The 57,671-nt window shown below is 56.8% G+C and carries 49 protein-coding genes and 1 tRNA gene (1 of these 50 only partly in view); 31 read left to right on the top strand and 19 right to left on the bottom strand.

The features are described from left to right. The 11 genes from J122_RS07450 to J122_RS07500 form a co-directional block, all read left to right on the top strand. Window positions 1-221 carry the 3' end of an efflux RND transporter permease subunit gene (locus J122_RS07450; RefSeq protein ID WP_061331698.1) on the top strand. The gene continues 2,164 nt to the left of window position 1, outside the view, so 221 of the gene's 2,385 nt are visible here — the last part of the coding sequence; the start codon falls outside the window, past its left edge; it ends in the stop codon at window positions 219-221. Between the two features lie 185 nt (window positions 222-406). Then, window positions 407-1,390 carry a TAXI family TRAP transporter solute-binding subunit gene (locus J122_RS07455; RefSeq protein WP_061331699.1) on the top strand — a complete coding sequence of 328 codons (984 nt, stop codon included), beginning with the start codon at window positions 407-409 and terminating at the stop codon, window positions 1,388-1,390. 81 nt (window positions 1,391-1,471) lie between these two features. Further along, window positions 1,472-4,072, top strand: coding sequence for a TRAP transporter permease (locus J122_RS07460; RefSeq protein ID WP_061331700.1), 2,601 nt, complete (start codon window positions 1,472-1,474; stop codon window positions 4,070-4,072). Between the two features lie 151 nt (window positions 4,073-4,223). Beyond that, window positions 4,224-6,149: a threonine--tRNA ligase gene (gene thrS / locus J122_RS07465; protein WP_061331701.1), complete on the top strand. Its 1,926-nt coding sequence runs from the start codon at window positions 4,224-4,226 to the stop codon at window positions 6,147-6,149. Continuing rightward, window positions 6,146-6,691, top strand: coding sequence for a translation initiation factor IF-3 (infC, locus tag J122_RS21110; RefSeq protein WP_082780529.1), 546 nt, complete (start codon window positions 6,146-6,148; stop codon window positions 6,689-6,691). Before thrS ends, infC begins: the two co-directional genes overlap by 4 nt. A gap of 94 nt (window positions 6,692-6,785) precedes the next feature. Continuing rightward, on the top strand, window positions 6,786-6,977 hold the full coding sequence (gene rpmI, locus J122_RS07475) for a 50S ribosomal protein L35 (RefSeq protein WP_007151842.1): 192 nt from the start codon (window positions 6,786-6,788) through the stop codon (window positions 6,975-6,977). A 50-nt stretch (window positions 6,978-7,027) separates the two neighbouring features. Next, entirely contained in the window at window positions 7,028-7,381 is a 354-nt protein-coding gene (gene rplT / locus J122_RS07480) for a 50S ribosomal protein L20 (RefSeq protein ID WP_022989373.1), read from the top strand. A 138-nt stretch (window positions 7,382-7,519) separates the two neighbouring features. After that, window positions 7,520-8,518 carry a phenylalanine--tRNA ligase subunit alpha gene (gene pheS / locus J122_RS07485; RefSeq protein WP_061331702.1) on the top strand — a complete coding sequence of 333 codons (999 nt, stop codon included), beginning with the start codon at window positions 7,520-7,522 and terminating at the stop codon, window positions 8,516-8,518. 72 nt (window positions 8,519-8,590) lie between these two features. Next, window positions 8,591-10,963, top strand: a complete 2,373-nt coding sequence (pheT, locus tag J122_RS07490; RefSeq protein ID WP_061331703.1) for a phenylalanine--tRNA ligase subunit beta — start codon at window positions 8,591-8,593, stop codon at window positions 10,961-10,963. A 3-nt stretch (window positions 10,964-10,966) separates the two neighbouring features. Beyond that, window positions 10,967-11,269 carry an integration host factor subunit alpha gene (ihfA, locus tag J122_RS07495; protein WP_044386556.1) on the top strand — a complete coding sequence of 101 codons (303 nt, stop codon included), beginning with the start codon at window positions 10,967-10,969 and terminating at the stop codon, window positions 11,267-11,269. Continuing rightward, a complete protein-coding gene (locus J122_RS07500; protein WP_058093133.1) occupies window positions 11,250-11,615 on the top strand; it encodes a MerR family transcriptional regulator in 366 nt (121 codons plus the stop codon). The genes ihfA and J122_RS07500 overlap by 20 nt, the downstream gene beginning before the upstream one ends. Window positions 11,616-11,706: 91 nt before the next feature. Here J122_RS07500 and J122_RS07505 read toward each other — a convergent pair whose 3' ends face one another. After that, entirely contained in the window at window positions 11,707-11,895 is a 189-nt protein-coding gene (locus tag J122_RS07505) for a DUF2892 domain-containing protein (RefSeq protein WP_061331704.1), read from the bottom strand. Between the two features lie 111 nt (window positions 11,896-12,006). Here J122_RS07505 and J122_RS07510 point away from each other — a divergent pair, with 111 nt between their 5' ends. Then, window positions 12,007-12,648: a Crp/Fnr family transcriptional regulator gene (locus J122_RS07510; RefSeq protein WP_061331705.1), complete on the top strand. Its 642-nt coding sequence runs from the start codon at window positions 12,007-12,009 to the stop codon at window positions 12,646-12,648. On the opposite strand, the gene J122_RS07515 is transcribed toward J122_RS07510, so the two are convergent. Beyond that, window positions 12,634-13,797: a glycerate kinase gene (locus tag J122_RS07515; protein WP_061331706.1), complete on the bottom strand. Its 1,164-nt coding sequence runs from the start codon at window positions 13,795-13,797 to the stop codon at window positions 12,634-12,636. The two genes, J122_RS07510 and J122_RS07515, sit on opposite strands and share 15 nt — an antisense overlap. Window positions 13,798-13,808: 11 nt before the next feature. Next, entirely contained in the window at window positions 13,809-14,261 is a 453-nt protein-coding gene (locus J122_RS07520; RefSeq protein ID WP_061331707.1) for an Lrp/AsnC ligand binding domain-containing protein, read from the bottom strand. A gap of 203 nt (window positions 14,262-14,464) precedes the next feature. Between J122_RS07520 and putA the strand changes: the two genes are divergently transcribed. From putA to J122_RS07535, 3 genes are all read left to right on the top strand, one after another. Next, window positions 14,465-18,094 carry a bifunctional proline dehydrogenase/L-glutamate gamma-semialdehyde dehydrogenase PutA gene (gene putA, locus J122_RS07525; RefSeq protein WP_061331708.1) on the top strand — a complete coding sequence of 1,210 codons (3,630 nt, stop codon included), beginning with the start codon at window positions 14,465-14,467 and terminating at the stop codon, window positions 18,092-18,094. A 187-nt stretch (window positions 18,095-18,281) separates the two neighbouring features. After that, a complete protein-coding gene (locus J122_RS07530; protein ID WP_082780530.1) occupies window positions 18,282-19,472 on the top strand; it encodes an MFS transporter in 1,191 nt (396 codons plus the stop codon). Window positions 19,473-19,540: 68 nt separating this feature from the next. Continuing rightward, complete coding sequence (locus J122_RS07535; RefSeq protein ID WP_106695996.1) at window positions 19,541-19,996, top strand: sn-glycerol-3-phosphate transporter; 456 nt, start codon at window positions 19,541-19,543, stop codon at window positions 19,994-19,996. 112 nt (window positions 19,997-20,108) lie between these two features. On the opposite strand, the gene J122_RS07540 is transcribed toward J122_RS07535, so the two are convergent. Continuing rightward, window positions 20,109-20,185, bottom strand: a tRNA-Pro gene (locus tag J122_RS07540). A 111-nt stretch (window positions 20,186-20,296) separates the two neighbouring features. After that, complete coding sequence (locus J122_RS07545; protein WP_061331709.1) at window positions 20,297-21,940, bottom strand: FMN-binding glutamate synthase family protein; 1,644 nt, start codon at window positions 21,938-21,940, stop codon at window positions 20,297-20,299. Between the two features lie 273 nt (window positions 21,941-22,213). On the opposite strand from J122_RS07545, the gene J122_RS07550 reads away from it, so the two are divergent. Continuing rightward, window positions 22,214-23,806 carry a BCCT family transporter gene (locus J122_RS07550; RefSeq protein WP_061331710.1) on the top strand — a complete coding sequence of 531 codons (1,593 nt, stop codon included), beginning with the start codon at window positions 22,214-22,216 and terminating at the stop codon, window positions 23,804-23,806. 69 nt (window positions 23,807-23,875) lie between these two features. Here the strand turns inward: J122_RS07550 and J122_RS07555 are convergent, their stop codons facing one another. The 4 genes from J122_RS07555 to J122_RS07570 form a co-directional block, all read right to left on the bottom strand. Further along, a complete protein-coding gene (locus tag J122_RS07555) occupies window positions 23,876-24,823 on the bottom strand; it encodes an alpha-L-glutamate ligase-like protein (protein ID WP_061331711.1) in 948 nt (315 codons plus the stop codon). Window position 24,824: 1 nt separating this feature from the next. Beyond that, entirely contained in the window at window positions 24,825-26,342 is a 1,518-nt protein-coding gene (locus J122_RS07560) for an inactive transglutaminase family protein (RefSeq protein ID WP_061331712.1), read from the bottom strand. After that, a complete protein-coding gene (locus J122_RS07565; RefSeq protein ID WP_061331713.1) occupies window positions 26,339-27,139 on the bottom strand; it encodes an ATP-dependent zinc protease in 801 nt (266 codons plus the stop codon). The genes J122_RS07560 and J122_RS07565 overlap by 4 nt, the downstream gene beginning before the upstream one ends. Window positions 27,140-27,285: 146 nt before the next feature. Further along, complete coding sequence (locus tag J122_RS07570) at window positions 27,286-27,672, bottom strand: hypothetical protein (protein ID WP_061331714.1); 387 nt, start codon at window positions 27,670-27,672, stop codon at window positions 27,286-27,288. Window positions 27,673-27,941: 269 nt separating this feature from the next. On the opposite strand from J122_RS07570, the gene rmuC reads away from it, so the two are divergent. After that, window positions 27,942-29,609: a DNA recombination protein RmuC gene (rmuC, locus tag J122_RS07575; RefSeq protein ID WP_227510120.1), complete on the top strand. Its 1,668-nt coding sequence runs from the start codon at window positions 27,942-27,944 to the stop codon at window positions 29,607-29,609. 4 nt (window positions 29,610-29,613) lie between these two features. Then, a complete protein-coding gene (locus J122_RS07580; protein ID WP_227510121.1) occupies window positions 29,614-30,495 on the top strand; it encodes a hypothetical protein in 882 nt (293 codons plus the stop codon). Here the strand turns inward: J122_RS07580 and J122_RS07585 are convergent, their stop codons facing one another. Then, window positions 30,496-31,515, bottom strand: coding sequence for an AraC family transcriptional regulator (locus J122_RS07585; protein WP_061331715.1), 1,020 nt, complete (start codon window positions 31,513-31,515; stop codon window positions 30,496-30,498). 189 nt (window positions 31,516-31,704) lie between these two features. Here J122_RS07585 and J122_RS07590 point away from each other — a divergent pair, with 189 nt between their 5' ends. Beyond that, a complete protein-coding gene (locus J122_RS07590; RefSeq protein WP_061331716.1) occupies window positions 31,705-32,763 on the top strand; it encodes a CaiB/BaiF CoA transferase family protein in 1,059 nt (352 codons plus the stop codon). A gap of 76 nt (window positions 32,764-32,839) precedes the next feature. Here J122_RS07590 and J122_RS07595 read toward each other — a convergent pair whose 3' ends face one another. Further along, window positions 32,840-35,881 (bottom strand): hypothetical protein, encoded by a 3,042-nt coding sequence (locus J122_RS07595; RefSeq protein WP_061331717.1) that lies wholly within the window; start codon window positions 35,879-35,881, stop codon window positions 32,840-32,842. Window positions 35,882-36,258: 377 nt separating this feature from the next. Between J122_RS07595 and J122_RS07600 the strand changes: the two genes are divergently transcribed. From J122_RS07600 to J122_RS07610, 3 genes are all read left to right on the top strand, one after another. Continuing rightward, window positions 36,259-37,773 carry a fumarate hydratase gene (locus tag J122_RS07600; protein WP_061331718.1) on the top strand — a complete coding sequence of 505 codons (1,515 nt, stop codon included), beginning with the start codon at window positions 36,259-36,261 and terminating at the stop codon, window positions 37,771-37,773. Window positions 37,774-37,994: 221 nt separating this feature from the next. Beyond that, window positions 37,995-38,753 (top strand): type IV toxin-antitoxin system AbiEi family antitoxin domain-containing protein, encoded by a 759-nt coding sequence (locus J122_RS07605; RefSeq protein WP_061331719.1) that lies wholly within the window; start codon window positions 37,995-37,997, stop codon window positions 38,751-38,753. A gap of 8 nt (window positions 38,754-38,761) precedes the next feature. Further along, window positions 38,762-39,682: a nucleotidyl transferase AbiEii/AbiGii toxin family protein gene (locus J122_RS07610; protein WP_061331720.1), complete on the top strand. Its 921-nt coding sequence runs from the start codon at window positions 38,762-38,764 to the stop codon at window positions 39,680-39,682. 7 nt (window positions 39,683-39,689) lie between these two features. Here the strand turns inward: J122_RS07610 and J122_RS07615 are convergent, their stop codons facing one another. Together J122_RS07615 and J122_RS07620 are read right to left on the bottom strand one after the other, a co-directional pair. Continuing rightward, window positions 39,690-40,022 (bottom strand): MGMT family protein, encoded by a 333-nt coding sequence (locus tag J122_RS07615; protein ID WP_061331721.1) that lies wholly within the window; start codon window positions 40,020-40,022, stop codon window positions 39,690-39,692. A 23-nt stretch (window positions 40,023-40,045) separates the two neighbouring features. Continuing rightward, window positions 40,046-40,807, bottom strand: coding sequence for an SDR family oxidoreductase (locus tag J122_RS07620; RefSeq protein WP_058091817.1), 762 nt, complete (start codon window positions 40,805-40,807; stop codon window positions 40,046-40,048). Between the two features lie 72 nt (window positions 40,808-40,879). Between J122_RS07620 and J122_RS07625 the strand changes: the two genes are divergently transcribed. The 6 genes from J122_RS07625 (at window position 40,880) to gspD (ending at window position 47,463) form a co-directional block, all read left to right on the top strand. Continuing rightward, on the top strand, window positions 40,880-41,449 hold the full coding sequence (locus J122_RS07625) for an FxsA family protein (protein WP_061331722.1): 570 nt from the start codon (window positions 40,880-40,882) through the stop codon (window positions 41,447-41,449). 196 nt (window positions 41,450-41,645) lie between these two features. Then, window positions 41,646-41,933: a co-chaperone GroES gene (gene groES / locus J122_RS07630; protein WP_058091815.1), complete on the top strand. Its 288-nt coding sequence runs from the start codon at window positions 41,646-41,648 to the stop codon at window positions 41,931-41,933. A 76-nt stretch (window positions 41,934-42,009) separates the two neighbouring features. Then, complete coding sequence (gene groL, locus J122_RS07635) at window positions 42,010-43,659, top strand: chaperonin GroEL (protein WP_061331723.1); 1,650 nt, start codon at window positions 42,010-42,012, stop codon at window positions 43,657-43,659. A gap of 168 nt (window positions 43,660-43,827) precedes the next feature. Further along, the gene (gene gspN / locus J122_RS07640; RefSeq protein ID WP_061331775.1) at window positions 43,828-44,619 is read left to right on the top strand and encodes a type II secretion system protein N; all 792 of its coding nucleotides are present in this window, start codon (window positions 43,828-43,830) and stop codon (window positions 44,617-44,619) included. A gap of 1 nt (window position 44,620) precedes the next feature. Beyond that, entirely contained in the window at window positions 44,621-45,475 is an 855-nt protein-coding gene (locus J122_RS07645; protein ID WP_061331724.1) for a type II secretion system protein N, read from the top strand. Window positions 45,476-45,507: 32 nt separating this feature from the next. Then, window positions 45,508-47,463: a type II secretion system secretin GspD gene (gspD, locus tag J122_RS07650; protein WP_061331725.1), complete on the top strand. Its 1,956-nt coding sequence runs from the start codon at window positions 45,508-45,510 to the stop codon at window positions 47,461-47,463. A 284-nt stretch (window positions 47,464-47,747) separates the two neighbouring features. Here gspD and J122_RS07655 read toward each other — a convergent pair whose 3' ends face one another. The 6 genes from J122_RS07655 to purE all read right to left on the bottom strand — a co-directional run bounded on the left by J122_RS07655 (window position 47,748) and on the right by purE (window position 55,120). After that, window positions 47,748-49,745, bottom strand: coding sequence for a M48 family metallopeptidase (locus tag J122_RS07655; RefSeq protein ID WP_061331726.1), 1,998 nt, complete (start codon window positions 49,743-49,745; stop codon window positions 47,748-47,750). 10 nt (window positions 49,746-49,755) lie between these two features. Then, window positions 49,756-50,343, bottom strand: coding sequence for a LemA family protein (locus tag J122_RS07660; protein WP_061331727.1), 588 nt, complete (start codon window positions 50,341-50,343; stop codon window positions 49,756-49,758). A gap of 23 nt (window positions 50,344-50,366) precedes the next feature. Then, entirely contained in the window at window positions 50,367-52,427 is a 2,061-nt protein-coding gene (locus tag J122_RS07665; protein WP_061331728.1) for a putative bifunctional diguanylate cyclase/phosphodiesterase, read from the bottom strand. A gap of 255 nt (window positions 52,428-52,682) precedes the next feature. Further along, the gene (gene sodB, locus J122_RS07670; RefSeq protein WP_061331729.1) at window positions 52,683-53,261 is read right to left on the bottom strand and encodes a superoxide dismutase [Fe]; all 579 of its coding nucleotides are present in this window, start codon (window positions 53,259-53,261) and stop codon (window positions 52,683-52,685) included. 74 nt (window positions 53,262-53,335) lie between these two features. Then, on the bottom strand, window positions 53,336-54,454 hold the full coding sequence (locus J122_RS07675) for a 5-(carboxyamino)imidazole ribonucleotide synthase (protein WP_061331730.1): 1,119 nt from the start codon (window positions 54,452-54,454) through the stop codon (window positions 53,336-53,338). Between the two features lie 174 nt (window positions 54,455-54,628). Then, window positions 54,629-55,120: a 5-(carboxyamino)imidazole ribonucleotide mutase gene (purE, locus tag J122_RS07680; protein WP_061331731.1), complete on the bottom strand. Its 492-nt coding sequence runs from the start codon at window positions 55,118-55,120 to the stop codon at window positions 54,629-54,631. A 173-nt stretch (window positions 55,121-55,293) separates the two neighbouring features. Between purE and J122_RS07685 the strand changes: the two genes are divergently transcribed. The 3 genes from J122_RS07685 (at window position 55,294) to J122_RS07695 (ending at window position 57,564) form a co-directional block, all read left to right on the top strand. Beyond that, the gene (locus J122_RS07685) at window positions 55,294-56,250 is read left to right on the top strand and encodes a hypothetical protein (RefSeq protein WP_061331732.1); all 957 of its coding nucleotides are present in this window, start codon (window positions 55,294-55,296) and stop codon (window positions 56,248-56,250) included. 146 nt (window positions 56,251-56,396) lie between these two features. Beyond that, window positions 56,397-57,257, top strand: a complete 861-nt coding sequence (locus J122_RS07690) for a DUF2846 domain-containing protein (protein WP_061331733.1) — start codon at window positions 56,397-56,399, stop codon at window positions 57,255-57,257. Window positions 57,258-57,306: 49 nt separating this feature from the next. Next, window positions 57,307-57,564, top strand: coding sequence for a hypothetical protein (locus J122_RS07695; protein WP_061331734.1), 258 nt, complete (start codon window positions 57,307-57,309; stop codon window positions 57,562-57,564). Window positions 57,565-57,671 lie beyond the last annotated feature (107 nt).

Raw genomic sequence — 57,671 nt, forward strand, 5'->3', positions numbered from 1 at the left:
TGCGCTCAACCGGTAAGGCGGTTATCTTCACCGGTGTGACTCTGGGTCTTGGTGTGGTGACCTGGATCTTCTCGCCGATCAAGTTCCAGGCGGATATGGGCTTCCTGCTGTTCTTCATGTTCCTCTGGAACATGGTGGGCGCCATTTGGTTGCTGCCTGCGTTGGCGCGCTTCCTGTTGCGCCCGGACAAAATGCTTGCCAAGGCAAGAGCGGCGAAATAATCGCCAGAACTGCAAAAAAGCCCGCACTCGCGGGCTTTTTTGTTGCTGGGTCAGACGGTTAGCGAGCTAATGCATTCTTTATTTATGGCCCGAAGTGGTCTATGTTCTTAGACGACCGGGATGTTTGCCCGCACTTTGAGCCGGGCAACTGACAATAAAGACCAAGAAGAGAAGGAAGAGCACACATGACACTAAAACTGAAAGCGTCCGCGTTTGCCGTTGCTGCCGCCGTGAGCCTAGGGGCCGCATCGACAGCCGTTTCCGCACAGGAACAGCGCTTCGTGACCATTGGTACTGGCGGCGTGACCGGTGTTTACTACCCTGCCGGCGGTGCTATCTGCCGTCTGGTGAATATGGACCGAAAAGAACACGGTATTCGCTGTTCGGTCGAGAGTACCGGTGGCTCCGTGTACAACCTGAACGCGATTCGCGGTGGTGAGCTTGATCTGGCGGTGGCCCAGTCCGATTGGCAGTTCCACGCCTACAACGGTACCAGCCAGTTTGAAGATGCCGGAAAAAACGAAAAACTTCGCGCCGTCTTCTCTCTGCACCCTGAGCCGTTCACCGTAGTGGCGAGCAAAGGCTCCGGTATCAAGACCTTTGAAGACCTTGAAGGCAAACGGGTATCTGTAGGCAACCCGGGCTCCGGTCAGCGTGCCACCGCCGAGGTTCTGATGAACGAAATGGGCTGGGGTATGGACAAGTTCGCCCTGGCGGCGGAAATCAAGGCGGCGGAGCAGTCCCAGGCTCTGTGTGATGGCAACATTGATGCTTTCTTCTACACCGTTGGCCACCCCTCCGGTGCCATCAAGGAAGCCACCACCTCCTGCGACAGTGTCCTGGTAAACGTGGATAACGCGGCCAGCAAGAAACTGATTGACGACAACCCGTACTACCGGAAGGCGGTTATTCCGGGTGGAATGTACCGTGGGTCTGACCAGGACGTAACCACTTTCGGTGTGGCAGCAACCTTTGTGTCATCAACCGATGTGGCAAACGATGTGGTTTATGAAGTGGTTAAAGCGGTCTTTGAGAACTTTGACAGCTTCAAGCGCCTGCATCCTGCGTTCGGTAACCTGAAGAAGGAAGAGATGGTCTCTGACGCCCTGAGTGCGCCTCTGCATCCGGGTGCCGCCAAGTACTATCGTGAGGCTGGCCTGATCGACTGATCCGGCACGTCGCCGGCAGGGTGGGCGTCCGGCCCGCCCTGCTGATTCCAACCAGGTTATCTCCCATCACAGGTACATTCTATGGCGAAGAACGACCCCGGTACCGGGGCGGGTGTTGACGCCGCCAAGGTCGATCAGCTGTTGCAGACAGAAACCGGAGGCAGGGCTCTCACCGGACCGGCATCTGTCATCCTGTTTATCGTGCCCCTTTGCTGGTCTTTGTTTCAGCTCTGGATTGCATCACCGCTACCGTTCATTCTGAACTTCGGTATTTTCAATTCCACGGAAGCCCGCTCCATTCATCTGGCCTTTGCGGTTTTCCTGGCCTTCTCTGCTTTCCCCATGATCAAAGGGGTTCATGTCAACAAAGTGCCAGTCTACGACTGGGTGCTGGCGCTTGCGGCTGCTTTCTCCGCATCTTACCTTTTCGTGTTCTATAACGAACTTTCTACCCGTCCGGGTGCGCCGATTACCATGGATCTGTGGGTTGCGCTCAGTGGCCTGGTGTTGTTGCTTGAGGCCACTCGGCGGGCCCTTGGCCTGCCGCTGACCATTGTAGCGGCGGTGTTCATCACTTACTCGATTGCTGGCCCTTACATGCCGGATGTCATTGCCCATAAGGGTGTCAGCCTCAACAAGCTGGCGTCTCATCAATGGCTGGGTACCGAAGGTGTTTTCGGGGTGGCGTTGGGTGTATCCACCAGCTTTGTGTTTCTATTCGTACTTTTTGGTGCGTTGCTTGAACGTGCCGGAGCCGGCAACTACTTCATCAAGGTGGCCTACGCCATGCTTGGCCATATGCGTGGTGGCCCGGCGAAAGCTGCGGTGGTGTCCAGTGGTTTGAGTGGTGTTATTTCTGGCTCATCGATTGCCAATGTGGTCACCACGGGCACGTTTACCATCCCGCTGATGAAGCGTGTTGGCTTTCCGGCTACCAAAGCGGGTGCTGTCGAGGTTGCTGCGTCCACCAATGGGCAGCTCACACCGCCTATCATGGGCGCTGCCGCGTTTTTGATGGTTGAATACGTGGGCATTTCTTACCTGGAAGTGATCAAGCACGCCATTCTGCCGGCTCTGATTTCCTACGTGGCATTGATTTACATTGTTCACCTTGAAGCTTGCAAGCTGAAGATGGAAGGCATGGAGCGGCCGAACCGTCCCTCCCTGGCACAGCGAATGCTGAATTGGGTGGTGATTCTGATCGGCCTGATTGTGCTCACCTTTGCGGTTTACTATGGTGTGGGCTGGACCAAGGATGTTCTTGGCGAGGCGGCGCCCTGGGTGCTTGGGCCGCTGCTTGTTGCGGTCTATGTGGGTCTGGTTGGCTATGCCACCCGGTTTCCCGAGCTGGAAGTCGATGATCCCGAAAAGGCGATGGGCGCATTGCCTGAGGTGGGCCCCACCGTCAAAACCGGCCTTTATTATCTCCTGCCTGTGGTGGTGCTTGTCTGGTGCCTCACCGTAGAGCGCTTTTCGCCGCAGTTGTCTGCGTTCTGGGCGACCCTGTTCATGATCTTTATCGTGATAACACAGCGCCCGCTGAAAACACTTTTCCGCAGCCGCGGCCAGGTGCTCCGTGAGTTTGTCAGTGGCTTTGTTGATCTGGCGCACTCTTTGGCCACCGGCGCTCGCAACATGGTGGGCATTGGTGTTGCCACGGCCACCGCTGGCATCGTGGTTGGCACAGTAACCCTCACCGGCATCGGGTTGGTGATGACAGAGTTTGTAGAGTTCCTCTCCGGGGGGAATCTGCTGTTAATGCTCATCTTCACCGCAGTGATCAGCCTGATACTGGGGATGGGCTTGCCCACCACGGCTAATTACATCGTGGTATCGACACTGATGGCGCCGGTCATCGTTACCCTCGGCGCCCAGAATGGCTTGCTCGTGCCGCTTATTGCGGTTCACCTGTTTGTGTTCTATTTCGGGATACTGGCGGATGATACGCCGCCCGTGGGTCTGGCCGCCTACGCGGCGGCGGCTATCTCGGGCGCAGACCCCATCCGAACGGGTATTCAGGGTTTTACCTACGATATCCGTACCGCCATCCTGCCGTTCATGTTTATCTTCAACACCCAGTTGTTGCTGATTGGCCTGACCGGGTGGGTCGACCTGCTGATTACCGTGGCCAGCGCGGTAACGGCCATGCTCGTGTTCTCCGCCGCGACACAGGGTTTCTGGTTTACCCGCAGCTACAAGTGGGAAAGCCTGCTGTTGCTGTTGATTACCTTCACCTTGTTCCGGCCCGGGTTCTGGTGGGACATGATCTATCCGCCTTATGAAGAGCGGCAGGGCAGTGCGATTATGGAGTACGTCGAGACGGTGCCGGTTGATGACACAACGGTTTTCCGGGTATCGGGCATGGGGCTGGATGGCAGTGACGTGACCACTTATGTTCAGCTCGATATTCCGGCTGGTGGGTCAGCGGAGGAACGGCTCTCAGCCGTCGGTTTGGACGTGTCCGATCAGGGTGACGTGCTGGCGGTGAATTTTGTGGATTTTGGCAGCGCTGCGGAAGATGCCGGTATTGAGTTTGGTTGGAATATCGAAGCAGTTCAGGCAAAGCTCGACCGGCCACCGAGGGAATTGATGTTTATTCCCGCGCTGTTGTTGCTTGGATTGGTGGCGTTTGGCCAGCTCAAGCGCAAAGCAAGGGAGGACGCATCACCTCAAACGGCGTAAAGCTCATGGCACTTAGTAAAAACCCGGCGTTGCTGCCGGGTTTTTTTCTGTTAGACTCGCCCTCAAACCGGCCCGTGGTTTGTATCACGGAGCCCGGCCACCATGTGATCTTTGGTATAGATCACCGCTGAGAAACCATCAGGAGAGAATCATGCCCGTCGTTACCCTGCCGGATGGCAGTCATCGCAGTTTTGCCGAACCCGTTACCGTTCATGATGTGGCCGCCGATATTGGTGCAGGCCTTGCCAAGGCCGCCCTGGCTGGAAAAGTGAATGGCAAACTCGTGGATACCAGCTACCTGATCGAAAACGATGTGGATCTGGCCATCGTAACCGAGCGCGATGAAGACGGCGTAGACGTGATTCGCCACTCCACGGCACACCTTATGGCCATGGCGGTACAAGATCTGTTCCCCGGCGCCCAGGTAACCATCGGGCCGGTGATCGAAAACGGTTTCTACTACGACTTCAAATACGAGCGCCCGTTTACCAACGAAGACCTGGCGCGCATCGAAAAGCGTATGGAAGAACTCGCCAAACAGGACCTGCCGGTCTCCCGTTCCATCATGTCCCGGGAGGAAGCGGTCAAACTGTTTGAAAAAATGGGTGAGGAATACAAGGTTCGGATCATCGAGGATATCCCCGGTGAAGAAGATCTCTCGTTCTACAGCCAGGGTGATTTCATTGATCTTTGCCGTGGTCCTCACGTGCCCAGTACCGGGAAGCTGAAAGCCTTCAAGCTGACCAAGGTGGCGGGTGCCTACTGGCGCGGTGATACCAGCAACGAGCAGTTGCAGCGTATCTACGGGACCGCCTGGGGCAACAAGAAAGACCTGAAAACCTACCTGCATCGCCTGGAAGAGGCCGAAAAGCGGGACCACCGCAAGATTGGCAAGAAGCTTGGCCTGTTCCACATGCAGGAAGAAGCCCCCGGCATGGTGTTCTGGCATCCGGATGGTTGGTCCCTGTACCAGGAGATTGAGCAGTACATGCGGGGCAAACAGCACCAGCATGGTTACAAGGAAATCAAGACACCGCAGGTGGTGTCACGCACGCTCTGGGAGAAATCCGGGCACTGGGACAAGTTCAAGGATGGCATGTTCACCACCGAGTCCGAGAAGCACGATTACGCCATCAAGCCCATGAACTGCCCGTGCCACGTACAGGTGTTCAATCAGGGTCTGAAAAGCTACAAGGACCTTCCGCTGCGCCTGGCAGAGTTCGGCTCATGCCACCGAAATGAAGCCTCCGGGGCTCTTCATGGCCTGATGCGGGTGCGTGGATTCACTCAGGATGATGCCCACATCTTCTGTGAAGAAGACGCCATCCAGGAAGAAGTGTCGGCGTTCATGAAAATGCTGCACGAAGTATACGAGGACTTCGGTTTTACCGAGATTCTGTACAAATTGTCCACTCGTCCGGAGAAGCGCGTAGGTTCGGATGAGGTCTGGGACAAGGCGGAGGCTGCCCTTGAAGAAGCCCTGAACCGCGAGGGGGTTGATTGGGAGTTGTTGCCGGGTGAGGGTGCCTTCTATGGTCCCAAAATTGAGTATTCCTTGAAGGACTGTCTCGGCCGGGTGTGGCAGTGTGGTACCATTCAGGTAGATTTCTCAATGCCGGGCCGCCTGGGTGCCCAATATGTGGCCGATAATTCCGAGCGGAAAACTCCCGTTATGCTGCATCGGGCGGTTCTCGGGTCTTTTGAGCGGTTTATCGGTATACTGATCGAAGAATACGAAGGCGCATTCCCCACGTGGCTTGCTCCGACACAGGTTGCGGTGCTGAATATTACCGATAACCAGCGTGATTATTGTCAGAATCTGGCCAAAAAGTGGGATTCTTTGGGTTATCGGGTTAATGCTGACTTGAGAAACGAGAAGATCGGCTTTAAAATCCGCGAGCATACTCTTAACAAGGTTCCCTACCTGATCGTTGTTGGCGATAAAGAAATCGAGAACAACGCCGTTGCAGTAAGAACTCGCAAAGGCGAAGATCTGGGCACCATGTCTGTCGACGAGTTTGAACAGCTGCTTGCAGCTGACGTCGACCGAAAAGGCAGAAACAAAACGGAGATCTGATTATTAAACAGCGAACGAATCGGGGTGGGCGTACTCCAAAAGCGCCTATCAATGAGAACATTGACGCAACTGAAGTCCGTCTGATTGATGCCGAAGGCAATCAGGTCGGGATAGTACCCATCGAGGACGCGATCCGCATGGCGGAAGAAGCCACCCTTGATCTGGTGCAGGTTACGGATTCCGATCCGATCGTCTGTAAGATAATGGACTACGGCAAGAAAATTTTTGAAGAGAAAAAGGCCAAGGCGGCTGCCAAGAAAAAGCAGAAGCAGACGCAGGTCAAAGAGCTGAAGTTCCGACCAGGAACGGAAGAAGGGGATTATCAGGTCAAACTACGCAACCTGGTACGTTTCCTTGAGAACGGGGATCGCGGCAAGATCACGATTCGGTTCCGCGGCCGTGAGATGGCACACCAGGAAATTGGTATGAAACTCATGGCTCGGATTGAAACCGACATCGAAGAACTTGCAACGGTTGAGATGCGGCCGAAAATGGAAGGCCGGCAGATGACCATGATCGTGGCTCCCCGCAAGAAGAAGTGAACCTGATCCCAGCACGGGTCCCCCGCAGCGGCGGGGGATTTGTCGTTCAGGGGCACAGTTGTTTTTATTCATAATAGAATGCGGAGTTTTAAAAATGCCGAAGATGAAAACCAAAAGCGGAGCTACCAAGCGGTTCAAGAAGACCGCCACCGGCTTCAAGCACAAGCAGTCCTTCACCAGTCACATCCTGACCAAGAAGAGCCCGAAGCGTAAGCGTCAGCTGCGCGGCACCAAGCTCATCGCCAAGTCGGATGTTGCATCTATCAAGCGCATGACCGCGTGCTGATCCAGCCGCGCGAAACGTTCCTTAGAAAGTAAAGGTAGAAGGATTAAAGTATGGCTCGTGTAAAGCGTGGCGTGGTAGCACGTCGTCGTCACAAGAAGATTCTCAAGCAGGCCAAGGGTTACTACGGCGCTCGTAGTCGTGTATTCCGCGTTGCCAAGCAGGCGGTTATCAAGGCTGGTCAGTACGCCTACCGTGACCGTCGCAACCGTAAGCGCGCTTTCCGCGCTCTGTGGATTGCCCGTATCAACGCTGGCGCCCGTGCAAACGGCCTGTCTTACAGCCGTCTGATCGCTGGCCTGAAGAAGGCGAATGTTGAAATCGATCGTAAGGTTCTGGCTGATCTGGCCATGAACGAGCAGCAGGCGTTTGCCGCTGTGGTTGAGAAGGCCAAAGCATCCCTGTGATCGCTTAAGCTCTTTCATCGATTACTGATCGATCCGGGTGCTTCATGTCATCGTGAATGCGCCCTCTGATAGGGGAAGGGCACGCTCTTCCCCTATTTTTGTTTTAACCTACCCCATTTCTGGTTTGGAGCAGGGTCAATGGAAAACCTGGAGCAACTGGTTCAGGACGGGTTGAACGCGGTAGAAAACGCGAGCGACCTTCAGGCACTTGATCAAATTCGCGTGGAATACCTCGGCAAGAAGGGGGTGATCACCCAGCAGGCGAAAACCCTGGGTAAACTCTCTGCGGAGGAGCGTCCTGCCGCCGGCCAGAAGATCAATGAAGCCAAGGGGCAGGTTGAGCAAGCTATCAATGCGCGCAGGGCAGATCTTGAGACAGCCGCCATAGAGGCGAAGCTGGCCAGCGAATCCATTGATGTGACCTTGCCCGGCCGTGGCCAGGACCTGGGGGGCTTGCACCCGGTCACCCGCACCCTGCAGCGTATTGAAGAGATCTTTGCCCGCGCCGGTTACAGCGTGGAGCAGGGGCCAGAAATCGAAGATGACTACCATAACTTCGAAGCGCTGAACATTCCCGGGCATCACCCGGCCCGTGCCATGCACGATACCTTCTATTTCAATCCCGGCACTCTGCTGCGGACCCATACCTCTCCGGTTCAGATCCGTACCATGGAAGCCGGCAAGCCGCCATTCCGGATGATCTGCCCGGGCCGCGTGTACCGCTGCGATTCGGATATGACTCACACCCCCATGTTCCACCAGGTGGAGGGGTTGCTGGTTGAGAAGAACGTCAGCTTTGCGGATCTGAAAAGCACGGTGGAAGAATTCCTGCGGGTGTTCTTCGAGCGTGATCTGAAAGTACGTTTTCGTCCGTCGTATTTCCCGTTCACCGAGCCCTCCGCGGAGGTGGATATCGAGTGGGGCCGGGAAGCAGACGGCAGCATCAAGTGGCTGGAAGTGATGGGCTGCGGCATGGTGCACCCGAAAGTGTTCGAGCATTGCGGTATTGATGCCGAAGAATATCGTGGCTTTGCCTTTGGTCTGGGCGTTGAACGCCTGGCCATGCTCCGCTACGGCGTGAAAGATCTGCGCATGTTCTTCGAAAACGACCTGCGTTTCCTGCGTCAGTTCCGTTAAGCCCAAGGGCAGGACGACGTACGCAGAGCTCAGAATCAACCGCATAAACCGCATCAGGACAAGGCAAGAACGATGAAATTCAGTGAACAGTGGCTGCGCGAGTGGGTTAACCCGAACCTTGGATCCCAGGAATTGATGGACCAGATCACCATGGCCGGGCTGGAAGTGGATGGCTTTGAGCCGGTGGCCGGTGAATTCAGCGGTGTGGTGGTTGGCGAAGTGCTTTCTACCGAACCCCACCCGGATGCTGACAAGCTGCGTGTGTGTCAGGTGAGTGACGGGACCAATACCGTTCAGGTGGTTTGTGGCGCTCCCAATGTGCGCGCCGGCCTGAAAGTGCCGTTTGCGGTGGTTGGTGCGGTGTTGCCCGGTAACTTCAAGATCAAGAAGGCCAAGCTGCGTGGCCAGCCTTCCGAAGGCATGCTCTGCTCCGAATCCGAACTGGCGCTGTCTGAAAGTCACGATGGCCTGATGGAATTGCCTGTTGATGCGCCGGTTGGTCAGGACGTAGCGGATTACCTGAAGCTCAACGACATCGCCATTGATGTTGACCTCACTCCGAACCGCAGTGATTGCTTGTCCATCAAGGGGTTGGCCCGGGAAGTGGGTGTTCTGAACAGCCTGCTGGTAGAGGCACCAGACATTGCTCCGGTGGAAGCGGTGCATTCGGAAGTGCCGGATATCCGCGTAGAGGCGCCGGAAGGTTGCCCCCGTTACCTGGGGCGCGTTCTGCGAAACGTAAATCTGCAGGCGGAAACACCCTTGTGGATGCAGGAAAAGCTGCGCCGTTCCGGTATCCGGTCCATTGATGCCGCAGTGGATGTCACCAACTACGTGATGCTGGAACTGGGCCAGCCCATGCACGCCTTCGACCGTGACGAGATCAGTGGCGGTATCATTGTGCGTATGGCCAAGGCAGGCGAAAAACTGGTGCTGCTGGATGGTCAGGAAGTTGAATTGACTCCGGAAACCCTCCTGATTGCGGACCACCAGAAACCGATTGCCATTGCCGGCGTTATGGGTGGGGAGCACTCCGGGGTGAGCCCGAAAACCCGGGACCTGGTGCTGGAGTCGGCCTATTTCGACCCCATTACCCTGGCGGGTAAGGCCCGCGAATATGGTTTGCACACCGATGCCTCCCACCGTTTTGAGCGTGGTGTTGATTACCAACTGGCTCGCGATGCCATGGAGCGGGCAACGCGCCTGCTGATGGACATTGTTGGTGGCGAGCCCGGAGAAATCGTGGAAGTGGCAAGCCAAGAGCACTTGCCGAAAGCGAGAGTGATCGATCTGAGGGAAAAACGCCTGGCCGATGTGCTGGGCCTGGCGATTGACCGCACCACGGTGGAAGAAATCCTGTCTCGTCTTGGTCTGCATATCGACAAGTTACTGAAAGACGGCTGGCGCATCAGTGTGCCCAGCTTCCGCCCGGACATTTCCATCGAAGAAGACCTGATCGAGGAAGTCGGTCGTATCTTCGGTTACAACAACCTGCCGGTGACCGAGCCAACGGGCTCCCTTGGCTTGCGGGCGAGGGAAGAGGCGGTACGGCCGTTGTCGGCCATTCGCAACTTCTTCGTGGCGCAGGGCTACCAGGAAGCAGTTACCTACAGCTTTGTTGATCCGAAGGTACAACAGCTGATCGATCCAGAGCGGGAAGGCATTGCTCTGGCCAATCCGATTTCGGCGGATTTGTCAGTGATGCGTACCACCCTGTGGAGCGGCCTGTTGAAGACAGTAGTGCACAACCAGAACCGCCAGCAGCCCCGCATCCGTCTGTTTGAAACCGGTCTCAGGTTTGAGAAAAATGACGGTGAGATCGACCAGCAGCCGATGCTAGCCGGTGTGGTGGTGGGCAATCAGGTACCGGAAAACTGGGTAAACGGTCGCAGAACAGCGGACTTCTTTGATGTAAAAGGAGAGTTGGAAAGCTTGTTCCGTGTGCTGAGTATCGAGATTCAGTTCATCGCCAGCCAGCATCCGGCGCTGCACCCGGGCCAGACCGCTGAATTGTTGCGTGACGGTGAACATGTGGGCTGGTTGGGCACGTTGCACCCACAAGTTCAGAAAAATCTTGAACTTAATGGCACGATCCTGATGTTTGAGCTATTCTTGAATTCGATCGTTACCGGATATGTGCCTAATTTCAAAGATATTTCAAAATTTCCGGAAGTTCGGCGGGATTTGGCTATTATTATCGGGAGCGATGTGGCGTTCGCCCAGGTTGAGCATGTGGCCAGGAGGCATGCTGGTGAACACCTTACGGCGTTGCGTGTGTTTGATGTCTATGAAGGCGAAAGCCTGGGTGAAGGCAACCGAAGCCTGGCGCTCAGCCTGTTCTGGCAGCATCCCGAACGCACGCTCAATGAAGATGAAGTGCATTCGCTCTTCAACGGCGTTATTGATGCCTTGAAAGAAGAGCTGGGGGCAACACTGAGGAGTTGAGAAATGGCGGCTTTGACGAAAGCGGACATGGCAGAGCGCTTGTACGAGGAGTTAGGTCTTAACAAGCGTGAGGCCAAGGAAATGGTAGAAGCTTTCTTCGACGAAATCAGAGGCGCACTCAGCCACAACGAGCAGGTTAAGTTGTCGGGATTTGGCAACTTCGATCTCAGGGACAAGAAGCAGCGCCCGGGACGGAACCCGAAAACGGGTGAAGAAATTCCCATCAGTGCACGACGCGTAGTTACGTTTCGACCAGGTCAGAAACTGAAGCAGAAAGTAGAAGCGTATGCTGGAACCGAGTCATAACAACGAGCTCCCCGCCATTCCGGGGAAACGCTATTTCACGATTGGTGAAGTGGCCGATTTGTGTGCTGTAAAAGCCCACGTATTGCGCTATTGGGAACAGGAGTTTCCCCAGTTGTCGCCGGTCAAGCGCCGGGGCAATCGTCGTTACTACCAGCGGGCGGATGTGATCACCATTCGTCAGATCCGTAGCCTGTTGTACGATCAGGGCTACACCATCGGTGGTGCCAAGCAGAAGCTGAGCAGCTCGGAAGTCAAAGACGACACCTCCCAGTACAAGCAGCTGATCCGGCAAATGATCACCGAGCTGGAAGAGGTACTGGATGTGCTGAATTCCCCCGCCCGGTAAGTTGCCTCGGGGAACGCAGTGTAAGCCGTTGATGAAAGGCCGGAGTGGGTACCCACTCCGGCCTTTATGCTTTCTGGCGTGCGCTTTCTGCCTATTTGGTCTTGCAGGTTTTGATCCCCAGCAGGGAATAGGCGGGGCAGTTGCCAATGGCAGCGGTGGCCAGGGGCACCACACCAATCCAGCCCCAGGCCGTTTGTGGCCCTACAAACACCAGGGCAATCAGAACAATGCCGACAATGGCGCGAATAATCCGGTCCGCTGAACCCATGTTTACCGTCATCTTTGTCTCTCCTGTTTGATGTCGGGCGATGCTGGCACTATAGGCCTGCGGCGACGAGCGTTCAGTGATAAAGTCACACAGCCAACCAAGATTATTCGTCCGGAGCCATTAATGGCGAAACACAGTATTCTGGAAACCCTTAACGAAAGCCTGCGCAAAGACACGCTGACGTCGATCAGTGTTATGCGATTTCCTCCAGGGAAGGTGCTTTTCAGCGCCGGGGAGCATTGCCGGGGGCTGCCATTGGTGCTTGATGGCAGCATCAAGGTCCAGATGACCGGCGTTTCCGGGCAGGGCATCGTGTTGTACCGGATGGGTGCTGATGATATATGCACCTTGTCGATTGGCTGCCTGATGACCGGCCGTGGCTACCGGGCCGAGGCCATCGTTGAGGAAGAGGCGGAAGCGGCGATCATCCCTCGAAGGCTTTTTGACCGGCTGATGGACCAGTCCGCCGAGTTTCGGCTGGCGATTATGGAGTCTTACGGAAAGCGCCTCGACGATCTCATGTTGCTGGTGGAGGAGGTGGCGTTTCGCCGGATGGATGAGCGCCTGGAAGAGTGGTTGCTGGCGCGGGCGAGTCATGGCCAGCGGGTGCTGGCCATTACCCATCAGGAGCTGGGGATTGAGCTGGGCACGGCTAGAGAAGTGGTCAGCCGCCTGCTGAAGGAGCTGGAGCGGCAGGATCAGGTCAGGTTGGCCCGCGGCAAGATTGAGCTGACGGGGCTTGCCGATAAGCTAGCGCCTGCCTGAAACGCTGTGCACCAGTCGTGCCAGCTGCCCTGCGGTTGTTTCCAGATTATCGGCGGCCTGGGTGTAGGCCTCCTGCAGTTCCATCGGTGCAGGGGTAATGGAAAAGGCAGCAGACAACCCGAGGCGGTGCAATTCTCCCAGTTCCGCCCCCAGTTTCCCTGCCAAGCCAATCACCGGAACACCGTATTTTTTTGCCAGCGAAGCAACGCCGGCAGGGGTTTTGCCGTAGGCGCTCTGGGAGTCAATCGCCCCTTCGGCAGTGATCACCAGGTCCGCTTGGGCCAGATGGCTTTCCAGCTCCACGGTTTCCATCACCAGCTCTATACCCGGGCGTAGTTCCGCCCCCAGAATACCCGCAACCATGCCGCCTATTCCACCCGCTGCGCCACTGCCCGGAAAACTGGCAATATCCATTCCTTGCTGTTCCACCAGGCGGGCAAAGTGCCCCAGATTGCGATCCAGCTCCACCACTTGCCGGGAGTCAGCGCCTTTCTGCGGCCCGAACACCGCTGCCGCGCCATTCGGCCCCAACAGAGGGTTGTTGACGTCGCAGGCCACAACCAGGTTTACTCCGGCCAATCGCTCCAGAGCAGGGGCCAGGTCCAGGCTGGCCAGTTCTGCCAGGCCGTTACCGCCGCCCGGTATGGGGTGGCCACCGTGATCCAGAAGACGTGCCCCGAGGGCTTGCAATATGCCAGCGCCACCATCGGTGGTGGCGCTGCCGCCCAGGCCCATGATCAGGGTTTTGGGTTTGTGCTCAAGGGCAGCCAGTATCAGCTCACCGGTACCAACGCTGGACGCTGTCAGGGCATTTCGGCTACTGGCGGGCACGCAGTGCAAGCCGCTGGCCTCGGCAACTTCAACAATGGCAATCTCTCCCTCATTAACCAGGCCGTAGTGAGCCGAGACGGGTTCACCCATTGGCCCGGTGACCTTTACAGTGTGAAGCTGCCCCTGACGGGCTTCCGTCAGCGCCCGGGTGGTGCCTTCACCGCCATCGGCCAGCGGCACCGTCACAAGCTGATCATCCGGAGCTGCGAGTCGCCAGCCCCGGGCAATCGCCTGGGCCACCTGTTCGGCGGCCAGGCATTCCTTGAATGAATCGGGGGCGATGACCACTCGTAAAGTGCAGGATTTGTTCGTCGACATTGGAGGGTTCCTCACAGGCCGCGGTCTTTAACGCTTTCCATTACTACAAAGGTGCTGGTTTGCAGCACATGGGGCAGGCTGGAGATCTGTTCGCCAAGCACTTGCCGGTACTCGGCCATGTTTTTGGTTCTGACTTTAAGAAGGTAGTCGAAGTTGGCAGCCATCATATGGCATTGCTCAACTGCGGAGATTTGCCGAACCGCCGTGTTGAACGCCGCCAGCGCCTTGCTGCTGGTGTCGTTCAGGGTGACCTGGGCAAAAGCTACGTGCGACAAGCCAAGCTTGGTCTGGTTAACCATGGCGCTGTAGCCGGTGATGTAGCCCTGCTCCTCCAGGCGCCGCATCCGGATCTGGCAGGGAGTCTTGGAGAGGCCTACCCGGGAGGCAAGGTCTGTCACGGTTATGCGGCCGTTCTTCTGTAGTTCCCGGATGATCGAGAGGTCAATCCTGTCCAGATCCGCCATGGCTGCTATCCTTTTAGAAAGTCGGTCTGTTTTTTGTGCCCAGGTAATAATTCCTGTTCTTGGCCTGAATTAGGGGTAATGATTCTGTAATTTCAATCCAAAAAAGGAAAAAGGTAAACCAATTTCGACCTGAATAGGTAAATAGTATATAGCGGCTTCGTTAAAATGCGGACAGTATTCCAATAAGCAGGAGGGTATCCCCCATGAGTCCACAGCAATCCATGACGCCAGAGCTTCATAACATTCGCAAGGCCATCCGTGCCAACTACCTGGCGGACGAGTATGAGGTTATTCATCGATTGATTGCTGAGGCTCAGCTCTCCGATGACGCTCGGGTGGCGATCTCTGCCCGGGCGGCCGATCTGGTTCGCAGCGTCCGTGGCAGTGCCCGCCCGACCATTATGGAAAAATTCCTTTCCGAGTACGGGTTGACCACCAAAGAGGGCGTGGCCTTGATGTGTCTGGCCGAGGCGCTGTTGCGGGTTCCGGACAACCTGACCATCCACGATCTCATCGAAGACAAAATTACATCCGGTAACTGGGGCGCCCACGTGGGCAAGGCCAAATCCGGACTGATCAATTCGGCCACCCTGGCCTTGTTGATGACCAGTAACCTGTTGAAGGACTCCGAGCGCCAGAGCGTGGGGGATACCCTGCGCAAACTGGTCAAGCGCCTTGGCGAGCCGGTAGTTCGTACCGTGGCGGGGCAGGCCATGAAAGAAATGGGCCGACAGTTCGTGTTGGGCCGGGATATCGAAGAAGCGCAGGAGCGTGGCAAGGCCCAGGAAGCAAGAGGCTACACCTATTCCTATGACATGCTGGGTGAGGCTGCCCGTACCGATGCCGACGCCCAGCGTTACTACCAGGCGTACTCCGATGCTATCGACAGCATCAGCAAGCGCTGCGAAGGTGATGTGCGCACCAATCCGGGTATTTCGGTAAAACTGTCCGCACTGCTGGCCCGCTATGAGTACGGTAACAAAGAGCGGGTGATGAACGAGTTGATGCCCCGGGCCCTGAAACTGGCCCAGAAGGCCGCAGCGGCCAATATGGGGTTCAATATTGACGCGGAAGAGCAGGACAGGCTCGACCTGTCCCTGGATGTGATTGAAGCGATTCTGTCGGAACCGTCACTGAAAGGCTGGGACGGTTTTGGCGTGGTGGTCCAGGCCTTTGCCAAGCGGGCGTCCCAGACGCTGGACTGGCTCTATGCACTGTCTGAGAAACTGGACCGCCGGATCATGGTGCGGCTGGTGAAGGGTGCCTATTGGGATGCCGAAATTAAACGGGCCCAGGTGATGGGGTTGTCAGACTTCCCGGTGTTTACCCGCAAGGCCTGCAGCGATGTGTCGTATTTGGCGTGTTCCAAGCAGTTGCTGGGCATGACAGACCGGATTTACCCCCAGTTTGCCACCCACAACGCCCATTCCGTCTCTGCGGTGTTGGAGTTGGCAAAAGGCCTGGGTCGCGACAAGTTTGAGTTCCAGCGGTTACACGGCATGGGTGAATCCCTGCACGATCAGGTGCTGGAGGACAGCGGTGTACCTTGCCGGATCTATGCTCCCGTTGGTGCCCACAAAGATCTGCTGGCGTACCTGGTGCGCCGCCTGCTTGAGAACGGTGCCAACAGTTCTTTCGTGAACCAGATTGTGGACACCAGTATCACTCCGGAAGAGATTGCCAAAGACCCGATTGATGTGGTGAAGACTCTGGGGCACAACTTGTCCAGCAAGGCGATTGTGCATCCGTCGAAGCTCTTTGGTGAGCAACGCCGTAATTCCAAAGGTTGGGACATCACCGACCCGGTAACCGTTGAGGAAATCGACGAGGGCCGCAATCGTTACAAGAGCCATCAATGGCACGGCGGTCCGGTATTGGCCGTTGAGCCCGCCAGTGATGAAGTGGTTGAGGTGCGCAATCCGGCCAACCCGGATGATCTGGTCGGCCACATTACCTACGCCTCCGAGGCGGACGTGTCTGCTGCCCTGGACGCTGCCCAAGACGGATTCAAGCAGTGGTCAGCTTTGTCGGCAGAGGATCGCGCCGAGTTGGTCCGCAAGGTAGGCGACCTGTATGAAGAGAACGTACACGAGCTCTTTGCCCTGACCACCCGGGAAGCCGGTAAATCCCTGCTGGACGCGGTGGCGGAGATTCGTGAGGCGGTGGATTTTGCGATGTTCTACGCCAACGAAGGTGTCCGGTACAAAGACGCGGGCGAGGCCCTTGGCGTGGTTTGTTGTATTTCCCCCTGGAACTTCCCGCTGGCCATCTTTACCGGCCAGATCCTGGCGAACCTGGCGGCAGGCAATGCGGTGGTCGCCAAGCCGGCGGAGCAGACCTCACTGCTGGCGGTACGGGCGGTTGAACTGATGCACCAGGCGGGCATTCCCAAGGCGGCTATCCAGTTGCTGCCGGGCACCGGTGCCACCGTGGGTGCTGGTTTGACCTCCGACGCCAGGGTGAATGGTGTGTGCTTCACCGGTTCTACCATGACTGCCCAGCGCATCAACAAAGCCATGACCGAGCACATGGAGCCGGACGCTCCACTGGTGGCGGAAACCGGTGGTCTGAATGCCATGATCGTGGATTCCACCGCCTTGCCCGAGCAAGTGGTGCGCGACGTTCTGGCGTCGTCATTCCAGAGCGCTGGCCAGCGCTGTTCTGCTCTGCGTATGTTGTACGTGCAGAAAGACATCGCCGACAACCTGCTGGAAATGCTCTATGGCGCCATGGAAGAGCTGGGCATTGGCGACCCCTGGCTGCTGTCTACGGACGTTGGCCCGGTGATCGATGAGAATGCCCGCAAGAAAATCAACGATCATTGCCAGAAGTTCGAGCAGCAAGGCAAGCTGCTGAAGAAGATCAAGGTGCCCGAGAAAGGCCTGTTCGTTTCCCCTGCGGTGCTTCAGGTGAGTGGCATTGAGGAACTGGAAGAGGAAATCTTTGGTCCGGTTCTGCACGTGGCTACGTTTGAAGCCAAAGACATCGACAAGGTTGTGGATGCGGTGAACGCCAAGGGTTACGGCCTGACCTTCGGCATTCACAGCCGGGTAGATAACCGGATTGAGCACATTGCCAGCCGAATCAAGGTGGGCAACACCTACGTTAACCGGAACCAGATTGGCGCCATCGTGGGCTCTCAGCCGTTTGGTGGCGAGGGCTTGTCTGGCACTGGCCCGAAGGCCGGCGGCCCGCAGTACGTGCGTCGCTTCCTGAGAGCGGAGGTGGTCCACAAGCGGTCGGAGTCCAGCAACAAGGTGCTTGGGGCTGACAAGGTGCAGAAGCTGATCGACAAGCTGGAAAAGGCCGAAGTACCGGCGGCGGATCGCCGTAAAGAAGCTCTGCGCCCCTGGTTCAAGAACGTACCGGCGCCTCTGGATCTGGGCTATGAAGAAATGCCAGGACCAACCGGCGAACAGAACCACCTGTCCTGCCATGCCCGCGGCACCATTTTGTGCCTGGGGCCGGATGCGGAGTCTGCGGTAGAGCAGGCTGGCACTGCGTTGTCACAGGGCAACAAGGTGGTTGTGATTGCACCTGGTGCCGAAAAAGCCCTGGCGGATGCCATCAAAGCCGGCCTGCCGGTAGTGGCCGCCGACGGCGTGATCGCTCCGGATGCACTGACCCAGCTTGAGGGCTATGCCGCCATTACCAGCGTGGCCGAAAAGCCTCTGCTCAAGCAATATCGCCAGGCCCTCGCCCGGCGCGATGGTGCGTTGCTGCCCATCATCACCGAGCACAAACTGGACCAGCGTTACGTGATCGAACGGCACCTGTGCATAGACACCACCGCCGCCGGCGGCAACGCCAGCCTGATCGCCTCCGCTGAATAGGGTCTGTCCCCAAGGGTCTGTCCCCGAATGGGGACTGACCCACTTTTACCTCGGTCCATCTCCAAACCCCCGATACCTGGTGCGTTTGGGGTCAGTCCCCGTCCGGGGACAGACCCCGTAGCCAGCTCCCCATTCCCAAGCTACCATACCCACTCCCGAGTTCACGTCACCCATTACCGGAACACCATTGAACACGCCCGCACCAAAAGAGACCACCGAAGCCGAAGCCACTCAAACCTTCTGCGCAGTCTGCCTGTCGCTGACGCTCTGTTTCGTGGTCTACTCTATGCTAATCGTCGTGGTACCGGTCTACGGCTTGCAACTGGGCGCCTCTCCCTTGGTGCTTGGTGCGGTTCTGAGTGCCCAGTATCTGTTACCTCTGGCCCTGGCTATTCCGCTGGGTGGGGTGGTCAGCCGTTTCGGTGGTCGGGCAACGCTGATAACCGGTGCCGGCTTGATGGTGGCGGGGCTTCTGGCCATGCACCTCTGGCCTGGTTTTGGTGGATTGGTCCTGGGACAGCTATTGGTTGGTCTGGCGCATCTCCAGATGGTTCTGGCGGCACAAACCATTATTGCCAACCTGGGCGCGGGTCCGCGCCTTGAGAAGTATTTTGGCTGGTACTCCACCTGGCTTTCCGGCGGACAGGTGATCGGCCCTCTGCTGGCAGGGCTGTTGCTGAGCGCCAGCGGAACGGCCTACGCGTTTCTGGTGATGGCAGCGTTTGCGCTGGTAGCCGGCGTGGTAGGATTCTGGTTGACCGGCCAGGCCACTGAACGCATTCAGGTTACTCGAAAGCAGGCAGGATTCCGGGCCCAGTGGGCTTTGATGCAATCGAATCGCGGCGTACAGCTGTCGGTTCTGGTGACAGTATTGGGCATGTTTGCCCTCGGTGTTTACGGCAGTTACCTTCCAGTTTATCTGGAGAGCCTTGCAATCAGCCCGGTGATCATCGGGATATTGGTGAGCCTCAGGGCGGGGGTGTCCATGGTGATTCGTCCGTTCATGGCGTCGATCATCGAGCTCGCCGGCGGCCGTGTGAATACGGTGTTTTTGTCACTGGTCACTGTGTCTGCAGGTATCGCGCTTCTGGGTGCAACGGAACAGGTTGTCGTCATGGGATTGCTCGCGGTGCTGGTCGGTATCGGCTCAGGACTTACCCAGCCTTTGTCCATGGTTATTCTTGCGGAGTCGGTTGACCGCGCCAAGCGCTCCGGTGCGCTGGGAATGCGACTGATGGCCAACCGCGCCATCCATTTTCTGGCACCGCTGATGTTCGGCCTTCTGCTGGAGTTGGGCGGTTTCGCACTGGCGTTCGGCGCCTCCGGTGTTGCCATCGCCGCCGCGCTACCCATAGGGCGAAAGCTGTTCAAGCCGTAATCCTTTGCAAATTGAACTTCGGTACTCGGGTGGTTACCATTCAGCCTGCAGAAATGAGGGGCTATTCCGTGACCAGATTACTGATTTTCTTGATTGTGGTTCTCGCAGCCAATACTGCGCACGCCAATGAATCCCGCTGGTTGCTGCAGACCAGCGTTTTCACAACCCACCACAATCCCAAACCGGAACACAACAATGACCAGAAACTGGTCTCGCTGGAATATGCCCGTGAGGACGACTGGGTGGTTGGCGGAGCAAGCTTTCTGAATTCCTTCAGTCAGCGTTCAGCGTATGTCTTCACCGGCCGGTACTTTGATTTCGGGCCGGGGCCAGTGTTTGCCAAGGTGACCGGTGGGCTGATGCACGGGTATCGGGGCGAGTATCGGGATAAGATTCCGCTGAATCACCTGGGCGTAGCGCCCGCTATTATTCCTGCGGTGGGGGTTCGAGGGCAGCATGTATCCTCAGAGCTTTCGTTTCTGGGAGCCGCAGCAGTGATGATTACCACCGGCTTGCAGTTTTAGGTAACTACCAAGGATTCCTTGACCGTTCAGGTCGGCATTCAGTTGTTCCGGAATATGTTCGCCAGAAACACAAAACCCGGACCTTTCGGCCCGGGTTTTGTGTAGGGAATTCTGGTCGGGACGGTAGGATTTGAACCTACGACCCCTTGCACCCCATGCAAGTGCGCTACCAAGCTGCGCTACGCCCCGTAAACTGCGGTCCACCAAGAAAAGAGGTTTATCTCAGTGGCTTAGCGGGAGCGAAGTCTACACCAGCCCACGGTAAAAATAAACAGGGAGCTGGTGATTTTCTCCAAAGGATTACCTCAGTTTGGTTTCCCTCAGTTTCAGGATGAACTCCGGCGGCTCAAAGGTATCGGGCCGGGCTTCTTCCCAGTATTTGTCGAATACCGTCAGGCCGGTTTTGCCTTCCAGCAGGGCGCCGGGTTCCAGAAACGGGAACAGGTCCAGATAGCTATGTATTTCCGTTTTGGAGACGCGCCGGACAATATGCTCGGGGCCCAGTTCGGAGGGGTGTTTCAGGCCAGATGCTTCCAGCAGGTTCTGAAGGGCGTCCAGCGTGTTCTTGTGGTAGTTGAATACCCGTTCGCTTTTCAGGGGAACGTCCAGTTTGTTGCCCCGGCGTGGGTCCTGGGTGGCTATCCCGCTGGGGCAGCGTCCGGTATGGCAGTTAAGGGCCTGGATGCATCCCAGGGCAAACATATAGCCGCGAGCGGCGTTACACCAGTCTGCACCGAGTGCCAGGGTGCGGGCAATGTTAAAGGCCGAGGTGATCTTTCCGGCGGCGCCAATGGCGATGTCTTCCCGAAGGTTGGTGCCTACCAGGGTGTTGTGTACCAGCAACAGGGCTTCGGTCATGGGCATGCCCAGCCGGTTGATGAACTCGAGGGGTGCGGCACCGGTTCCTCCCTCACCGCCGTCTACCACAATAAAGTCGGGCTTCTTGCCGGTTGCCAGCATGGCTTTGACAATGGCAAACCACTCCCAGGGGTGACCAATGGCCAGTTTGAAACCGACCGGCTTGCCATCGGAGAGTTCGCGAAGCTGCTCCAGAAACTCCAGAAGCTCTACCGGGTTGGAAAAAGCGGAATGGCTGGCAGGAGATACGCAGTCTTCGCCCACCTGAACGCCTCGGGCTTCGGCAATCTCTTGGGTTACTTTTTCACCGGGCAGAATGCCGCCATGGCCGGGTTTGGCACCTTGGGATAGTTTGACCTCTATCATTTTAACCTGATCAATGCAGGCATTTTCCCGGAACATATCCGGGTTAAAGCTGCCGTCTGGATGTCGGCAGCCGAAATAGCCGGAACCAATTTCCCAAACCAGATCGCCGCCTGGCTTCCTGTGGTAACGGGAGATAGAGCCCTCGCCGGTGTCGTGGTAGAACCCGCCTTTGCGCGCACCGGAATTCAGGCTGAGAATGGCGTTGGCAGACAGCGAGCCAAAACTCATGGCGGAAATGTTGAATACGCTGGCGCTGTAGGGCTTGTCGCAGTTCTTGCCGATCACAATACGGAAGTCGCTGGAGCTCAACTTGCTTGGTGTAAGGGAATGGTTCATCCATTCGAACCCCTCCTCATACATGCCGAGTTGTGAGCCAAACGGTCTCTTATCGAGTACGTTCTTGGCCCGTTGGTAAACAATGGTGCGTTGTTCCCGGGAGAATGGCCGTTCTTCGGTGTCTGACTGGATGAAGTACTGCCGGATTTCCGGCCCCACGGACTCAAACAGGTAGCGAAAGTTCGCCATGATCGGATAGTTGCGACTTACCGTATGACTTCTTTGGAGCAAGTCCCAGGTTCCCAGGGTGGTCAATCCAGCGAAAATCAATGGAATAACGTATCCAGCGCCTGCCCACAAAGTGATCGGTAAGGAAATGATCAGACCGGCAATGCTGATTACATAGGCCGAGTAGCGCAGCGGGAAGGTGGTGGTTTTCGCCATGGATACCTCGGTGGTTGGAATGGGTCAGGACAAATTTGAGTAGGCTCAAGTATATCTTACGTCCTGTGATGCGGAGGGTTCAGATAAGTGTCCGGTTGGACTTTCGCACCTGAAATCTGGTCTATGCTTGAATATGTAGTGATGACACACGTCAACTTTGATGTTTTGAGCTCAAAATAATAAGATGACCAGCTTGTAATCTATGAAGGTAGATTCACAGCTAATGAACCCGAACGAATATTCAATCGTCACACCAGACCAGGAGGCGCCAACGTGGGCGAGGTAGTGAAAGACGAATATCAGACGGATTACGTCGCAGGCCAGGACAACATAAGACCGTTTGGACTGGACCTCCATAACTGGGTATTCCCGGTCACATCAGTCATTGTTGTGCTGTTTGTCATAGCAACCCTGATGTTCCCGACAGCCGCCAAGGAAACGTTGGACGGCATGAAGTGGGACATTATCGGATCCTTTGACTGGTTCTTCCTGATCAGTGCCAACATCTTTGTGGTGGTTAGCCTGGCCCTGATCTTCATGCCCGTAGGCAAAATACGGATTGGCGGTCAGGAGGCAACGCCGGAATTCTCGACAATGTCGTGGTTTGCCATGTTGTTCGCAGCGGGTATGGGGATTGGCCTGATGTTCTGGGCCGTAGCAGAACCCGTGGCTTACTACACCGGCTGGTATGAGACGCCGTTCAATGTAGAGGCGAACTCGGCCGAGGCCCGTAACATGGCCATGGGCGCGACTCTGTACCACTGGGGTCTGCACCCATGGGCAATCTATGCTGTGGTCGCCTTGTCGTTGGCGTTCTTTGCTTACAACAAGAACATGCCCCTGACCATCCGCTCAGCCTTTTTTCCGCTCCTGAAAGATAAAGTGTGGGGCTGGCCTGGGCATGTCATTGATGTGCTGGCAGTGGTCGCCACCATCTTTGGTTTGGCGACGTCCCTCGGCTTTGGTGCGCAGCAGGCTGCCTCGGGCCTGGACTACCTGTTTGGTATGGGCGCCGGGATCAATGTTCAGATGGCCATTATTGTTGGTGTCACGGCATTGGCACTGATTTCGGTGCTTCGCGGTCTGGATGGCGGCGTCAAGGTGCTCAGTAACATCAATATGGTCACCGCGGGTGTGCTGCTGTTCTTCGTGATTTTTGCCGGCCCGACGCTGGCCATCGTGGAAACCATCTGGATTACCTCATCCACCTACGTGGCCAACGTGGTGCCCCTGAGTAACCCGTTTGGTCGCGATGACCAGGCCTGGCTGCAAGGCTGGACCGTATTCTATTGGGCCTGGTGGATTTCCTGGTCACCGTTCGTCGGGATGTTTATCGCCCGGGTGTCCAAGGGCCGGACAGTGCGCGAGTTTGTGACTGCAGTACTGATCATTCCGACCCTTATTACCACCGTGTGGATGAGTGGGTTTGGTGGCGCGGCCCTGGAGCAGATTCAGCAGGGCATGGGAGCACTGGCAGAGGACGGCCTGACAGAAGTCTCGTTGGCCACTTTCCAGATGTTTGCCAACCTGCCGCTGACCGGAATCATCTCCTTTGTGGGTATTGTTCTGGTTCTGGTGTTCTTCGTGACATCGTCGGATTCCGGCTCACTGGTCATCGATAGCATTACTGCCGGTGGCAAGACCGATGCACCGACGGCTCAGCGTGTGTTCTGGGTGGTGATGGAAGGTGCGATTGCCGCAGCCTTGATCTTTGGTGGTGGTGACGATGCCCTGGGGGCCATTCAGGCGGTGGCCATCAGTGCCGGCCTGCCGTTCACTGTTGTGCTGCTGATCATGACATGGGGTCTGTTGAAGGGCCTGACACACGAACGTAAACTGTTGTTGCAACGCGGTGAGCTGCTCTGATAGGGCAGCCCTCACGGCAAAAAAAAACCGGAGCCTGGTGCTCCGGTTTTTTTTGTGGCCTGCCATCGGTCAGAATTTCCCGAAAGCTCCCATCGCGTACTGAACACGCTCCCTGGGGCTGAAATGGGGGCGCTTCAGGGCCTCAATGTTTCTCAGCCTGGGTAACAACCCTTCCCCGTTAGCCATCTGTATGGCCAGGCCGGGGCGGGCATTCAATTCCAACAGCAAGGGGCCTTTGTAGGCGTCTACCACCAGGTCTACGCCCATATAGCCTAATCCTGTGGCCTCGTAGCATCGAGAGGCCATTTCCAGCATGTCTTCCCAGCTGTCAATCTGGATGTTCTCCAGCGCCAGGCCGGTGTCGGGATGGAGTTTGATAGGGCGATTGAACTGCACCGCGTTGAGGCTGCGGCCAGTGCCTACGTCCAGGCCAACACCAACGGCCCCCTGATGCAGGTTGGCTTTGCCATCGGAATCCTTGGTGGCCAGCCGTAACATGGCCATCACCGGATAACCCTGAAAGATAATGATGCGGATATCCGGAACGCCCTGGAAGGAATACCTGGCCAGGGAGGGGGTGGGCTGCACCAGGTCTTCCACAATGGCGACGTCTGGCGTTCCTGCCAGGGAATATAGGCCGGCCAGGATGTTGGTCAGATGGCGTTCGAGCATGGCTACGGAAATGCGGGCGCCAGAGGCCTTGACGTAGTCATCGCCATCCCGCCCGGTGATCACGGTAATGCCTTTGCCACCGGAGCCCTTGGCTGGCTTGATGGCGAAGCCAGCGAGCCCGTCGGCAATTTCCCGAAAATGGGAAATTTCGTGTTGCTGGCGAACTACCTGCAACAACTCTGGGGTTTTGACGCCGTACTCGCTGACTGCCAGCTTGGTTTTCAGCTTGTTATCAACCAGCGGATAAGACTCCCGTTCGTTGTACCGGGAAATGTAGTCCACATTTCGCCGGTTCATGTTCAGGATGCCAAGCTTTCTCAGTTTTCTGGGGGAAATCCAGTCCATATCAGTCGTAGGCCTTCATCGGGGTAAAGCGCCTTAATTCGCTGAGCTTGTAACCGGTGTATTGCCCCATCAGCAGGATCAATCCCAGCACCACCAGGTGCAGTTCCGGGAAGTTGAATGTCAGGTGCCCGGCCAGCGACGTGTTCATGACCAGATAGGCACAAATTGCGACAAACAGACTGCCACTGCCTTGTGCCATCACCTCCCGGGCACCTTCCTCTTCCCAAAGGATGGACATTCGTTCAATGGTCCAGGCAATGATCACCATCGGGAAAAAGGTGACGGTCATGCCGGTGTTGAATCCCATTTGATAGCCAATAATGCTGAGCCCTGCGGTGATGAAGATCACCAGGATGATCAGCGCAGATATTCGTGAAACCAGAAGCAGGTTGAGGCTGGAGAGATAGCCTCGTAACAGCAGCCCAATAGCCACTACCGACAGGAAAGCGATCAGTCCGGGCACCAGGGTTGTCTGAACAAACGCCACGGCAATCAACACGGGCATGAATGTACCGGAGGTGCGCACCCCGATGACAATTCGCATAAATGCCACAATCAGGGCCCCGATGGGCAGTAACAGCAGCATTCGGAACATGCTTTGTTCTTCGATCGGGAGTTGGTAGAAACCCAGTACCCCAAGGCCGTTCTTGTTGGCCTCCAGGGTGGCCAGCTGAAGTGCGGGCACCGTCTGCCGGAGCATGGAGAAACTCACCTGGGAGTTGTCGCCACCCACCACATCAAGCAGCGACTCCGACCCTTGGCGCCACAGCAACAGGTTTTCCGGTACCCCTTGTTCGGCGGTTCTTGGATCAAAGGTGAGCCAGCGGTCACCGTTATGTATCTGCAGGAATTGCATCAATTGCTGGCGCCGGCGGGCATCTTCCAGTTTGAGTGCGTCGGCGGTGCGGGCTGGGATGCCAGCATGATTCAGCATTCGAACCAGCATTTGCAGATAGTTGTCGTCAGCGACCAATAGGGTGGTGTTCTGGGTTCGGCTGTCAGGCTGAAGCAGCCGGATTAGCTCCCGTGTCAGGCTTTCCGGAGAGCTGGAGCGTTCGTTAGCCTGGCGCAGTACTTCGCGGACTGCGGTAGCCTGGGGTTCTTCCCAAAAGGTGGGGGTTGGCCTCGGTTTTCGTGACCGCGCGGATTCCCCGGCACTGTCATCAGGCACAAACTGGGCTTTGAAATAGAGTGTCTGGGGGCCGGAGACATCCCGCTTTGTCCACTCGGCGCGCCGGCTACCCGAGGTTTCGATGATAGAGAAACCATAGCCTGGGGACGCTGCTTGCTCGGTGAGGATGCTAAACCCCGGTGGTTGTTCCGGAATGTGCAGACTGATCTGTGCCGCCTCATCCTGTCCGACGAAGTCCACCCGGGCCTCGATCATCCAGACTGGCCGTTGCTCTCCTGTCATCCAGGGTACGCCAAGCTCGATATGCCGCCAGGTGGCAATGGAAATGCCAGCGGCAATCAGCAGCAGAACAAAGGCGTAGAAAGGTGCTCTGGAGCGGACGGTCATGAGTCATCCCCGTTAACCGCTTTCCTGCGGTAGGAATCGGGGAGTTCCGTGGCGTACTCCTTGCCCACGTCAATGAGCATGACATCCCGTAACACGTTACGGCCGATCAGTACTTCGTAAGTCAGGTTCGCCCGGTCAGCAAGGGTAAACTCAGCCACTTGCTGGTGGTCGCCAATGGCAAACTGGAGTTCCACCACTACGCGCCGCTCGGCCTCTTCGGCACTGGCCTGGATGACCCTAACACGGCGCGATATCTCCCGCTCCATGGTGACCCATTCCCCGTCCGCGCCGGGCACCGGGACCTCAAAGCGTACCCAGTTGCTGCCATCCCGCTCGAAACGTTTGACGTTGCGTGCGTGGATCGAAGATGTCTCTGCGCCACTATCAATGCGAGCGGTGTAGATGTGCCCGGGGCCGGCCAGGTAGAACTTTTCTATTTCCCCTACAATCACCTTGCCTTTCAGCCTGTCGGCGCGCCCCTGGTTCTCTGCAACGGCAGGGCACACGGGTACTGCGGCCGGTGGGCAGACGGGCCTTTCAACCTGAGTAGCGATGGCGTCCAGAATGGATTGTGTGGCAGCGTCGCTTTTATTGAGAAGCTGCTCATGACGCACGGTGGCGTTGCTCTCCATCGTCACAAGCGTGGCTCTCTGGGTTTGTACCGACGTTCTCAGGTCTTCCATGTTATTTTTGGGGACCATGAAGTAACGGTCTGCCGAGCAGCCGGTGATCACAAGCGCTATGGCTGGAATAACGAACATCAGGAAGCGCCGAGGCTGGAAGAACCTGTAACCCATTGATTTCCCCTGAACTGGCTGCGGAAGCGGTTTCTGCGACCGATTATAAAGGCAGCCTTTGAATGTGTTTCTGAATCAAGCGGCAAAGTATACTACACGTGACCTGTGTGAATACTTTACAGTTGGTTAAGGCCCTGAAAAACGACTCAGAGTGAAATCAGCTGTTCGTGGCCAAGGGCGGTTTCAGAGCGGAGAAATTCCTGGATCACCGGGGAGCAGTTCAGATAGAACAGTAGCAGTTCGCGCTGGATATCCTGATCTTGAATGCGTGAGGCAAAGCCCACGATGTCTTTTAGCGCCTGGTCGCTCACAGCGCTGTGCTCATTTGTTGGCACTGACTGGCCGTAGCGTGAGTTAAGAAGTTGGGTCAGGCGCTCAAGGTGAAATTCGCCGGTGTGGGTAATATGCGGCAACACCCGAACAGATTCGTGCCCCGCCAACGCTTCGGAGGTTCCAAGTGTTTCATCAATGCATCCCGCGCCTGATGTCGGCATGGTATCTACGCCCAGTTTTCTCCAAAGTGCCTTGAGCATGTGCTGTTCCTGCCTTGGCGCGCTCCTGGTGTCGGAACCCTGCGCCGTTGAGAGATCCTTTTAATCCTTGTAGAGCAATTTACGTTGGCCGTAAAGAACCGGATTCCGTCACTTGCCGGAAATGCCAATCAGTCGAGGGCGGAACTGAGATCAGCACAGGTAATGAGGGTTTAACGGGCAAAAAGTTCCGCGCTTGGGGTAGACTGGTTCGCTAACACTAACCATTGAAAATCTTTGGTGTTAACACGCTACGAAAGGAGTTTCACGCTGTGGTCGATACCCTGACCAATCTTATGGAGCTACGCCCCGAATGGCTGGCCGGCTGGATTATCACGCTTCTGGTGGCGTGCGTCGCCTTGTTTGCTGGCCTGGTCTGGGCCGCTTTGACAGTGCGCAAAGTTCGTGCCGCGCTGGATCTGAAGGCACAGGAGTTGTCTGATCAGAATGCCCGGTTGCGCGAATCGGATCAGGCTCAGGCGTTGCACCATCAACAGGTAAGCCATCTGGAACAGCAGATAGAGCAGCAGCGGCAAACCCTGCTGGAGCGGGATAACAGTCTCGAGACCTGGCGTCAGAAAGCCACCAGTCTGGAGAACCGATTGGCCTCTACCGATTCGGAGCTGGCCAGTCGCCGGGACCGGTTAAGTCAGCTGGAGCAGGAGAACCGGGATCTCCGACTGCGGGCTGAGAGCCTGAGCGATGAGTTCAACCAGCTGAAAGTGGAGCTCCGGGAACAACAGGTGACCCTGGACAAAGAGCGCCGCTCGGCAGAGGAAAAAATGGAGCTGCTTGAGAAAAACCGGGACGCTCTCAAACAGGAGTTTGAGAACCTGGCCAACCGCATCTTTGACCAGAAAAGCGAGCGCTTCAGTCAGCAGTCGAAAACCAGCCTGGATTCCCTGCTCAACCCGTTCCGGGACCAGCTCCAGGACTTCCGCAAACGGGTTGAGGATGTATACACCACCGAAACCCGGGATCGCCAGGCCCTGCGAAGCGAAATTAAATCGCTGCAGGATCTGAACCGCCAGATTACCGAGGAAGCCGCCAACCTGACTCGCGCCCTCAAAGGCGACAAGAAAGTACAGGGCAACTGGGGGGAATTGATTCTTGAGCGAGTGTTGGAACGCTCAGGCCTGCGCAAGGGTGTGGAATACGAAACCCAGGGCAGCTACCGGGACGAAGACAACCAGTTACTGCGCCCCGATGTCATCGTACATCTGCCGGACCAGCGCAACCTGGTGGTAGACTCGAAAGTGTCACTGCTGGCTTACCAGCAGTGGGTAGTGGCCGAGGAAGACAGCGCCCGTGACGAAGCCCTCAAGCAACACGTAGAGGCGGTGCGCAGCCATATCCGGAGCCTGAGTGAGAAAGACTACAGCCAGCTTAATGGCCTGCATTCTCCGGATTTCGTGCTGCTGTTCATGCCAATCGAGCCAGCCTTTGTGGCAGCATTCCAGCAAGACGAGAACCTGTTCGCAGAAGCCTTCGAGCGAAAGATTATTGTGGTGACTCCCACCACCTTGCTGGCGACCCTCAGGACGATTGAAAATATCTGGCGTTACGAGCGGCAAAGCCAAAACGCCCGTCGGATTGCCGACCGGGCTGGCGCCGTCTACGACAAACTTCGGGTGTTTGTGGAGGCCATGGAGCGCTTGGGCACCCAGCTGCACACGGCTCAGGGCACCTATGATAACGCCATGAATACGCTGACTCGTGGCCGTGGTAATCTGATCTCCCAGGCCAACCGTTTTGTGGAACTTGGGGTTCGGGTAAAGAAGGAACTGCCCAAGGCCATTGTGGACCAGGCCGAGGTGGATGCGGATGACGAAGATGCCGATTCCGGCGAGCCGAAGCATACCGAGCTTGGCGCGCCTACAGACGCAGGTAGCGACGCACCTGAGGTGGCGGAAGAAGGCACAAATGACAATCAGGAGTAGCGGTATGTTGTCACCCAGAATTGTAAGCCTGGCCGGTGGGCGGTCATTAGTGGCAGGCCTGGCAATGGTGGCCTCGTTGGCCACGGTTTCTGCCCACGGGCAGTCGTTGGCACCGGAGCATGAGATCCGTCGCCTGATGCTGGCTACTGAAGAGGCCGTTTCGGCAGAGCGCTGGGGTGAGGCGAGCGAGTACCTGAACCGTCTGCAGAAGATGGAAACCGAAAAGCCCGCAGATTATTTCTACTACCGCGGCCGAGCAATGTTGCAGGCCGGCCACCTCAACGAGGCGCGGGCGGCCCTGGAAGCTTATGTGAGCAGGGCTGGAGTGGATGGGAAGCACTACCAGCAGTCACTGAAGCTGATCACCGATATTGAGAAAGAAAATCGCGCCAACGTGCGGGCGCTGGCCAACGGCAATGGCGAAGCCAAAGAGCCCGTGGCCATTATCGAACCGGCGGGCGGCCAGGAGCTGAAAAGCCTGCGCCAGCTGTACCTGGCCGACTCAGACCGGGAGGCGTTGACCATCCATCTCAATGCCCTCTTGGAAACCGCCGGCTGGCGCAGGGACAAAACCGTGGTGCGGTTGGACCGGCCAGCAGACATCCGGTACCGGGTGAGCGTTGCCAACGGTAACCTGAACATTCAGGAAATCACCCGGAACACCGATGATACAACCGTCCGGAAGTCTGTTTCGCTGCCGGTATTTGGCGTAAACCCACAGCCCCGCTGGGACTGTGAGCCCGCTGTAGGCGCCTGCTGGATTTATGATCCGAGGGATGGCTCCCGGCTGTTCCAGCTGGCTCAAAGCCGAAACCAGGTGAATGAGATTGCCCTGACCCTGGGCCGGCTGATTCGCAACGTGCAGCAGGGCAGCTCCGGCTCCTGATCAGTTGGCCAGGTCACCCCGTTCGCCTTCACGCCAGGCGCCCGGGGTGACGCCAGTCCACTTCTTGAAAGCCCGATGGAAAGTGGACGGTTCGGTAAAGCCGACCCGCTCGGCGATATCGTTGATCGGCAATTCCTGATGGCTCAGGTAGTAAATAGCCATATCCCGCCGTAGCAGATCCTTAATCTCCTGAAACGACGTATTTTCCTGCTTCAGCCGCCGCCGGAGGGTTTGCGGACTGGTATGCAATTCCTGGGCAATCCAGTCAAAGTCCGGCATGGGCTTGGAAAAATCCCGGCCAATCAGTCCCCGGATTCGGCCCGTCCAGGTGTTGCTCTCGTCCGGCCGGGATAACAGATCCGCCGGCGAGGTTTTCAGAAACTGGCGCATCTCCGGCTTGTCCCGGATCACCGGGGCGGAGAGAAAACGCTTGCTGAAGGTGAGGGCGATGCAGTCGGAGTCGAACGCCAGTGGGCAATGGAAGATATGGCGGTACTCATCGCCATGCTCGGGGCGGGGATAGTTGAACTCCGCCTTCTCCAGCTCCACCGGCTGGCCAATCAGCCAGCTGCCCAGGCGGTGCCAGATCACCAGGATGCTCTCGCGCAGGAAATAGCTTGGGTCGTGAATCTCGCCCTCGATACGGGCCACCAGCCGGGCGTTGTCTTCGTTAACTTCCAGTTCCATGCTCACCATGGGCTCAAACAGGCGGGAGAAGCGGAACGCCTGCTCGTAGACTTCTTCCAGCGTCTGGCAATTAATCACCAGGGCGCACATGGTGGCAAAGGTGCCGGTGCGGGCCTTCCGCGGCCCCATGCCCATAAACTCGTCACCGGTGCGGTTCCAGATCACCTGCATCAGCCGGCTGAACTGGTCGCTGCTTACCCGGGCCATGTCTATGCGCAGCAAATCCGGCGAAATGCCGGCCTCCTGCAGCAGCGCACGGCTATCCAGCCCCAGGCGCTCCGCGCCGGAGAGGGATGCTTCAACGAAATGCTTTGAAACCGTAAGGGTAGACATAACCGGTGCCATTGATGGAAACGATGTTCATCATAAGTGCCCCGAGGGACAATGCAACCATCTGATTTCGCGAAAGATGGAAGATTCTGCCAATGGGAATGAAGGAACCGGCAGTTGGCCCCCTCTGCAAAACCCGGCAGCATGAGCCACAGTAATAACAATACCTCAGATCAACCAATGGAGACGACCATGGCAGGCCCACTGAACGCCCTGAAAATACTCGATTTCAGCACCCTGTTACCCGGCCCCTACGCCACCATGATGCTTGCCGACATGGGCGCGGAGGTGCTGCGTGTGGAAGCGCCGGACAGGGTAGACCTGGCCAAGGTAATGCCCCCGTTTGATGGCAAGTTCAGCACCACCTTCTCGTACCTCAGTCGTGGCAAGCAGACACTCCAGCTCAACCTGAAACAGCCTGAGAGCGTGGAGAAGGTGAAAGAACTGGTCAAAGACTACGACATCGTAGTGGAGCAATTCCGCCCGGGTGTGATGGATCGGCTGGGCATTGGCTACGAAACCCTCAAAGCCATCAACCCGAATCTCATATACTGTGCCATCACTGGTTACGGCCAGACCGGCCCCTACAAAGACCGCGCCGGCCATGACATCAATTACCTGGCCATCTCCGGCGTCGCCAGCCACTGCGGCCGCGCCGACAGCGGCCCACCACCCATGGGTATACAGGTTGCCGACGTGGCCGGCGGCTCTCACCATGCGGTGATGGGCATCCTTGCCGCAGTCATCCAGCGCCAGCAAACCGGGCAGGGAGCCTTTATCGACATCAGCATGACCGACGCCGCCTTCGCCCTGAACGCCATGGCCGGCGCCGCCGCCCTGGCCGGCGGCCAGCCCCAGAAGCCGGAGGGTGGAATGCTCAACGGTGGCACCTTCTACGATTACTACCAGACCAGCGATGGCCGGTGGTTGTCAGTAGGCAGCCTGGAGCCGCAGTTCTCCGCAAGGTTATGTGACACGCTCGGGCTCAGCGAGATGAAGAGCTTTGCACTGAGCCAGAACCCTGAACATCAGCAGAAGTTGAAAGATGCCATTAAAGAGAAGATTGGAGCGAAAACGTTTGCCGATTGGCGGGCAACTTTTGCCGAGGTGGATGCTTGTGTGGAGCCGGTTTTGACGATTGAGGAGGCCGCGGAGCATCCGCAGATTAAGGCTCGGGGGATGGTGGTTGAGAGGGATCGGGGGGATGGTGTGGGGCAGCGGCAACTCGGGATCAACTTAAGCCTCAGATAAGTCGATGGTCTCGTTATCCCCAAAAAATACCCCGGCTTTCGCCGGGGTATTCGCCTAAGTCATAACGGCTATGCTATCAGTCTGGGTCCACTATTGAGATAGAAGTATCAGGGCGCTCAGTGTCGCCTGTGTCCACCGCGACAACAGCTCCGCCTGTTGCGATCAGACTGAGAGTTTGGAGAACCATCTGGCTGAAGGTTGCATTTGCAAGGTCTGCGGATCCCGGAATGTCGTCACCGTTCTGATCTTTTTTCGCTGACGGCAGCACCGGCGTGCTGTGCTGGGCAAGTGAGGTGAACTTGACGTAAGCCGGCAAATCAACACCGCCTGCGTCGCTGCTCGCAACCCTATTCGCGCCAATCAGCTCGCTAAGCGGGGTGGAGCCAGAGAGCGGCGCCTTTGAGGATTGCATATCCACCATGACAATCTGGCCGCCCACTTCACCGGGGAATGAGCCGTTGAGATTGTTTACCCGGCCGTCATTGATGGTTGTTGTATCGCCGTCCACTTCAGAGATGACAGAATTCTGAAGGTCCGCAACAAAGTTGACCGGGTCAACGGAGTCTATCGCGTGCTGAAGAACGTTAAAATACGTCTGCAGGCCAGCATCCTGTTGCGTCAAACCGGTCTGGGCGGATAGCCCGCCGACGATGGTTGGGCCGAACACTGGTGAGTTTTCCAGCATACGAACGACGCCACCCACCGGGGTTAGAAGGTTGGCTGCTTGAATTTCAAGGTCTGAACGACCTGAAGCGTTGGTGGAAGCGACAAAGGCCCCGCCATTGATCGTTCCGAGCGAGTGGCCAACGAAATATACATTGGACGCATCAAATGCTGGTGCAATTGAGCCGATAGAAGCCCGCACTGTCATCAAATCGACAGAACCTTGACGCAGGTTGTCTCGAGAACCCAAGAAGTTCGTCAGGTTTATGAACAAATCCCCGGAATCTCCCGCTGCGGCGCTCGAATCAAAGTTCATCTTAATGATGTTGTTGAAGTCGTCAGTGCCATAGCCAAAGTGCCGCTCTGTGGCTCCCTCTGAAGCAAGGCCTTGACCAGTGAACGCAGGGCTGAGACCCGGAATGGTGCTGCCCGCTCGGGCTACCGTTCCAACAAGGATGTTGGCATTTATTGCCGGGATGCCAGCATTGGTAAGCGTATCGACATCGCCTTGGATAGCGGCGGTGATTAGCGTTTCGTTGTCCCAGGTTCCGCTCGGCAGTTCAGCCTTAGACTCTGCAGCCTCGAGCAAACTGCTGGCGAGCGTTTGTTGATCGCTAACCGAGAACGGCGCTACACCGTGCAAGGGCTGATCTATCGCAACAACAGCTACGCCGTTCGCCGCAAGCGCACTACCGAAAGTCAATGCTGCGCTGCGATCGGTCGTGATGCCATGTTGATAGATCACCACTGGAAGTTCGGTAGTTGCGTCTTCTAGGTCAGTACCTGTGGGATACATAACCAACATCGGCACGGTAATGTCCGCGTTCTTTTTCGGGAACGGGAACACGGCATTCACAACCTCTGACTTGCCGGTACCTTGTGGGATGACCAACCCAGCATCTTTGAATGCATTGTTAAGGCCTGCAGCGAGTTGTGTGTCCGCTTTCCAGAATTCTGTTCTAAGCGCGGCACCACTCTCGCTGCTTGGTGTTCCCAAGAAGTAGGGCAGAGTGATTGAGCCTTGCGCAACAAGAACATTGTTTGCTCCAGGAATGCTGGACAGCACAGCAGAGACAGCTGGCGCCGGCATTGCTGAACTGAAGTCGATAGAGGGTTCTGATGCCTTTGGTTCAGGGAATGTAATTCCTTGAGCCTGCAGACCACCTTTCAGAAGGATCCCTGCACACTGGAACTTATCAGGCACGGTGACAACCGGTTCGGCACTCACAACAAATGGCTCGGCATCGCAAGATGCGAGCGCTGGATTAACTGAGCTGGGCTCAAACGCGCCCGAGGCGAGAGCCACTGCATCTTCAATTTCAGAGAAACCGAAAGAGGCCAAAATACCTGGAAGTTGGGCGGCATAAATGTCATAGAATGGCTGGAAGTCAGCTTTCGAGACTACACCGTCACCGTTCATATCCCACGTAGTCGCGGGGAGTGAGGGGGCATTGGGAACATTGTTCTCATTAAGCAACAACAAGTGCGCGCCCCTTGCCCTTTTTGCTGCCTCGGTCGTTACTGACAGTCGCAGCTGGTCTTCGATCCACTGGGCCGGGTTTGCTATGTACTGGAGAACCTTCTTATCGTTGGACGTCGTGAAACTGTATGCCATGGCGATGTTCTCAGCATCAATAGCAGTCCCACCAAAGTTGGTTCTGAGGCCGCTTATGGCCGATCTTGCTGTTGGTTCCCAGAAATTCTTGATCAGATTGCGAACGGCATCGACGCTTGGGCCAAGTACGGACTCGCCTTTGAGCTCTGTATAAGCTGGTGAGCTGACGATTGGGTCGCCATTAGAGTCCAGAATGTCCTTTGTGAGCGCGACCACGTATCGCTTGAACGGATCAAGAGGTTTGGTTGGGAGAATCCGAACGTAGTCTGTACCGCTGAGAGCCTTTACCTCAACTTCGAAATCGAAGAAAAGGTCGCCATCAGGAACTTCAGTTGCGCGAAGGCCTCTCAGTGGGTCTCCACTGGCGTAGTCAAGCTCAATTACAAACACGTTTTGCGCGAGAATAGCTTGAATGTCGGCGGGATCAGGATTTCCGCCAGAAGTCTGTACTCTAACCAATGCGCCAAGGTCTGGACCAACAACTGATTCCGCATCGATCGATTGGCTGAATTTCAGGTCGATGGGCGCTACCGTTGATGCGCCACTCAGGCCGTTCAGTGCCGTGGTTACGGGGGGCTGTGTGTCGCCAACCGCAAAAGAACCGTCACCCACGTTTGCATAAATCAGATCATTCGGAATTGGCAGGTCGGACACCGCGGGGAACGGATCAAACACCGGCCAGGTTTTTCCCTCAAATTGAGCAAGGAACTCAGCCCGATTTTTATCCTGGCTGATTTTATAATCCGGATTCGCATTACCCCCATCGCCGGCGCTATCGAAGCAACCAGTCAACCCAAGGGAAGAAGCCACGGCAAGACTTATTAGAGTTTTCTTGAACATGGGTGGAACCTTTTCCTGTTGTTGTGTCGTTATATCCGGCGTAGACGGAACCGGTCGGCCCCTGAATTCCGTGCTTTTGCCTGTTCTGCTTTTATGAATTCGTTCGTTGTCTGAAATTGTAGCCAGCACTTGAGCCAATTTCTGTAGCTTTGACTATAGCGACAGTCTGGCAAGTGTTGATCAGCCAAAAGTGTGATTCTGCTTTCGGAATCCCTCCCCGCACAGTCGGAGTGGCCTTTCTGAAAAATAGTGGGCACCGGCGGGTTTGTCGAGTCCTATCGGGTTCATTTCTGGTAAACTCACGCTTCCTTATATAAGCAGGGGCTGCCTGGGTGGCTCCGCACACTTCCGATAATCAGAAAGCTGATGAGGCGACTATGACCACTGTTATCCGCCAGGACGACCTGATCGAAAGCGTAGCCGATGCGCTGCAGTTTATTTCCTACTATCACCCCAAGGATTTTATTCAGGCTGTGTACGAGGCCTATCAGCGCGAAGAGTCCCAGGCTGCCAAGGATGCCATGGCCCAGATCCTGATTAATTCCCGGATGTGTGCCCAGGGCCATCGCCCGATCTGCCAGGACACCGGCATTGTGACCGTATTTGTGAACATTGGCATGGATGTGAAATTCGAGTGCGACATGCCGCTGGACGACGTGATCAACGAAGGCGTGCGCCGTGCTTACACCCACCCGGACAATGTTCTTCGTGCCTCCGTGCTGGCCGACCCGGACGGCAAGCGCCAGAACACCAAGGACAACACCCCCGCGATCATCCATTACAAGATGGTTCCGGGTAACACGGTAGACGTGCATGTGGCAGCCAAGGGCGGCGGCTCTGAAGCCAAGTCCAAGTTTGCCATGCTGAACCCGTCTGACTCGGTGGTGGACTGGGTGCTGAAGATGGTGCCGCAGATGGGTGCCGGCTGGTGTCCGCCTGGTATGCTGGGTATTGGTATTGGTGGTACCGCCGAGAAGGCAATGGAGCTGGCCAAGGAAGCCCTGCTTGACCCGATCGATATTCACGATCTGCAGGCCCGTGGCGCGTCCAACCGATCTGAAGAGTTGCGCCTGGAGTTGTTCGAGAAGGTCAACGAGCTGGGCATTGGCGCCCAGGGTCTGGGTGGTCTGACCACGGTTCTGGATGTGAAGGTTAAGGATTTCCCGACACATGCGGCCAACAAGCCGGTGGCGATTATTCCGAACTGTGCCGCTACCCGCCACGCGCACTTCGTGCTGGATGGCTCTGGCCCGTCTCTGCAGACACCGCCGAGCCTGGACGACTGGCCGGAAATCACCTGGGAAGTGGGCGAGAACGTTCGCCGTGTAAATCTGGACACTGTAACGCCGGAAGACGTGAAAGACTGGCAGCCCGGTGAAACCGTTTTGCTGTCTGGCAAGATGCTGACCGGCCGTGATGCGGCCCACAAGAAGATGGTGGATATGATCGAACGTGGCGAGGAGCTGCCGGTAGATCTGAAAGGCCGCTTCATCTATTACGTGGGCCCGGTTGATCCGGTGCGCGAAGAAGTGGTTGGCCCGGCTGGCCCCACTACCGCCACCCGTATGGACAAGTTCACCGACACCATGCTGGAGAAAACCGGCCTGACCGGCATGATCGGTAAAGCCGAGCGTGGCCAGGTTGCTATTGATGCGATCAAGAAGCACGGCGCGGTATACCTGATGGCGGTGGGCGGTGCGGCTTACCTGGTGTCCAAGGCAATCAAGGGTGCCGTGGTGGTGGCCTTTGAAGAGCTGGGTATGGAAGCCATCTACGAGTTCGAAGTGGAAGACATGCCGGTAACCGTAGCGGTGGATTCCCGCGGCAGCTCCGTGCACCAGACCGGCCCGGTTGAGTGGCACGACAAGATCATTGCTGCCAAGGCGGTTTGATCTTAGGCGATTTGAGTTTTCAGTAGTATCAGTGCGGCCCTGGGTGTTCTGCTCAGGGCTGCCACTGAAATCAATTTCAAGGTTTTCCCTGCACTTTTTTCTCTCCCGTCCCTAAAGTTTCCCGATTAGAATTTGCACTATAAATATAGTCAAAGCAGATTGTTATGGCGTGATCTTTACATTTTCTTTGTGGCGATTAGCTGGTGTGCTATTTTTAGTCTATGAGCAGAATTTCACGACACCAGGTACTCAAACGTTTGCAGGCTGAGCTGCCCCGAGGCGGGCCTTTCGATTTGTCTGTGCTAGCCCGGTTTGGAGTTTCACCGCAGCTGGCGGCTCAGTATGCAGAGGCCGGTTGGCTCGTTCGTTTGGGGCACGGGGTCTATGCTTTCCCCAACGACGATTTTGATATCTTCGGCGGCTTGAAGTTGTTGCAGAACCGAGTTGCAGGATTGCACATCGGCGGAAAGAGCGCTTTGGCGCTGCAGGGGGTTCGGCATAATCTGGGCAGTACGGAGAGCTGTGTGCTGTGGGGAGATAAGCGTTATACCTTGCCAGACTGGTTTACCTCCCGTTTCCCTTCACGATACTGCCATGCGCGATTGTTTGAGTGGTCGGATAACGAGCTGGCAACAAAGACTCTCACCACACCGCCGGGATTGCCCGAGCATGTGGTTGTCGCTTGTCCGGAGCGAGCGGTTCTTGAGCTTCTTTATGAAGTCGGTGTGAAACAGAGTCTCGAGGAAGCCCGTAATCTCTTCGATGGTCTGCGCTCACCCAGAAAGCAGGTTCTCGGTAATCTGCTTTCCTGTTGCACGAGCGTTAAAGCGGTGCGCCTGTATCTTACCTGGGCAAGAGAAACTGAATTAGTGGATGTTGATGCTTTGTTGGAGGACTTTCCGGTTCGTACCGGCAGTTCCTCCCGCTGGATGACCAGGCTGGATGATGACACATTGCTCAGCCTCAACCCCCAAGGATAGGGATTAGTATGGAGAAGTCATACGCTGACACGGTGCGCCTGTTATTAACCGTGGCGCCGGAGGTATTTGCCAACGATATATTCGCGATGAAAGGTGGCACTGCCATCAATCTGTTTCTTCGGGATATGCCCTGGTTGTCGGTTGATATTGATGTTGTTTATCTTCCACGGGAGAAATCCCGGGATGAGGCTTTGCGAGACGTCAACCAGCAGCTGGCGGCCATCAGTGAACGCATTTTTAAGCTCGGGCTGCATGCGCGACTGATTCCTGCCCGAAATCTTGGCGATACCAAGCTGATCGTCGAAAGCGAAACCAGTCAGGTCAAAATCGAAGTCAACGTCGTCTTTCGTGGTAGCGTGTTGCCTCCAGAGCGGCGCCGGTTGAGTGCGCGCACGAGCGATCGGTTTAGCGTTGAGTTCGATCTTCCAATACTGGCGTCTGATGAGCTTTACGGGGGCAAGCTGGTCGCTGCGCTTGATCGACAGCACCCTCGGGATTTGTTTGACGTTTGGCAGCTGTATGAATCCGGCGGCATCACCGAGGGGATGATTGAGTGCTTTGTCGTCTATCTTGCGGGGCATAACCGCCCATCCCACGAAGTTATTTTCTGTAATGAGAAGAATATCGCCAATGAATTCGAGAGAGCATTTGTTGGTATGAGCGAAGTCGAATGCTCGCTAGAAACCCTGACTGAGACCCGGGCTCGGTTGCAGCGAGAGCTGGTTGTGAGGTTAACGGACTCACAAAGGCAGTTTCTGATTGGCTTGGCTCGTGCTGAGCCAGATTGGTCGCTCTTGACGTGTCGTCACGCACAAGAATTGCCAGCACTGCGTTGGAAACTCAGCAACCTTGAGATGTTTCGAAAGAAGCGTCCTGAAGATTTTGAGGCTCAGGCCAGGGCGCTTGAATCGGGCTTGGGGCAGGCCTGAGTGGTTCCTAAGGCTGCCACTGAAAATCCTTCATCTTTACCCTTCCTGTATACACCTCCACCCCTTCGAGTCTCAGCTTCTCGGTTTGAAGCTGGCAGGTTTCTGTGCCTTGTGGAAAAGCGATCTGGCCGTTGCTGCGGATAACCCGGTGCCAGGGGATGCTGTGGCCGGCGGGCAGTTTGCCCAGGGCCCGGCCAACAAAGCGCGCCTGGCGGCCCAGGCCGGCCATGGCGGCGACCTGGCCGTAGCTGGCCACTTTTCCTTGCGGAATGGCGGCCACTACCTGCCAGATTTTCTGCTCTTTTGTCGGTTCCTTCTCGAGCTTCTCGAACTCGTCCATTCAGAGCCCCGGGCGCCAGTACACTAGAGACGCAGTGCGCCGTCCACTTCGATCATACGGCCGGAGACGTAGTCGTTCTCGAAGATGAACGCCACGGCAGAGGCGATTTCCTCCGGCTTACCCATGCGCTTGAGCGGAATGCCCGCGGTCATTTTCTCCAAGGCTTCGGGTTTCATGGAGGCTGTCATTTCGGTTTCGATGAAGCCAGGGGCGATACCCATGCAGCGGATGCCGTAGCGTGCCAGTTCCTTGGCCCAGACCGGCACCAGGGCCGATACGCCGGCCTTGGCGGCGGAGTAGTTGCTCTGGCCCATGTTGCCAGCGCGGGAGATGGAGGCGATGTTGATAATGACGCCCTGGTCACCGTTTTCGATCATGCGGGTGGCGGCTTCGCGGCCGCACAGGAATACGCCGGTGAGGTTTACATCAATGACGGACTGCCACTGGGCCAGTTCCATGCGTTTTTCCAGTTTGCCGTCCTTGAATTTCACCATCAGGCCGTCGCGCAGAATGCCAGCGTTGTTCACCAGGCCGTTCAGGTGGCCAAAGTCGTTGATGATGGCCTGGAAGGTTTTCTCAACATCGTTTTCTTTAGCGACGTTGCAGACATAGGTTTTTGCATCGCCACCGGCTTGTTTGCAGGCGTCGGCGGCTTCCGCCAGTTTGTCTTCCATCAGGTCGATGAGCGCGAGCTTGGCGCCTTTGGCTGCCAGGTATTCTGCCATGGCGCGGCCGAGGCCCTGGCCGCCGCCGGTGATTGCGATCACTGAATCTTGAAGTTTCATGGTTTGCCCTAATTAAGTTCAGAGGTGGTTTACGTTCTCTGTGTGTCTGCATCGTTTTTATAAGGAGGCATTTTGCCCGTTTTCCTTTTTCTTTTCATTATTCTGCCCATCGCCGAGATGGTGGTTCTGATCAAGGTCGGCGGCCTGATCGGGGTGTTGAACACCATCGGGCTGGTGCTGCTGACCGCCGTCATTGGCGCCTGGCTGTTGCGCCAGCAGGGGTTGGCCACGTTGTTGCGGGCGAACCAGCGCTTGAACAGCGGCGAATTGCCGGCGAAGGAAGTGGCTGAGGGGCTGATTCTGGCCGTGGGCGGGGCCTTGTTGCTGACACCCGGGTTTATTACCGATGCGGTGGGGTTTGCCTGTTTGCTGCCGGGGTCCCGGCACTGGCTCGCGGCGAAGGCTTTGAGGCGAATGACGGTAGCCGGCCAGAGTCGGAGCTTTTATTTTGGTGCTGGCGGCGGTGCCGGGCCATTCGGGCAGAGTCCGTTTGAAGGGCACGGACCGTTCCGGCCGCAGCGGCCGTTTGATCGGGATGCCAATGGCGACATTATTGAAGGTGAATATCAGGATCAGACGGAGAGCGATCGGGAACGCCTTGAGCGGGCACGGGAGCGCGGTGAGGGCGACGAAAAAAAGTGAAATTTTTTTCGCTACGGGTGTTGAAAACGTTGGTGGCAACCCCATTAACTCACCACAGATTCGTCTCAGGCTGAAAACTGCTGTCTATCAGTGGCTTGGATGCCGGGGCAATTTGTCCGGTCCGGGGTTCCGGCCAGACACTTTTAACATGCAATTGTCATTGCCACATTAATCTGACTATTGGAGAAACCGAGCAATGAAAATTCGTCCGCTACACGATCGTGTTGTCGTACGCCGTAAGGAAGAAGAAGAGAAAACTGCGGGTGGCATCGTGCTGCCGGGTAACGCCAAAGAGAAGCCTTCCCAGGGTGAGGTAGTTGCTGTGGGCAATGGCCGTATTCTGGATAACGGCGAAACCCGTGCACTGGCGGTCAAGGTGGGTGACACCGTGGTCTTCGGTCAGTATGCCGGTAACACCGTAAAGGTTGACGGTGAAGAGCTGCTCATCATGAGCGAAAGCGAAATCTACGGCGTGCTTGAGTGATCGCAGCAGCGATAAGTACGAACGCTCATTAATCCGATCTTATTCAACTTCGGTTTAACGAACAGGAATAGAAGACATGGCAGCAAAAGACGTTAAATTCGGTGATAGCGCCCGCAAACGCATGGTTGCAGGTGTAAACATCCTGGCAGACGCAGTCAAGGTAACCCTGGGCCCGAAAGGCCGTAACGTGGTTCTGGAGAAGTCTTTCGGCGCTCCGACCGTGACCAAAGACGGTGTGTCTGTGGCCAAGGAAATCGAGCTGAAAGACAAGTTCGAGAACATGGGCGCGCAGATGGTCAAGGAAGTTGCTTCCCAGGCCAACGAAACCGCTGGTGACGGTACCACTACCGCAACGGTTCTGGCCCAGTCTATCGTCAATGAGGGCATCAAGGCAGTGACTGCCGGCATGAACCCGATGGATCTGAAGCGCGGTATCGACAAGGGGACGGCTGAAGCCGTTAAAGCCATTCGTGAAATGGCCAAGCCCTGCGACGACAGCCGCATGATCGCCCAGGTTGGCACCATCTCCGCCAATGGTGATGAGACCATCGGCAAGATCATTGCAGACGCCATGGAGCGCGTAGGCAAAGAAGGCGTCATTACCGTTGAGGAAGGCCGTGGCCTGGAAGACGAGCTGGACGTTGTTGAAGGTATGCAGTTTGACCGTGGCTACCTGAGCCCCTACTTCATCAACAACCAGGACAACATGTCTGCCGAGCTGGACGACCCGTACATCCTGCTGGTTGACAAGAAAATCTCCAACATCCGCGAACTGCTGCCGGTGCTGGAAGCTGTGGCTAAGGCTGGCAAGCCGCTGCAGATCATCGCCGAAGACATCGAAGGCGAAGCCCTGGCCACTCTGGTTGTGAACAACATGCGTGGCATCGTTAAGGTGAACGCGGTTAAAGCACCTGGCTTTGGTGACCGTCGTAAGGAAATGCTGCAGGACATCGCCATCCTGACTGGTGGTACCGTGATTTCCGAGGAAGTAGGTCTGACCCTGGAGAACACCACTCTGGATGACCTGGGTACTGCCAAGCGCGTTAATGTGACCAAGGAAAACACCACTCTGATCGGCGGTGCCGGCGCTCAGGGCGATATCGAAGCCCGCGTTGAGCAGATCCGCAAGCAGATCGAAGACAGCACCTCTGACTACGACAAAGAGAAGCTGCAAGAGCGCGTAGCCAAGCTGGCTGGCGGTGTTGCCGTGATCAAGGTTGGTGCCGGCTCTGAAGTGGAAATGAAAGAGAAGAAGGCCCGTGTTGAAGACGCGCTTCACTCCACCCGCGCTGCCGTTGAAGAAGGCATCGTAGCCGGTGGTGGTGTGACCCTGATCCGCGCCATTGCGGCCCTGGACAAGGTAGACGCCATCAACGAAGAGCAGAAAGCCGGCGTGAACATTCTGCGCCGTGCCATGGAAGCGCCGCTGCGTCAGATCGTATTCAACGCAGGTGGTGAATCCTCTGTTGTGGTTGCCAAGGTGAAAGAAGGCGAAGGTTCCTTCGGCTTCAACGCCGCAACCGAGCAGTACGGCGACATGCTGGAAATGGGTATCCTGGATCCTGCCAAGGTCACCCGTTCTTCCCTGCAGGCGGCTGCCTCCGTAGCATCCCTGATCATCACCACCGAGGCGATGGTCGCGGACGAGCCTGAAGACGAGAAAGCTGGCGGTATGCCAGACATGGGTGGAATGGGCGGAATGGGAGGCATGGGCGGCATGATGTAATGCCGGCCAGGTCCCGACCAGATCTCAGTTTCTGAGGTCTGGCCCGATCTACCCCTGAAAAACCCCGCGCTGGTTCACACTGGTGCGGGGTTTTTCGTTATTTTTGTCATGAAGTTGCCCAATGGCTTTGTTAGACTCGGTTACCCGTTCATTAACGTGCAAAACTCAATGACTGAACCCCAAGCCAAGCCTTTCCTGCGCCCTGCCAAGATCCTGCTGATGTTGCTGCTTGGCTTGCTGGTGTATGGCGTGGTTCTGGTGCTGTGGGTGCCGGCGGGATGGGTTTGGCATCAGGCTTCCCGGTATGTCCAGTTGCCACCGCAGGTAGTGGTGCAACAGGTGTCGGGTCGGCTCTGGGATGGCGCCGCAGGCGTTGTGGTTGCCGGTTTTCCGGCCCGGGTGCAGTGGACGTTGGGGTGGCCCTCGCTGACCGGATTGGAGTTACCGATTGGAATTTCCCTGGCGTCGTCACAATCCCGGGTGGAGGGAACTGCTAGTATCGGTTGGCCGGGTAACCTGGATGTGACGGCCCGCGGCCGAATAGCGGTAGAGGAATTCGAAGATCTGATTCGCCAGAGCGGCGGAGCGATGATTGAAGGGGACGTCAGTATCGATCGACTACGCCTGGTCTTCGCGGATAACCGATTACAGCAAGCCGACGGTGTCGGGCGCTGGAATGGAGGGCTGGTTACCTGGCCTATGGGGAATCAGACCGGGCAGGCAGAGTTCCCGCCTATGCAGGCTAATGTAGATACCACCGAGGGTGGCGTTGCTTTGACGGTATCGGAGCAGGGCGGCGATGGCCCAGCTGCGGATGCCAGTATTCTTTGGGACGGCATGATGGAGCTCAGGGTATATAAGCGCATGGTCGACCTGGCGCAGCAGCCATGGCCCGACAGTGCGCGCCCGGGTGATGTGGTGTTCCGGGTTCGTCAGCCAATACTGCCGGGAGGGTTCTGACGTGGCAGGATTGGCAGTACATCATCAGGAGCGTCTATCCAGAGCCCTGGCAAACATTATTCTGGTCGCCCTGGTGGTTTATCTGAGTATTTCGGCGGCCAAACTGACCTGGTTGTATGCATGGTCTGATCGGCCGGTTCCGGATGTCCCGGCACAGTTGGGTGGCCAACCTGGCGCCCAGAACCGGGTGCCCCAGGCTTCCATCGCCGGTTACGAATTTTTCGGCCGGCCAGAGCGGCAGGCCGGTGTGGCAGAGGTTGTTCGCCGCAGCGCACCTGAAACCGGGCTACGGTTGCGCCTCGAGGGGGTGCTGATAGGGCAGCGGCCGGAAGACTCCGGTGCTATAGTTGCCGGAAGCAATGGTGAAACCGAGTATTACCGGGTAGGTGAAACCCTGCCCGGTAATGCAGAGCTGGCCGAGGTGGAATCAGACCGCATTCTGATTCGGCGTGGCGGCCGCTATGAATCGCTCGCATTTGAAGAGCAGCTGGACTCTTCGGTAATGGTTGCGGACGCACCGGTTCAGGCGGCAGAATCGCCCGATGATTTCCTGGCCGGGGCCAGGCAGCAGCTGGATGCAGAAGGGGCTGCGGCATTGGCGGCTTACGGCTTACGGCCAGCGGATGACAGCGGCGCTTCTGGGTATGTGTACGATGGCTCCAACCCGATGCTCAATGCGGTCAATCTGCGCCAGGGCGATGTCATTACTGCCATTAACGGTCAGCGCCTGGGTGATGTAGAACAGGACAAATCCCTGCTGGAAGACTGGCGAAGCCAGGCCCAGCTGGATATCGAGATAGAACGAGACGGCTCCATACTGACCGTCAGCTATGCCATACCCGAGCAGTGGCGCTGATCGGGAACATTACAACAGGACGATATCGCCAGATGTATAACCACAAGACCAACGTACTCCGGACCCTCGTGTTTCTTCTGCTGTTGCCAATCCTATCGGTGGCTCAGGCACAGGATGAAACCTGGCGGTTGAACCTCAAGGATGCGGACATCCGGGCTTTTGTCACTCAGGTGGCGGATATTACCGGGTACAGTTTTGTGGTGGACCCCAGGGTTAAGGGCAAGGTGACCGTACTGTCCAGTGCGCCCATGAACAAGCACGAAATCTATGATCTGTTCCTGGCGGTATTGAATGTGCACGGTTTCACCGCCATTCCCGGGGAAGAAGTGATCAAGATCATCCAGCAGGTGGATGCAAAGCAGTCTGCCGAGATTCTGGATCGATTCGAGGTTACCCCATCTGAACAGCTGATTACCCGGGTTATCCAAATTGATAATGCCAATGCCCTGGAGTTGGTGCCCATCCTGCGCCCGCTGGTGGCCAAGTATGGACATCTGGCCGGCGTGGCAGCAGCTAATGCGTTGATTGTCAGTGACCATTCTTCCAATATCCAGCGTATTGAGCAGATCGTTCGCGAACTGGACAGCCCTTCCAAATACGAGGTTGAGGTTATCCAGCTCAGGGAAGCCTGGGTGGGCGATATGGTCAAACTCCTGCAGGAACTCGCGCCCGATGAATTGCGTCGCGGTAGCGGTGACAGTTCCGCGAGAAAGTACAGTGTGACTGCGGATGAGCGGAGCAATCGGCTGATTCTCAGGGGCGACGAGACTTTTCGTGACAAAATGCGGGGCTTGATTCGCCAGCTTGATCAGCCCTCGGCAACTGGCGGCACGACAAAAGTCATCCGACTCAAGCACGCTGACTCCAAAGCCCTGACCGAAATCCTAAAGGGCGTGATGGGAGAAGTGGTGCGGGAATCGAGTACCGGCAGTGGTTCCGGGGGTAGTGGCTCATCGGGTAGCCGTTCCGCAAGCTTCTCGGTGTTCGCCGATGAAGGTTTGAATGCGTTGGTTGTCCGTGGCGAGCCGTCGTTGATGCAGGAAGCCGAGCAAATTGTGGCCGCTCTGGATGTGCGCCGGGCTCAGGTGATGATTGAAGCGGCGATTGTCGAGATCAGTGACGAGCTGGGAGATCAGTTGGGTGTCCAACTGGCGGCTGGTGATGAGTCTGCCAACGCTTTCCCGGTAATGGGCACTAACCTTACCAGTGGTGAGGGCATGCTGGGGCTGAACTCGGTGATTGGTGCGCTGGTAGGCGATACCCTGCCGCAGTTGGGCGGCGGCATTACCGTTGGCGCTGGCCAGCGGGATCGGGACGGTCTCACCTGGGGTATTCTGATTCAGGCGCTGTCTTCCTCATCCGCTGCCAACCTGCTTTCGACACCGAGCATCATTACCTTGGATAATCAGGAATCCGAGATTATTGTGGGCCAGAACGTGCCGTTCCGGACGGGGCAGTCGACGGTTACCGGTGATGGAACCACCAACCCGTTTACCACCATTGAGCGCCGTGATGTGGGCCTTTCCCTGAAAGTAACACCGACCATCAGTGCCGACGGCCTGGTTCGGCTGGTGGTCGAGCAGACCACCGAGGATATCTCTACCACGACGGTCTCTGGCGCCTCTGATCTGATCACCAACAAGCGTGAAATCAAAACCACCGTGCTCGCCGATGATGGTGAAACCGTGGTTCTGGGCGGGCTGATCAAGGATGACTTCCAGGTCAACAAGAGTAAGGTGCCGCTGCTAGGGGATATCCCGTTGCTTGGGCGCCTGTTCTCATCGGAGTCTGAAACCCGCATCAAGCGCAACCTGCTGGTCTTCCTGAGGCCGACCATTATGCTCGGTAAAGACGAGAGCGTGGCTGCCACTACCGAGAAGTTTAACCAGCTGTGGGACGTAAACCTTGAAGTCCGCGAAAAGCTCGGCCTGCCCGCCCCGGAAGACCAGCCCTCGGTGGATATGCTGTTCCAGGGGCGTAGGCAGTAGGGTCCCGGGGTCTGTCCCCGAACGGGGACTGACCCATTTTGGCAGGCCAAGCACGTTGTCAGACTTAGGTGCAACAGACGGGCAAAGGTGGGTCAGTCTCTCAGGGTCTGTCCCCAAATGGGGACTGACCCATTTTGGAAGGCTAGGTACGAGGTCAGACTTGGGTGCAACAGACGGGCAAAGGTGGGTCAGTCCCCTAGGGTCTGTCCCCGAATGGGGACTGACCCATTTTGGAAGGCCGAGTAGGTAGTTAGGCTGGGGTGCAACAGACGGGCAAAAGTGGGTCAGTCCCCGTTCGGGGACAGACCCCGGAGAGGCATCGGGCAATCCAGCTGATCTGCTACCAGTCGCATTAACTCATACTCCCGAACATCCACCTTGCCATCGTGAGTCACGCAGTAGCCGCAGGCGTCGATAACGGCGGGCTTCAGTAGCGGCGACAGCCGATTCAGTATTTCCAGCGCTTCTCTCAGTTCTCGCATGGACACCTTCCCGGCTCTGCTTTCTTCCTGACTGGTGCCAAAGCCGGCCATGGCTTCAAGATACAGTTTGTCGGCGTCCTCAGGGGTGTCGGTGCCGGCGCGGGCGAACAGGCTGAGCAGGCGCCGCAGGGCCGGCATCACCTGGCGATAGTTTCGGTATTTGACCGGTACAACCTGTTCTGCGCCAAGCTCGAGATGCCGGTTCAGGAAGGTGGTCAGGGCCATCTCGAACAGGCTCACCCGGTTGTCGGCTGCGACCAGCTTCTGAACGTTTTTAAGCAGGGCGTCGCGTTCTTCCGGGTCCAGTTTCCGCAATGCCGGCATGGCCAGTTCCAGTACCGGGAAGCGTGCAGTTTCACCCAGCCTTGCCAGGGCTGGCAGCATTTTGTCCAGCAGGTCTGGCTGAGCGCCCAGTAGCGGGTGTTCGGTTAACAGCGTCAGTCGTTGTTTCTGGATGCTCGGCGAGAGATCAAAGATCAGCAGGGCATAGCACAGCTGAATCGCGCCGGAGCGGGTGTAGAGCAGGTTACGGAAGGTGGATGGCAATTGTTCCAGAAGCTGGACGGCAAAGGCTTCGCTCTGGGCGCTGACGGTGCCTACCCGTGTGGACAGCTTTTCTGCCGGCTGTGGCGTATCGGGTGCCAGGGAAGAGCGCACCGGTGATGAGCTACTACGGCCCCTGGCAGGCGCCACAACCTGATTGACCAGGTCGTTCAGGCCCGCTTTGCCGGTAGTCTTTGAGGTGTCCTGGCGAAGCTTTTGGCCTGGTTCAGTGTCTCGCAGGCGGCTGCGTAAGCGTGCCAGCATACCCGGCTGGATTGCATTGATGCGTTCGTTGATGGGCGGGTGGGAGGCGAGAAGAGAACTGAACTTCATCCGTGCCGACTCACCAAAACACATGTGGTTCATATCGCTGGCATGGCTGGTGGTGTCCAGGTAGCCGCCCTTCATACCAATTTTGAACAGGGCGCTGCCTATGCCTTCGGGGTTACGGGTAAATTGTACGGAGGAGGCGTCGGCCAGCATTTCCCTTTGCCGGGATACCGCTGCCTGAATCAGTCGGCCGAAGAACACACCCACATAGCCGATGATCATCAGGGCAAAACCTATCAGGCCCATTGCAGCCTGCGCACGGCCATCCCGATTTCGGCTTCGGCCGCCGCTGTAGAAACCTGCCCGAAGCAGGAACTGGCCAATCTGACCAAGCATCAGAATGCCGGCCAGCAGCGCAATCAGCCGGACGTTAATGCGCATATCACCATTCAATATATGGCTGAACTCGTGCCCCACCACGCCCTGAAGCTCGTCTCGGGTGAGGTGGGTAAGTGCGCCGTGGGTAACCACCATAACGGCCTCACCAGGCGTGTAGCCTGCCACAAAGGCGTTGATGCTGGTTTCGTTGTCCATCACGTACAGATCTGGCACGGGCACACCACTGGCGATGGCCATTTCTTCCACGATATTGCGAAGTTTGCGTTCTTCGGGATCGTTGGTGTCGGGCTCAATCGGGCGGGCGCCCACCATTTTGGCCACCCGGCTACCGCCACCAGCCAGGTCTGCCCAGCGCACCAGCGAGCCAACGCCTATAAGCAACACCACCGCGAGTGCGGTGGTGAGTCCGTGGCTGGAAGTGAGCCAGTAATGGAAGGGCAGAGCGGAGGTTTGGCTGCGGGTGACAAGGTAACCGACCAGACAAACGGCCAGGGTAATCAGGGTGACTGCTGTCAGAAACAGGACGATTAACAGGCCGGTATTGCGCCGGGCATCGGCCTGGCGCTGGAAGAAACCGGGGTTTGCCATGATTCAGGCCTCAGAAGCTGACTTTTGGTACCTGGCGCGCTTCCGGGGTTTCCAGTTGCAGCTGGGCGGTTTCCTTGAAGGCAAACATGCCGGCAACAATATTGTTCGGGAACTTCTCGCGGAAAATGTTGTAGGTCATCACGCTGTCATTGTAGGCCTGGCGGGCAAAGGCCACCCGGTTTTCGGTGCTGGAGAGCTCTTCCATCAGTTGCTGGATGGTTTCGTTGGCTTTCAGTTCCGGGTAGTTTTCAGAAACGGCGTAGAAGTTTGCCAGAGCTTTGGTCAGCAGGTTCTCGGCACTGCCCAAACGCTGGATCTTGGTGCCGTCCCCCGGGTCTTTCGCCGCGTCTTTCTGGGCGCTGACGGCGTTGTTGCGGGCTTCCATCACCTGGGTCAGCGTCGATTTTTCGTGAACGAGGTAGGCCTTGGCGGCTTCCACCAGGTTGGGAATCAGGTCATGGCGGCGCTGCAGCTGCACATCAATCTGCGCAAAGCCATTCTTGAACTGATTGCGCAGCGATACCAGGTTGTTGTAGATAAACACCAGGTACAGTATGACAACGGCAATAACAACAAGGCCGATGACGGTCGTTCCCATGACTACTCCTCAGGATGAAAGGTTCAGGCGTTATTTTCCACGATACGGGCATGGAAAGTGTGTACAAACGTCTCAAATTCCTTGGGTGGCAGTGGTTTGCTGAAAAAGTACCCCTGGGCCAGTTTACAACCACGCTGGCTCAGATAGTACTCTTGTTCGGCGGTTTCAACCCCTTCGGCCACGACGGTGAGGTTCAGACTTTTGCCAAGGTCAATGATGGTGTTGGCAATTCGTGTGTCTTCCTCATTGACCAGCAAGTCCCGAATGAACTGCTTGTCGATTTTCAGGTGCTGAACCGGCATCTGCTTCAGGTAGGTGAGAGACGAGTATCCGGTGCCAAAATCGTCCACCGCGATGCTGATGCCTGCCCGATGCAGGCGATGCAGCTTGGCCACGGCATCGCTGAGATTGGTCATGAAGCTGGTTTCGGTGACCTCAAGCTCTAGCCGGCCGGCGGGGATGTTGTGGCGTTTCAGGGTGTTCAGGATGTCATCGACGATGGATTCCTGGCGAAGCTGAACAGCAGACAGGTTCACCGCAATTCTGAGGGGTGAGCCTTCACTGGCCCATCGGGCGGCTTGCCAGCAGGCCTGGTCCAGTACCCATTGGCCAATCTCGACGATGGCGCCATTGGACTCGGCAACGGGGATGAAGTGATCAGGGGGAATCATGCCGCGCTCGGGATGTTCCCAGCGCAACAGCGCTTCTGCACCGATAATTCGCTTGGTCTCAAGGTTGATCTGAGGCTGGTAGACCAGATGGAACTCGTGATTTGCGAGGGCGTTGCTCAGGTCTTTCTCAAGCTGTTTGCGTTCTCGGATTTCCTGATCAATGCTGGCTACGTAGAACTGGAAATGATTGTGTCCGTTCTGCTTGGCCAGTGCCATGGTCTGTTCGGCGCTTTGCAGAAGCCGGTCGGCCTGGTCAGCATCGGAGGGGAACAGGGCAATACCGAGGGTAGCCGTCATGGATATGCGATGGTTGCCGGCGTTGATCGGGGTGGCGAAGCTGCCCAGAATCTTTTCGGCGGTATCGGCCGCCTGAAATCCATCGCGCAGCCGCTTCTCAACAACCACAAACTGGTCGCTGCCCAGCCGGGCAACACTGAACCGTTCCGAAGGCAGGTTGGCGGTCAGGCGACTGGCGACGGTCTGCAATATGGTGTCGCCAGTTCGGAAGCCGCACTGTTCGTTCACGGATTTGAAGTCATCAATGCCGCAAACCGTCAATGCCAGTATGCCATGGGATTCCCTGGCAGTCACGATGTCGTGTTGCAGGTCTTCCATGAATGCGTCGCGGCTGGGTAGCCCGGTCAGAGTGTCATAGCGTGCCAGGCGGTTGACCCGATCTTCGGCTTCCTGATGCCTTTTCTGGCTCTCAGCGATAGATACCAGAAGATTATTGGTGGCGTTCACCCATAGCCCAAGCTCGTCTGCCCGATGTCCGTCCGGAACCGCAATCAGCCGGTCGTCGGGCCGTGCCGGGTCGACTGTGCGAACGGACTGTACAATGCGCAAAAGGGGGCGGGTAAGTACCAGGTGGAACACCACGAACAGTACAAGGCCCAGAATCAGTGCCAGTGCAATGCCTGAACCAAAGGTGATTAATGCCCGGTTCAGCCAGTTCTCAGCGATAGGGGCAGTGTCGTAGTGCACTTCAAGGTAGCCGTAGATCGTGTCTGGGCTGGTGCCTCGGTGCAGGCTTTCGCGGTATTCACGAATGCTGCCGAAAATGGGGTCGGTAATGGGGCGGAATGCCCGGTCTTGCAGCGGCCTGAGCCGGCCGCCCAATTGGTCGCCATCCGGGTGGGAAATGCGAGCGAGGTGAATGGGCTCCAGCGCGAAAAGGCCATCAACCACTTGCTGGGCCAGGGTGTTATCAATACTGAAAACGGACTGGGTGGCGGCGTAACGAACCATTGCCATGGTCTGGTTGGCCTGGCGTTCCAGTTCCATGGATACCCGCCTGGCGTCGAGAGCAACCTGAACGGTGCTGACCAGGATGCCTGTCAACAGGGCGACAATCAGCACCCAGCGCAGGATTCGGTATCCCAGGTGATTTTCAACTTTGAAGGAGGTTTGCATTCCGAGTCTTGTGGCTCATCTGTCCGGATTGTTCTTGGGTGCAGGCGCCAGGGTCAGGCCTGCCGTGTACGACAGTATGGTTCAGATTTTTGCAACTGCATGGAGTATGGCCGATTTTTTCAAATAATCATGGGTGGGCGTGTATCGATTTGTTGCGGTTTCGTCGCATTTGGATACAGAAACGCCCGCCAGGCAGACCTGGCGGGCGTTCGGGCGGAAGCAGCCAGGCTGCTTCCGGAGTGCACTTCTCTGTGATCAGGCCAGATTTTCGTTAACGAAATCCCAGTTGACCAGGTTCCAGAAGCCTTCGAGGTAGTTCGGGCGACTGTTCCGGTAGTCGATGTAGTAGGCGTGTTCCCATACGTCGACAGTCAGTACCGGCTTGTCAGCACCAGTCAGCGGTGTTTCCGCGTTGCTGGTATTGACAATGGCGACGCTGCCGTCAGCCTTCTTCACCAGCCAGGTCCAGCCTGAGCCGAAGTTGTTGGCGGCTTTGTCGTTGAATTCTTTCTTGAACTCTTCGAAAGAACCAAAGGCCTTCTCGATCGCCTCTTTGGCAGCGCCAGTGGGCTCGCCACCGCCGTTCGGGCTCAGGCAGTTCCAGAAGAAGGTGTGGTTCCATACCTGCGCAGCGTTGTTAAACAGTGGGCCGCTCGCGCTCTTGATAATGTCTTCCAGGGATTTGCTGGCATTATCGGTGCCGTCGATCAGGCCATTCAGCTTGGTGACGTAGGTCTGGTGATGCTTGCCGTAATGGTATTCCAGGGTTTCCTGGGACATGTGCGGTTCCAGAGCGTTTTTTTCGTAAGGCAGTGCGGGAAGTTCAAATGCCATGAGGTCGTTCTCCCTGTCTCTCTGTTTATGTTGAATGTGTACGTCACAGCAATATAGGGGCGATTTGAGCTAAATCAACCCCTTGGTGTAAGAGTACTTGTAAACTCGGGGCTGCCGGGCAGGAACTGTGCGCAGTTCCGGACCCGCCAAACCAGCTCTTCATAGCTGTCGGCCAGAATATTTACATGCCCCAGCTTGCGCCCCGGGCGCTCACCTTTATTGTAGAGGTGAACATGAGCGTAGGGCAGTTCCAGTATGCGTTCAATGTCTCCATGCTCGCCGATGATGTTTATCATGCAGCTAAGCCCTCTGGCTACCACGTTGCCCAGGGCATGGCCGCTGACAGCGCGAATGTGGTTTTCAAACTGGCTGGTCATCGCACCTTCGATGGTCCAGTGCCCGGAGTTGTGTACTCGCGGCGCCATTTCGTTGGCCACCAGGCCATCATCGGTCTCAAAAAGCTCGAGGGTTAATACGCCCACGTAGTTCAATTCGTTCAGCAGAGATTTGATGTATTTCTCTGCGTCTTGCTGAATGTGTGCCTGAAGCGCAGGCGCGGGAGCAATGGAATAACGAAGGATGCCTTCGTGGTGGGTGTTCTCGGCAATGGGGTAGAAGGCCAGGTCGCCGTCCTCCGCGCGCACGGCAATAATCGATACTTCACGTTTGAAGTTGACGAACTTTTCGACGATCACCCGTGGGTGCCCGATGCTGCTCCAGGCGGCTTGTGCTTCTTCCGGTGTTTTCAGTACTGCCTGGCCTTTGCCGTCGTAGCCTTCGGTGATGGACTTGGCAACTACCGGGCAGCCGAGTTCTTCGGCAGCGGCTTTGAGTGACTCGGCGCTGTCTGCGATTTGCCATTGGGGTGTGGGGATGCCCAGGCGGCCGAACAGGGTCTTTTCGGCTTCGCGGTTCTGGCAAACTTCCAGGGCCCTGGGGCAGGGATGCACGGGTTTGTGTTTGGCGAGTTCTTCTGCCACGGCGACGGGCAGGTGTTCGAATTCGTAGGTGACGCGGTCAACCCGGGAGATGAAGTCGTCCAGGTATTGGCCGTCACGGTCGATGATGACTTCGCCAAGGCCGGCGCTGGGGCTGCCGGACATGTCATAGAACACGAAGTCTTTGGCCAGGGGGTAGCCTGCGAGGGCTAGCATGCGGCCTAGTTGGCCGGCGCCAAGTACACCAATTCTCATGTAATTTCTCCTGCCACGGTTTCGGCTCTGACATTGGTGGTGTGAGCAGTTCGGGGAAGGCTTTCCAAAACACGCTCAAGCCCATCCATGGGGCGCTTGGGCTCCGCCATCCATGGCTCCGCACAGTTTTGGAAAGCCTTCCCCGAACTGCTCATCCAGCCTTGGGAGTTGGCTTCACTGATCTCTTGGATCAGGGTTATCCAGAATTGTTTGTGTTTGTGTTGCTCTGAACTCGTCAACAGCCTTTCGGACGCCATCGTCAGACGTGCCAATAATCTGTGCTGCCAGCAGGCCGGCGTTGGTGGCGCCCGCTTTGCCGATGGCCAGGGTGCCAACGGCGATGCCGCCAGGCATCTGTACGATAGACAGCAGCGAATCCAGGCCGTTCAGGGCCTTTGATTGTACAGGAACGCCCAGGACTGGCAGAGAGGTCTGGGAGGCAACCATGCCGGGTAGGTGAGCTGCACCGCCGGCGCCTGCAATGATGACTTTCAGGCCGCGGTCGGCTGCGGTTTTGGCGTAGTCAAAGAGCAGGTCGGGTGTGCGGTGGGCGGAGACCACCCGGGTTTCGTAGGCGACGCCGAGTTTTTCGAGCATGTCGGCGGCGTGTTCCATGGTGGGCCAGTCGGATTTCGAGCCCATGATGAGTCCTACAAGCGGCTGCATATGCAACTGTCCTGTGATAATTGGAAAGCCGGCCATTGTATGTTTTGCCTACCTACCATGCAACACAGGGCGGGCGTGGTTCCGGTAATCTTTAAAAGGCTTCATTTTAACGGATTGTTAAGTGCGGGTATTATCGTGGCTGACATTTTGACCATCCCGATTCAGGAGTAGTAATGGAACCCATTCGCCCGGACGATGACGAGCTGAGAGCTGAGCCCCCTATTGGTGGCGCCGAGCCCAGAAAGCCTGATGGGCAAAAAGGTAAATCCGCCAGTAACCGGCAGAAGCCTCCTAAGCCCCCAAAACCGGAGAAGACGTCTGGCGGTGGCGGCCCGGGAGGTGGGTTGTTGATGTGGCTTTTGTTGGTGGTCGTGGCCGCAGGCGCGGGTGCCGGCTGGTATTTTCAGAATGAGCGTATTGAAGCCCTTGAGGGGCAGCTGGAAGAGGCGGATTACTGGGCTCGGCAGAGTAAGTTGGCGCTGGCGCGCTTTGAGGGTGAGTTATCAGAAACCGGGGAGTCGCTGCAGGAGCGGGGAGCTTCCCTGGAGGAGAAGATTGCGGCTAATGACGAGCGCCTGGATTCCGCAGACAGTGAAATCCGTAAACTCTGGGTGATTGCCAACGAGCGCAACAAAAAACGGCTTGATGAGCACCAGCAAAGGTTGGCGGATGTTGATGATCAGCTTGCCCAGGCAAACAAGGCTGCGTCTGATTTGACCGCATCGTTGGAGCAGGCACGCACGGGGTTGTCGGCGGATGTGGCGCAGGTGCGGCAGCGGCTTGACGATTCCGTCGCTTCGCTGGAGCGAGCGAACCAGGAGGCAACGCAGCAGTTGACACGGTTGAGTCAGCAGATCGGTGATGTGGACCAGGTGGTTGAGAGCCGGATAAGGCGCTTTGAGCAGGAGCAAAAGCTGGGGATCAGTGGCATGGAAGGCCAGATTGCGGCGCTGGAACAGAAGGTGGACTCCATGGCGGGCGACGGCGAGGTCCGGGCTTTGAGGAATCAGCTGTCTGAGCTCAAGAAAACCGTTGATGCGGTGGATGCGTCGCGGTCTCAGCTTACTTCCCGGCTGGTCCGGTTGTCCGAAGAGGTTAACCAGCTTCGCTCGCAGGTTTCCGGAAACTAGGCTCTTGCCTTCTCCAGAAGACTCGGCTTCCAGGGTGTAGGGGGTGAATGTAACGATTTGTATTCATCCCTTGCGGTAGCTCTCATTTCTATTGAGTGGCAGTTGTTATCATCGGCTAACTCGATAGGGATGAAGAGTGCATAACAATGAAAAAACGAGTGCCTTACCTTCGGAACGCTATCGCCCTGTTGTGTGTGGTGGCGCTCTCCGGCTGTACCATCTATCAATCTATTGGCAAGAGTGTGGGGGCTTTCCTGCATCCTGTGTCGGGGCATGACTTTGTCCATATCGACACCGATGCCTGGGATCAGCGCAATGCTGTTCTTTACTTCTACCGCACTCACTCCCAATGGGCTGCGGATGAGATCGAGTCGCCCAGCGTCTACATCGACGACAAGCACTACTTCAACATCCGCAACAACAGCTACACCTGGCTTGAGGTGAAACCCGGTGAGCGCCACATCGCTATGCGCAGGCCGCTGTTGGGACTGGAGGGGCTGAATTCGTTCAGCTTGAGCCTGATTGCCGATGCCACGCTGCGGGTTGAGCCCGGCAAGATCTATTACCTGCGTTACAACGAGCTGACCGAGCCGGAGCGGCGCCATCCGGATCTGGACCCGGATCATCCCCTGGCCAGTGGCGATCTGCAGCTGGTGACCCGTGACTACGCCATGCAGTCCGGTCAGATTGTTTCCACCCTGTTCCTCAACAGCGACCTGCTGGCGCCGAATCATGCTGGTGCTTCCATTGTTGAGGTCAATGAAGACATGGATTACAAGAAGCGAAAGGCGGCGTTGGAGGAAGAGCGGGAGCTTGAGGTTGAGCAACTGAAACAGCAGGGTAAGTATGAGTCTGCCTCCTGGTACTGGCCGTTCGGTGGTGGCCCCACAGAGCCCCTGGAGGCGGATCAGAAGCTGGAGGCGTTGGAGCGGGATTACGCAAAGCTGGAATTGGAGCGTAAGCGGCGCCGTGAAGAGGAATCCGGCGGCGGCTGGTGGATTTTCTGAGCGAGGGTTGTCTACACTGGAGTTGGTTGACTGCGGTGAGATAAAAACAATGTCGCTCAAAGATAATCTGGTAGTTCGATTCGAGAAAGTGGCGGGGCGCCTGGTGCCCTATCTGGAAGAGTCCTGGCGGGATGTCAGGGTCAAGCTGGATGATCTCAACCGTTCGCTGGCCAGTCAGGCGATACCGAATGAACGGAGAGACAAAGTCAGTGAGTTGGCGTTGCGTCAGAAGGGCGAGCAGGCGGGCCAGAAAACCGGGGAGGTGCGCGACTTTCCTGGCGGGCGCAAACGGCACACAAGCCCCTGATTTTGATTAATAAATGCTCAGGTAATGCCGGGTCAGAAAAAATTCATGAATTTTCCGGAAAACATTTGACACGGTGAGTGAAATGCTTAAAATGCGCGTCTCACTTG

The sequence above is a fragment of the Marinobacter excellens LAMA 842 genome, from assembly GCF_001574445.1.
Lineage (GTDB): Bacteria > Pseudomonadota > Gammaproteobacteria > Pseudomonadales > Oleiphilaceae > Marinobacter > Marinobacter shengliensis.

Excerpts from the sequence above, each read along its gene's own strand:
- putA (WP_061331708.1), top strand. The coding sequence starts at position 14,465 with ATGAGTCCACAGCAATCCATGACGCCAGAGCTTCATAACATTCGCAAG.
- J122_RS07675 (WP_061331730.1), bottom strand. The coding sequence starts at position 54,454 with ATGAGAATTGGTGTACTTGGCGCCGGCCAACTAGGCCGCATGCTAGCC.
- J122_RS07570 (WP_061331714.1), bottom strand. The coding sequence starts at position 27,672 with ATGCTCAAGGCACTTTGGAGAAAACTGGGCGTAGATACCATGCCGACA.
- rpmI (WP_007151842.1), top strand. The coding sequence starts at position 6,786 with ATGCCGAAGATGAAAACCAAAAGCGGAGCTACCAAGCGGTTCAAGAAG.
- groES (WP_058091815.1), top strand. The coding sequence starts at position 41,646 with ATGAAAATTCGTCCGCTACACGATCGTGTTGTCGTACGCCGTAAGGAA.
- groL (WP_061331723.1), top strand. The coding sequence starts at position 42,010 with ATGGCAGCAAAAGACGTTAAATTCGGTGATAGCGCCCGCAAACGCATG.
- J122_RS07695 (WP_061331734.1), top strand. The coding sequence starts at position 57,307 with ATGTCGCTCAAAGATAATCTGGTAGTTCGATTCGAGAAAGTGGCGGGG.
- J122_RS07605 (WP_061331719.1), top strand. The coding sequence starts at position 37,995 with ATGAGCAGAATTTCACGACACCAGGTACTCAAACGTTTGCAGGCTGAG.
- thrS (WP_061331701.1), top strand. The coding sequence starts at position 4,224 with ATGCCCGTCGTTACCCTGCCGGATGGCAGTCATCGCAGTTTTGCCGAA.
- J122_RS07615 (WP_061331721.1), bottom strand. The coding sequence starts at position 40,022 with ATGGACGAGTTCGAGAAGCTCGAGAAGGAACCGACAAAAGAGCAGAAA.
- rplT (WP_022989373.1), top strand. The coding sequence starts at position 7,028 with ATGGCTCGTGTAAAGCGTGGCGTGGTAGCACGTCGTCGTCACAAGAAG.
- J122_RS07590 (WP_061331716.1), top strand. The coding sequence starts at position 31,705 with ATGGCAGGCCCACTGAACGCCCTGAAAATACTCGATTTCAGCACCCTG.
- J122_RS07460 (WP_061331700.1), top strand. The coding sequence starts at position 1,472 with ATGGCGAAGAACGACCCCGGTACCGGGGCGGGTGTTGACGCCGCCAAG.
- J122_RS07580 (WP_227510121.1), top strand. The coding sequence starts at position 29,614 with ATGTTGTCACCCAGAATTGTAAGCCTGGCCGGTGGGCGGTCATTAGTG.
- gspD (WP_061331725.1), top strand. The coding sequence starts at position 45,508 with ATGTATAACCACAAGACCAACGTACTCCGGACCCTCGTGTTTCTTCTG.
- pheT (WP_061331703.1), top strand. The coding sequence starts at position 8,591 with ATGAAATTCAGTGAACAGTGGCTGCGCGAGTGGGTTAACCCGAACCTT.
- ihfA (WP_044386556.1), top strand. The coding sequence starts at position 10,967 with ATGGCGGCTTTGACGAAAGCGGACATGGCAGAGCGCTTGTACGAGGAG.
- J122_RS07665 (WP_061331728.1), bottom strand. The coding sequence starts at position 52,427 with ATGCAAACCTCCTTCAAAGTTGAAAATCACCTGGGATACCGAATCCTG.
- J122_RS07585 (WP_061331715.1), bottom strand. The coding sequence starts at position 31,515 with ATGTCTACCCTTACGGTTTCAAAGCATTTCGTTGAAGCATCCCTCTCC.
- J122_RS07690 (WP_061331733.1), top strand. The coding sequence starts at position 56,397 with ATGAAAAAACGAGTGCCTTACCTTCGGAACGCTATCGCCCTGTTGTGT.
- J122_RS07510 (WP_061331705.1), top strand. The coding sequence starts at position 12,007 with ATGGCGAAACACAGTATTCTGGAAACCCTTAACGAAAGCCTGCGCAAA.
- J122_RS07515 (WP_061331706.1), bottom strand. The coding sequence starts at position 13,797 with ATGTCGACGAACAAATCCTGCACTTTACGAGTGGTCATCGCCCCCGAT.
- pheS (WP_061331702.1), top strand. The coding sequence starts at position 7,520 with ATGGAAAACCTGGAGCAACTGGTTCAGGACGGGTTGAACGCGGTAGAA.
- sodB (WP_061331729.1), bottom strand. The coding sequence starts at position 53,261 with ATGGCATTTGAACTTCCCGCACTGCCTTACGAAAAAAACGCTCTGGAA.
- J122_RS07565 (WP_061331713.1), bottom strand. The coding sequence starts at position 27,139 with ATGGGTTACAGGTTCTTCCAGCCTCGGCGCTTCCTGATGTTCGTTATT.
- purE (WP_061331731.1), bottom strand. The coding sequence starts at position 55,120 with ATGCAGCCGCTTGTAGGACTCATCATGGGCTCGAAATCCGACTGGCCC.
- J122_RS07685 (WP_061331732.1), top strand. The coding sequence starts at position 55,294 with ATGGAACCCATTCGCCCGGACGATGACGAGCTGAGAGCTGAGCCCCCT.
- J122_RS07500 (WP_058093133.1), top strand. The coding sequence starts at position 11,250 with ATGCTGGAACCGAGTCATAACAACGAGCTCCCCGCCATTCCGGGGAAA.
- J122_RS07595 (WP_061331717.1), bottom strand. The coding sequence starts at position 35,881 with ATGTTCAAGAAAACTCTAATAAGTCTTGCCGTGGCTTCTTCCCTTGGG.
- gspN (WP_061331775.1), top strand. The coding sequence starts at position 43,828 with ATGACTGAACCCCAAGCCAAGCCTTTCCTGCGCCCTGCCAAGATCCTG.
- J122_RS07655 (WP_061331726.1), bottom strand. The coding sequence starts at position 49,745 with ATGGCAAACCCCGGTTTCTTCCAGCGCCAGGCCGATGCCCGGCGCAAT.
- J122_RS07600 (WP_061331718.1), top strand. The coding sequence starts at position 36,259 with ATGACCACTGTTATCCGCCAGGACGACCTGATCGAAAGCGTAGCCGAT.
- J122_RS07455 (WP_061331699.1), top strand. The coding sequence starts at position 407 with ATGACACTAAAACTGAAAGCGTCCGCGTTTGCCGTTGCTGCCGCCGTG.
- J122_RS07545 (WP_061331709.1), bottom strand. The coding sequence starts at position 21,940 with ATGGCGAAAACCACCACCTTCCCGCTGCGCTACTCGGCCTATGTAATC.
- J122_RS07560 (WP_061331712.1), bottom strand. The coding sequence starts at position 26,342 with ATGACCGTCCGCTCCAGAGCACCTTTCTACGCCTTTGTTCTGCTGCTG.
- J122_RS07505 (WP_061331704.1), bottom strand. The coding sequence starts at position 11,895 with ATGACGGTAAACATGGGTTCAGCGGACCGGATTATTCGCGCCATTGTC.
- J122_RS07610 (WP_061331720.1), top strand. The coding sequence starts at position 38,762 with ATGGAGAAGTCATACGCTGACACGGTGCGCCTGTTATTAACCGTGGCG.
- J122_RS07660 (WP_061331727.1), bottom strand. The coding sequence starts at position 50,343 with ATGGGAACGACCGTCATCGGCCTTGTTGTTATTGCCGTTGTCATACTG.
- J122_RS07520 (WP_061331707.1), bottom strand. The coding sequence starts at position 14,261 with ATGGCGGATCTGGACAGGATTGACCTCTCGATCATCCGGGAACTACAG.
- J122_RS07555 (WP_061331711.1), bottom strand. The coding sequence starts at position 24,823 with ATGGACTGGATTTCCCCCAGAAAACTGAGAAAGCTTGGCATCCTGAAC.
- J122_RS07620 (WP_058091817.1), bottom strand. The coding sequence starts at position 40,807 with ATGAAACTTCAAGATTCAGTGATCGCAATCACCGGCGGCGGCCAGGGC.